Consider the following 57671-nt stretch of genomic DNA (forward strand, 5'->3'; position numbering starts at 1 on the left):
GAGCGATGACTTCGATGCCCTCAATCTAGATTCTCGTCGTATCATCCCACTTTCATCAGATAGCCCAGTCAGTCGTCAATAATCGAGTCAGTAACGCGAATAATTGATCGATTTATTGAGATCATATTGCCATCTGTAAATCTCAAGATTAGAATGCGAACCATTTTTATTACGATGTGGTTTAATTATGTCTTCTATCTTGGTTGTCGATGACGATGTACAACTGTGTGAATTACTCACCGAAGTCTTAATCGAAGAAGGTTATGACGTCAGCTCTGTTCATTGTGGTGAGAGCGCATTAGAGTTCATTCAATCTCATCCCGTTGATCTGGTTCTACTCGATGTCATGCTACCGAACCTGAACGGCCTGCAAGTGGCGCGAAGAATTTGCCAACGCTTTGCTACTCCGATTTTAATGTTAACCGCGCTGAACGATGAAGCGTCAATGCTCGATGGTTACCAAGCGGGAGCGGATCAATACATAGCAAAACCATTCAAAGTGCCTGAGCTACTCACTCGAATCAAAGTGATTTTGCGTCGAGTCGGTTTAGAGCGCCAGAGGCAGAGCCTGAGTTCAGTACCGACGAAAATTGCAGATCAACTCGCTCGTATTCCTTTAACAGGCACTGAATCAGAATTGTTGGATTACCTGATCAAAAACAGTGGGGTTATAGTTTCAAAAGCGGATCTACAGAAAAATGTATTGAAGAAAGAGTTGAGTCCGTTCGATCGAAATCTAGATATGCACATCAGCAATATTCGTCGCAAGATAGTTCAAGCGGGGTTATCGAAGCAACATATTAAAACCATCAGAGGAAGAGGTTATAGCTATTTAGAGGTGGCTAGCTAATGATGTTGAGTGAGATGGCATCAACAATTAAACCGTTTCGTTCGGGTTTAGCATTTAAATTATTTGGTTACTTAGCGGCAATACTGATATCGATCTTAGTGGTTCAAACGCTTGCAGAGAAAGCACTAGTGAAAGCATTGCTAAAAATTCCTGCAGAAGTAAAACGTGATATGCAGGATTTGGCCTATCAAGCGAACGTACTTATCAATGAAGGCGATATGGATGAGTTAGCGGATTGGGCGAATGCACAGCCCTATTATCTGTTCATTATTGATGACAATAAACGTCCGATTACCCATCGAAGTATGCACCCACACTTTGAATTCAAGCTTCGTTATTTGCGTACGATCGATGTTCAGTTGGACGATAGAGTCAACCGTCCATTGATTGGCCTACCGCTTGAAAATGGAAATACGTTGGTTATCCAGTTGCCTCATCAAGTTCATCCGGCCAACAATTTTGTCTACTATTTTACTTTAATCAAAGTAGTGATCGCTTTTGTGATTCTGACTTTGTTTACTGGCATTATGCTGCGCTTTCTTCAGCAGCCACTCGATAGGTTAAGAGAGGCGAGCCGTCGGTTATCCCAAGGTGACTTTTCCGTTAGTGTGGTTAATGAGCTGAACTCTAAAACCACAGAATTCCACGAGCTTGCCACTGATTTTGATCACATGACGCAGAAGATACACTCTTTAGCTGAAAAGCAGCGCAGACTCATTAGAGATGTGTCTCATGAACTTCGCACACCGTTGGCTAGGCAAAATTTAGCGTTACACTTGCTACGTAAGAAATCACAAGACAGCGAGCAGCATTTAATCACTCGCTTAGAGGCTGAAATTAACGAGATGGATGATCTGATAGGGGAGATCTTACAGTTCAGCCGCTTGGAGAATTCGCAATACGATGCGGAATGCCTACCCTTACAACTTGAAAGCTATTGTGAAATTCAAGCCAGTCAAAGCAAAATGGAGTTAATTGGGAATCAACAGATCCAGACTCACTTGAATAACCAAACACCAATGATCAACGCCGATGCCCGTCTGTTACTGCGAATATTAAAAAACTTGATTGGAAATGCGATTAAATATGCAGGGCAAGATGCGGTGATTCAAGTGTCGGTGAGTAATGGTTTTACTGCTGACAAAAGTAAGCTTCAAAATGGCATACAAAATTTTGTGGTTGTGACGGTTGAGGATGACGGTCCTGGCATTCCTAAGCATCAATTAAAGTCTATTTTTGATCCTTTCACTCGTCTTGAATCTGCGAGAGATAAGCAGTCAGGAGGTTATGGTTTAGGCTTAGCGATTGTGAAAGAGGCAATGAACTTAATGGACGGTAAGATCGTGGCAGAAAATAGTGAAATCACAGGTGGTTTAAAAATCAGTCTCTATTTTAAGTATTCTCATTAATATCTGTTTATGCTGCCTCAGCAATCCTTTACATAAATTTACAAACGCAAAGAATGTAAATTTAATGCAAATAATAATAATTATCACTTATATTCACCTCCGAAATCAAACAAGGACACCGGCAACGGTTGAAACAGAGCTCAAATAGAGGCTCACCTAAAATATTCGGAGTGTAGGATGACATTTTCAAAGAGCCATTTGGCATTAATAATCGGCGCGGTTCTCGCAGCACCAAGTGGTGTAGCAAGTACAGAAGTAACAAAGACAGACGTTGATGAAAAGCTAGTGGTTACAGGACACGATTACGGCTACAAAGCTGATACGAACTCTACTGCAATGCGCATGGAGATGACTCAGTTAGAAACGCCAGGACAAGTTAGTGTCATTGACGAACAAGTTATTGATGAACAACGCGCGAGTACGTTAGGTGAAGTCCTTAAAAATGATGCTTCAATTTCAGCGGGTTCAAAATCAACCAACCGCGAGCGTTTTAACTTACGTGGTTTCTCATTAGACAGTGGCGCAAGCTACTTGCGTGACGGTGTACAACACTGGTCTCACTATCGCCAGCCAGTTGAATTGCTTGAACGTGTAGAAGTATTAAAAGGCCCTGCAGGTCTACTGTATGGTGAATCGACTCCGGGTGGCTTAGTTAACATGATTGCTAAGAAACCAACGTATGAAACACAAGTGAATGTGAGCCAAGACATCGGTTCAGACAATTACACACGAACGGTTGCAGATGTAAGTGGTTCACTCAATGAAGATCAGACATTGCGTGCTCGTGTGATTGTATCTCAAGAAAACCAGGACTCATGGCGTACACGTTTTGACGGAACAGATGTTGAAACTGAGCGTTTCGTCGGTGGTCTATTTGTTGATTACGACATTAATGAAGATACGATGCTATCTGTTCATTACGATCGTACTCAAGAGCTTGGAGACTTAGACAATGGCTCAAAAATTGATACCACAACAGGTAAGGTGATTGACCCTTCAATCGTAAATGATCAACGTTTTGCTCGTACTGATAATGATGTTGCCAACTATGGTGCCGCCATTACAGCAAACTTGAATGATCAATGGTCAGTTAAGAGTGGAATCAGCCGTCAGTTTTATGAGCGCCAACGAACAGAATCGAACAACTCCGTCCGTGGTGCGGGCAATAATCAATTCGGTTACAAAGTATCAGATCGACATGATGAGTGGACATTCGATACCGCTTATGTTGATTTCACCGGTGATTTTGATGCACTAGGTGTGAATCACCGATTACTTGTGGGTGCAAACGGTCTTCACTACGATTACAAGCGTTTGTACGAAGCCGGGTATACCTGTGTTAACGGAACAGAAGCGGAAGCGATCAACGAGTGTGGCAATGGTTTCGATAAACCATCAGACATCAGCTACCGCAACGATACAACAGAATCGCACTCTCAAAGCAAACATTATGGTGTTTACGTTCAGGATCTAGTCAGCTTTAATGATCAATGGCAAGTTCTAGCGGGTGTCCGTTTTGCGCATGACAAAACAGAAAGCAGCAGCGGCAAAAAAGAGAGTTACAACAATGTTCTTCCAAAGCTTGGATTAATATACTCTCCAGCTGAAAATGGGTCTATCTACGCGGTTTACTCAGAAAGTTTTCAGCCTGTTGGTGAAATCACTAACCAAGATGATGTGAATTTTGGTGATAGCCAAGATGCTAAAAAAGGCACGCTTTACGAGGTAGGTTCAAAATGGGATCTGTTTGATGAACGCCTGTTTGTTTCTGGTGCGCTGTTCCAAATCACTCAATCGAACATGCAAGTGACGGAAGATTTTGATACCCCAGTCAATGGAAAAGACCAGATCACGACGCAAGTTGGTGAACAAGTGCATACTGGTGTTGAACTATCGGCAACAGGTTTCGTTATGGATTCATTGTCGGTAAGCGCATCAACGATGTTCTTAGATGCTGAATACAAAAATGATCCTGATTTGAATGGTAAGACGCCTGCTGATGTTCCTGAATTTACAGCAAGTATTTGGTCAACTTACGCGTTCAATAATGGCACAGACGTGAACTTAGGTGTTTACCACGTAGGTGAGCGCTACACGGAAAGCGCTAACACCTTTAAGAAAGATGCGTATACTCGTGTCGACATGGGGGTTTCACATACCGTTAAGTACGATGAAAATCTTGATTTCGTTGCTCGATTTAACGTTGAAAACCTATTTGATACCGACTACCTAGAAGGCGGTAGCACAAGTGGCGTCGTTGTCGGTGAAGGTCGCAACTACATGGCAACGCTACAAGTTAAATACTGATAATGGGGTTTAGCCATTTAGTACAGTAAAATACTAATTGAAGGGAAAGGTCATACTTTCCCTTTCTTAGGTTATAAATTTTGCAAGAGTTTACATCATCATGCAAAATGGATGGTATTGATAATGGGTATTGTTATCAATCGGTTTGAGCAGTACTCATTAGCCAATGAACATCGTTATAGATTAACGTCTGTTTGGTTCTCTTTTCACACAATTGACTACAACTATGAATCATTTTAAAACCAGTTTAATGCTTATCATCGCCACGATTGTTACCCCCGTACAAGCGAACAGTTTGGATACGGCGCGTTCTATTGAAAGTAAGACAAATGCCGCTTCTGCCATCAGCCAGAAAAAGATCGATCAAAGTGCTCAAATGACACTGAATTTAAAAGCTGAAATAGAACAACTTCAAGAAGAGGTTGATAACCTTGAGGTGTACCGAAACCATCTATCTGCCTTGGTCGATAACCAGAACCAAGAAGCGGACAGTTTAAATGTTCAAATTGAAGAGATTAAGCATACACGTCAGGGCGTGGTGCCATTGATGTATAAAATGATTGATGGTCTAGAACAGATCATTACAAACGATAGTCCGATTAAGCCGGAGTTATGCATAGAGCGGCTCACTAAGCTCAAAACCATGATGAGTAGAGCGAATGTGAGTGATGCTGAAAAATATCGTCGAATCTTAGAAGCCTACCAAATTGAAATGGACTACGGTACCAAATTAGGCAGCTACCAAGGGCAGATTATGCTCGCGTCTGAGGACGAGATTGATGCCGACATTCTCTATTTAGGTCGTGTTTCGCTGGTGGCCCGCAACCTTAAAGGCGATCAATTTTGGGCTTGGGATCAAACAGAAAAGCAGTGGCAACTTCTCGACACATCGGTTAATAGCGATTTAGACAAAGCGTATGATATCGCTTCAAAACAAGCGGCTCCAAGTCTGATTACGCTGCCAGTGTCTGTATCGAATGATCAACAGCTAAATTTGAATACCTCCTCTCGTTCGCAAGCTAATATGATAAAAAACCAAGCCAACATGATAAAAACCAATGTGACAGCAAGTAATTCGGAGATAAATTAAGATGATCAATGTATCTCTAACGTCAACATTTTCTAGCCTTCGAGTGCTAGGGCTATCACTGGCTCTTTTCTGTCACAACGCTATGGCTACGGATGATCTCGTTCACCAAGCTAAAATCGAAAATACCCAGCAAAAATCACATAACGTTCAACGTGAAAAAGGTTTCAAGCAGACTGAACAAACATTCCAACAACAGAAAAATGAGTTGTTGGCTAAACGTAAGCAACTCCAAGCTGAAACGGATAAATTATCAACCCAGTTTAGTGCGAATGAAAACCGATTGGCAAAATTGGAAGAAACATTACGTCTGGATGCAGGTAGCCTAGGTGAGCTGTTTGGTGTTGTCAGACAATCGGCAAAGGATTTAAAACGAGAGCTTGATTCGTCTATCACTCAAGCGGACGCAGCGAGATATTCGCAAACCGTTACCGATATTGTGGATGCTCAATCACTACCATCAATGACTCAATTGACTGGGCTGTGGTTAAGCATGGTTGAACAGATCCGTGCCAGTGGCGAACTTGGACAAACAAGCATTACCTATATTAATGGAGACGGGGAACGTTCAGAAGTCGCGGCAGCACGATTAGGTGTATTTGGCCTGATAGGCGAACAAGGTTACATGAATTGGAATGGCAAGCGTCAAACCGCCACTCACTACTTAAAACAGCCAGACAATGGACCGACACTTTCGACTGTTTCAACTCTTCGAAATGGTGGTATTCAACAGATCGTTGTTGATCCATCACGTGGCGTAATGCTCGAACAATTGGCGAATACTCCAAGCTTTAAAGACCGTATTCAAGCGGGTGGTGTGGTTGGCAAAATCATTTTAGGTCTACTTGGAGTCGGTTTGATTATCGCTCTGTATCGTGGTGTCGCATTACTCATCGCACAACAAAAAATTAAGCGACAACTGAAGAACCCAACACAAGCTGGAGATAACCCACTAGGTCGAATTCTAGCCGTATACGATGGTGAGCAAAATCGTAGTGTTGAAGCGCTAGAACTTAGATTGCTAGAAGCCGTTGTTGATGAGCAGCAAGGGTTAGAGAAGGGTTTATCAATGCTGAAACTATTGGCGGCTTTAGCACCAATGCTTGGTCTGCTAGGTACAGTAACAGGTATGATTGAGACGTTCCAAGTGATTACTCAGTTTGGTAATGGCGATCCAAAAGTGATGGCAGGTGGCATTTCAATGGCACTGATCACGACCGTACTTGGTCTGGTTGCTGCAATGCCACTGTTGCTTGCACATAACGTATTGAGCTCTCAGGCAGAGAACATACGCACTATTTTAGAGAAGCAAGGAATTGGCTTAGTGGCTGAACAAGCTGAAAAAACAAATCCTCAAGCTCCAATTGCTCACTCTGTTGGAAATGCAGCGTAATGAATGGCTTTGTAATTCCTGAGTTTATCCAGAACCTCGATTGGGTACTTGCTCTGTCTCATTTTATGGAACAGGGCGGGCAGATCCTATGGTGGTTAGCGGCAGTCGTCGGAATTTGTTGGTTACTAGTGATTGAGAGAGTGATTTACCTCGCGTTCTATTTCCCGAAGCAGCGAAAAGCACTTCAACGACAATGGTCGCAAAGGGACGATCATCACTCGTGGCATGCTCATGCAATACGAGATGGCTGGGTGTCTCAAGCGCATATCGCACTCAATCAGAATCTGAATATGATCAAACTCTTGGTGGCGATCTGCCCCATGCTTGGTTTGCTTGGAACTGTGACGGGTATGATTTCAGTATTTGATGTCATGGCGACTCAAGGCAGTAGTAACCCAAAATTGATGGCGTCAGGTATCTCACTCGCGACATTGCCGACAATGGCTGGAATGGTCGCTGCATTAGCGGGAATGTTTGTACATGTGCGTTTGGCAAAGGTCTGCAACTTGTCTGAATTGAAATTAGAAAAATCTTTAAGGAGTCAGAAATGAGGCTCGGTAGACGTCACGTAAAAAATGAAGAAGCACAAATCGATCTGACTTCTATGTTGGATATCGTCTTTATCATGCTGATCTTTTTTATTGTGACAAGCTCATTTGTTAGAGAGTCGGGGGTTGACGTTAATCGCCCACAAGCTTCAAACGTGACCAGTCAGAAAGAGGCCGGAATTTTTGTCGCCATCACCTCTGCGAACGATATTTATATTGATAAACGACTGGTGGACGCTGAACGAGTAGAAGCAACACTGGAACACTTATTATTAGAACAACCTGAAGCGTCGTTGGTGATCCAAGCGGATGAACATGCGTACAACGGCACGGTAGTCAAAGTGATGGATGCTGCAAAAGGTGCTGGCGTGAAGAGTATCGCGTTGGCGGCGGAGAAGCTCTAATGCTACGTTTACTCATGGCGTTGCCGTTTGCGGTAGCGATTTCGATTGGGCTATTCACCTTTATGGCTTGGATGGTAGACAGCGGTCACCAACGGACACCGGATCAAGCTGAAACGCTCAGTTTTAATATGTTGATGATCGAACAAGAAGAAGCGTTACAGCGTAGAAAGCGAAGTGTGCCAGAGCAGCCTAAAGCGCCAGAAATGCCGCCTAAATCAGCAATGAATCAGGCTAAAACAGAGGCCACCGTAAGTAATCCAAAGTTGTCACTGCCAGATTTAGGGCTTAACACTGTCGCCAATGGGTTAGCGATCAATATGCCCACATTTGGTGATTTTGGATCCAATCAAAAAGCGATGCCACTGTACCGAGTGGAGCCACGTTATCCAGCAAAAGCTAAAAAACGTAAGGTAGAAGGTTTTGTTGAGATGGAGTTTACTATCGACAAAACAGGCCGACCTACGGAGATAAAAATCACGAGTGCTAAACCTGCACGAATGTTTGATCGTTCGGCAAGGAGAGCGCTTAAGAAGTGGAAGTATCAACCTAAAATTGTTGATGGTCAGTCTGTTGAGCAGTTAGGTCAGACCGTTAGAATAGAATTTAAAATGGATAAATAATGAAACGAGTATTTAAGCTTTTTGTTACTGCATTTTGGGTTCAGTTTTTGGTTGTACCGATGGGGATTTCTGCGGAACTCAGTCAGTACACTGCAAATCGCGTACAGCGAGCGCATCAACTCCAGCAAGATGAAAAACTATCAGAAGCGATTGGTACTCTAAATGATTTAGAGATCAATCGAGATTACGATAAAGCGTTTGTAGCGCGGATGCTGGGAGTGTTCTATTGGCAAAATGAGCAAGCGGAACTGGCGATTGAACAGCTCACGTTCGCGGTAAACAGCCAGTTACTTGAAGACGCTCAAGCGTGGGTCACTAGGCGTATGCTTGCCGATATTTTATTGAGTCAACAGCACTTTGAGAAAGCAATTCCTCATTATTATGAATTATTGAAAACACGACCAGATGACAAAAAAGGAGCGGAGCTGTGGCTGCGTGTTGCACAGAGTTATTACCAGTTATCTCAATGGGAAAGGGTGTTGGTTTCGATTAGTAAGTTTGATCGCAGCAATCGAGTTAACGCCCATACAGGAGCTCTTTCAGACAACAAAGATACGAATTCAGACGCTACTGAACTGACGGATAAGTTTTCATCTCTATCGTTAAAGCTCGGAGCGCAGATGCAACTTAAGCGTTGGAAGGATGCGATTCCAACCTTAGAGCAACTCATCCATTTACAGCCTAATAAAGTGAACTGGTGGAGACAGCTTGTCGGGCTTCAACTTAAATTGAACAAAACGGACTCAGCGTTAGATTCGCTGGCGTTAGCTAAATTGCAAGGCGTTGCGTTGTCACAACAGGATCTAATTTTATTGTCTCAGCTCTATTCGAAAAGAGGCGTACCGGAGCGCGCTGCACAAATCTTGAGTGAACTGGCTGATGCAGAATCAGATGTCACATTGCTAAGTCAACAGGCCGCTTATTGGCAACAGGCAAAAGAGTGGCAACATGCGATTTCTACGTGGTCACTTGCAGCTAAGCTTGAGCCTAAATATCACTGGCAAGTTGCACAATTACTAGTGCAAGAGGGACACTATCAGCGAGCATTAACGGAGTTAGATAGAGTCACTGAAAAGGTACGAAAAGCCGATGTAGCGCTGGCGAAAGTGCGTGTTTATTACAAATTAAATAAGCTCGACAAAGCGTTAGCCAATGCAAAGAGAGCGGACAATATTCAACCTTCCAGTGAAGCAAAAAGTTGGATGAAATATCTGACTCAGTTGAGAGTGGTATCGGATTCAAAATCCTCCTAGTTTATTTCGTCCTGTCTAGCTTGGTTCTGTTTTCTTAGCTTTATTTGACGTCCAGATTTAAAGGAACTTGGGTACTAAATCCCAATCTCCATAGACCCTATAACAATCCCCATAGTCTCTGATTATGGGGATTTTTTATTTTGTCTTACTAGAGGCAATCTCATTAGGTAGGTCACACTAGTGTAAGTGAACGTAAATAATGTAAATTGAATGCCAATGAAAACCATTATCAATTACATTGCATCCCATCGTATTTATATCAGTTAACCATTCATGTTGTTAAAAAGAAAAGGCGTTCAAATCTGGGCTCGTCGATTACATATCTATATTTCAATGGCCTTATTGTTGATTGTGCTGTTTTTTTCAGTAACAGGAATCACGCTGAATCGACCAGAATGGTTTGAAAGTAATCAGCCAAATATCAAGCAGCAGACGGCGATAATTCCTAATGAAATACTTAAAAGCTCAAATGATGGTTATGAGCCAAATGAAGATGAGTTAATCGACTTTTTAACATCAAATTTGGGGTTACACGGTTCGCCATCAAACTTAGATGTGTTTACGAGTGTTGAAGCAGGGGAGCTAATCGAAGGAGAAGCGTCTCTCGATTTTAAAGGACCTGGGTACAACGCTAGCGTTTACATTGATCTGTTGACGGGTGAGGCGGAAATAGAGTCAACAAATTATGGCGTTGTCGCCCTGCTCAATGACCTACATAAAGGCCGTAATAGCGGAGAAGTTTGGAAGTGGTTTATCGACATTACTGCACTGCTGATGATCTTCTTTGTATTAACTGGGGTTTGTCTGCTGCTGCCAAAGAGGAAGACATTGAACACCTCACTTAAATGGACTGCATTTGGATCGATTATCACGTTAAGCATCTTCTATCTTGCCGTCCCTTAACTTGATTGCTGGTATCGCTACTCATTCATGTTTAAGCGTCACAGGTATGTTAGTAAAAATCATTAATCCAACGATTGAGAAACTCATGAAACATAACAGGCGAACACTCGCATGGACAAAACAAGTACTTGTTCTTGCGGCATTAATTTTACCCATATTTACTCATGCGGCATCAGGCGATAGAGCACCTACGCAACAGCTTAATGAGGGCGCAAAAGTGGATATCCGTTTACAAATTCCGACCATTAAGACCACGACATATGCTCGACCATACGTTGCAGTTTGGATTGAAAATGATCAAAGAAAATCAGTAAAAACGGTTCAACTTTGGGTCGGTAAAGACGAATGGCTGAAAGACTTACGCAGTTGGTGGAGAAAGGTAGGGCGTTACGATAAAGCACTTGTTGATGCAGTGACATCGGCCACTCGTCCTGCTGGTGATTATCGATTTGTATGGGACGGTACTAACGACGCCGGACAGAAGGTCGCGCAAGGTAATTACACCTTCCACATTGAAGTCGTGCGCGAGCATGGTGGGCGGAACTATCTACGTCAGAAATTAGAACTGGGAAATAGCGCGAATTCATACCAAATCAAGCCAACAGAAGAGACTGGGTTAATCGACATTCATTATCGGCCTCAGTAGGAACCAATAGCTAAGAACCTATAAATAAGAAGCCTGCAAATAAAAACAAAAACCGAAAGATATTAATTTAAATAAACCTCAATTTATGGATTTAATCAGAATGAAAACTACGAAACTGAAAGTTGCCCTACTTGCCAGTGTGATGGCGGTTGGTATGGCCGCCGCAACGACAGCTAACGCGCACCCACGTTGGGTTTTACCGTCACACTTTACCGTGTCAAAAGAGGGAGGCGACTGGCTAACGTTTGACGTGACCGCGTCTCATGGCACTTTTGTATTTGATAAACCAGCGGGCAGCGAGTCGGCACAAGTCATTATGCCAGATGGTAGAAAAGAGCGCCCTGACTTTGTCATTAGAGGAAAACGCCGTTCAATTTTCGATTTCTATTTTGAAGAGCAAGGCACGCATAAAGTTCAGATCAATAATACCCCGACTTATTACACTCAATACAAAGCTGGCCGTCGAGACACGGTTAAGTGGCTTAAAGCAAGCAAAGCAGAACGTGATCAATTGCTGCCAGAAAAAGCCCGTGATGTGAGTACGCAGCTTAGCTTTACTCGTGCAGAAAGTTACATCACCGTAGGAAAGCCAAGTTCTTCTGTATTTGAAATTGAAGGCAAGCTACTTGAGATGAAACCCATTACTCATCCCGCTGACATCGTGGCTGGTGAAGACGTTGAATTTCAATTTTTCTATAACGGTCAACCTCAAGCTGGCGTCGTCGCTGAGATCACTCGCGAAGGAACGCTTTACCGCAATCATCAGGAGCAGATTGACGTAACCAGTGATGAACAAGGGCGCATTACGTTCAACCCTAATATTGCAGGTCGATACGTAATGAAAGCGAATTACAAAGGTGAGTTGACCGATAATGTGATGGCTGAAAAAGCGAGTACCAATGTTCATTTAACCTTTGAAGCTCTATTGCCGTAAGTCTAACCCTCTCTATTTACAAATAAAGGATTAGTGGTCATGCATTAATCCTTGTTTAGTTCTCATCACCGAAAAGATCTTTATGAAAAAAAATTGCTCTCTGATTGGCGCGTTCATTGCGTTATGTTTCTCATCTTCTGCTTTTGCGCACTTTCCGTTAATGAGTTGCTGGTTAGAAGCAGATTACGTGCTTTGTGAAGCGGGCTATAGCGATGGAAGCAAGGCTGTAGATTATAACGTTGATATGTTCGACTACGACGATAATTTAATTGCTAAAGCGACCACCGATAAACGCTCAATTGCACAATTTAGTCACCCACAAACCGATTTCTACTTAGTGTTTGATTCGGGCCATGAAAACCCAGTAGAGGTTGATGTCGTTGAGATTTCACAAAAATGATAGTGCAAACCGTTAAATCGAATACTGGCAGCAGTGAAGGTCGTTGGGTTGGAGGCATCATTGCCGTCATTTTGCTTGTTGCAACGATCGCAATTCCATTTCATCAACAATCCAGTAAACAGCATGGCTTAGAGTCACATCAAATCTCGGTGAAGGACTTACATCAAGATGATCTTGCGATGATTGCTGAATTACGCCTTGCGTTTGAAGAGATCAAAGATTTACGGCTTGATGCCATAGAGATTAACCGCGAACAGCATCAAAGTAATCGCGAACTATCAAACGCCTCTAGCAGCAAAATGCTTGCATTTTCGCCATCGGTCAGAGAATTAGAAGAAAACTGGATTGCACCATTTGTGCACGATAAAAGCTGGGTAAGGAAAGGTGAACACCATTGGTCGAATCTAGGCAATGGATTCTATTTCGGGCGAAGAGTAGCAAGTGATGGCGCTGCCAATGTTGTTCTCAATACTCAACTTTCAAGCCCTGATATATGGTTAGCCAATGAAACATCTTTACTTGATGTTGATGGCTCGATCAGTTTACAAATTTTACGTGATAAACGCTGGAAACAAGTTGCGTTTATCGTATCCACAGAAACACATTAAGAGTGCTAATGATGAACCAATCACTTTACCGTCTCGTCCTGATATTGATAGCAGGGCTGTGTTCAGTCATTAATTCAAATGCTGCCACTGAAACTGATACACAAAATCTAGCTATATCTGAAAAACAAGCTATATCACAAAAACTAACCATCGGTATCACACTTCAGCCTTATTACAGCTATGTAAAAGCCGTTGTTGGTGACAGAGCAACGATTCTTCCTTTGGTTGATGCAGGGTTCAATCCACATAATTACTTGCCGCAACCTAATGACTTGCGCCGACTCGCGCAGATGGATGTCATTGTCATTAATGGTATCGGACATGATGATTTTGCTCTTAAAGTCATTGATGCTGCCAATCGAACCGATCTTGTGGTGTTGAAAGCAAACCAAGATGTTCCGCTACTGCCTGCGATGGGGCAATCTGTCGGCAAAGGTGCGGTGAACCCACATACTTTTGTAGGCCTGTCGACCACCATCCAGAAGGTGTACACCATCGCCAGCGAGCTATCGAAAATCGATCCTGAGAACGCAAGTTTCTATCGTAAAAATGCACGTAAATACGCAAAAATGTTCCGTTTAATGAAGCGCGAAGCAATGTTATCACTTGGAGAACTTGATACGGCTGGAATGAAAGTGGCCACAACACACAATGCATACGGCTATATCTTGCAGGAATTTGGTGTGGATGTTGAAGCAGTGATTGAGCCTGCTCACGGCGTAGAACCGAGTGCTAGCCAGCTACAAGATACAATTGAAAAGATCAAAGCATCTGATATTGATGTGCTTTTCTATGAATTGAATATGCCAAATCGTTTTGTCGATACCATTGAGCAGGCGACTGGGGTTCAACTCTATCGTTTTTCCCATATGACTCATGGGCCGTATGAAGACGATAAAGTCGAAGTCGAAATGAAAAAGAACTTACAAACATTAATCGAAGCGATGAAGTTTGCGGCTGCGAGAGAGAAATCATGATGCAGGATCGTAATGCTAAACATCACCCATCTCAAGGGCCAAAGATTCAACTCAAACAGGTGGGGTTGAGCTATGACGATAATGTGATCTTAGATCAGATTAATGTGTCATTTGATGCCGGAAAATGTCATGTAATCATGGGCCCGAATGGCGGAGGTAAGACATCTCTATTACGTTCGATTTTGGGTTTTACGCCTTTTAAAGGGCACATTGATATCCAGTGGCCAGAGAGAGTAGGCAAGATAGGATACGTGCCTCAAAAAGCGATGTTTGAATCAAGTCTGCCATTAACGGTGATGGATTTCATTTTGCTCAATCAAACTCGTTCACCACTGTTTTGGAAGCGTAACCGAAAACATACCGAACATGCACTAGAACAGTTAGATCGCGTTGGTATGGCGGGTCGAGCAGATCGCCGAATGGGCCAGCTTTCCGGTGGAGAACAGCAGCGCGTTTTGTTCGCCCAAGCGTTGCTCGATGATCCGCAATTATTAGTTTTAGATGAACCAACCACAGGAATGGACGATCAGGGGGTTCGCTACCTAGAGTCTTTGATTCATGAATACGTGGCGGATGGGAAAACCGTGCTAGCTGTACACCATGATGTCTCAGCAGTAAGGCGTTTAGAAGCACAAGTTCATGTGGTGAATCGATACTTGGTCGATAGCGGAAGTTATCAAGAGGTACTGCAACCTGAAAAGATTGAGCGATTGTTTAATCATTACAGCGCCCCTCAAATAGCAATACCTTCAGATGATTCAAAAACGACAAACCAAAATGAGGTGGCGTAATGGAGTGGTTACGACAACTTGCACAAATGGCTGTTGAAAATGGTTGGCTCAGTAACAGTTTTTCGTATGCATTCATGGTTAATGCAGTGGTTGCCGCATTCTTGTTAGGGCCTTTATTAGGTGGTTTGGGCACGCTGGTCATTGCTAAGCGCTTAGCCTTTTTCTCTGAGGCGGTAGGCCATGCGGCTTTAACCGGTATTGCGCTCGGAGTATTGCTTGGAGAGCCCGCAGAAAATCCCATTATAGGTCTGTTTAGTTTCTGTATGATTTTTGCCTTGTTACTTCACTTTGTCCGTAATCGTACAAACGTGCCATATGACACATTAGTCGGCGTCTTTCTTGCCTTGGCTCTGGCTGTGGGGGCGGCTCTATTAATGTATGTCGCAAGGAAGATTAATATACATATGTTAGAGAACGTGCTGTTTGGCTCGATTCTAACCGTGACGGATCAAGACATTATTGTCCTTGCGATTTGCTGCTTGGTTATCACTCTACTGCTCATCCCAACGTTTAATCGTATCTTGCTGACCTGTATCAGCCCTGATATTGCAAGAGTGCGAGGTTATAACACAAATTTTTATGACTACTTGTTCGTGATAATGATTACGCTGGTGACGATCGCATCAGTAAAAATTGTTGGGGCGGTATTAGTCGGGGCTTTGCTGCTCATTCCAGGCGCAACGGCTCGTTTACTCACAAAAAGAATGGGAAGCTTTGTTCTATTGTCCGGTGGTTTAGCAACAATCGCTTGCGTTGTCGGTACTGTATTACCAATGGAACTTGAATTGCCAGTCCCTTCTGGTGCATCGATTATTATCGTCTCGGCAAGCTTCTTTTTAAGTGCAACTATTTATCGAATAGCGAAAAAGGCGTAATGATGAAACGTAAAATGATGGGGGCTCTCACCACGAGCTTGGCTTTGATGAGTGCTTTATTAAGTCCAAACCTCCTTGCTGCCGATATACTCACAGCAACTCCAGTTACTTATATGCTTGCAACAGAGTTAACTAAAGATACCAGCATTACCACCACATACTTGCCACCTAAGCGCTATGGGATAGAGAGGCTACCCAATTGGTTCGCTGGGAAAGGGCAGGATCAAGTACTACAGCAAGCGAAATCCGCAAATGTCGCCATCACTCTTAGTGCGATTTGGCCACAAGAACCGCTGTTTAAATTGGCTCGCCAAGGGAACATCCGTCTCGTTGAAATCGATGCATCGCAAGCCATTTCTCCAAGGTCTCAAGGCGTAGCCGTATTAACCTTGCCCGATGGGAATGTATCTAAATATTCGTGGTTAAACCCAACAAATTTAAATCGAATGTCCGCAATCGTAAGTGATGACCTCAAACGATTATGGCCAGAAAAAGCGAAACAAATAGAGAAGAATCATCAACAATTTATGTTATCGGTGAGGCATCTTATTAATACCCAACAAAAGACATTAATTGATTCGGAGATCGATTCAGTTCTTTTACTTTCATCGTCACTCGAAGATTTTGCTTCAGGTAATCAACTGTTTGTCGTCGATCGTTTAACGAAAGCCGAGTTGGAATGGACCAAAGCTGAGGAGCAAATAATAGAGCGCAGCATCAAAGAGGATCCGAACTTATGGGTATTAACCTCTTCCAAACCATCAAAAAAACTGCGGAAGTTGGTTCCAGATAACCGTATTTTGCAGATTGATACTGTTGATCGTTGGGGGCGTGCCGGAATTAGCGTCGAAAATCCATTGGGTCGATGGATGATACCAACCACAGATTAATAACAGGCACTTCATTGTTTGTGAGTGTGTCATTATGGTTGTCTAACGTCTAAATAAACGTGAGGTGGCTCTTTTTCAAAGTATTGACTGAATATTTATGAGAGTTAAATCACATTTGATATTGCTCTAACACGATGATTTGAATGATAAATGGTCAAGTTGGCGATGATTTCAGCAAACAATCAAAAACTGTGAATTTATGCTTGCACGGATAGGGAACAGTCGCTATTATCTATCTCGTTCCCAAGGGAAAGCCCGCTTAGCTCAGTTGGTTAGAGTACTTGCATGACATGCAAGGTGTCACTGGTTCGAGTCCAGTAGCGGGCACCAAATTCAACGAAATAGCCCACCTAGTGTGGGCTTTTTTGTGCCTGTAATTTCTTGTTTTATTAGATGCTTAGCTAACTGTTGTGGTTTGCTTTACGGATCAATTTAGTCTCAAACATTGTTTATTTCCAATCAGCTGGTCGAAATTGCGCGATACTCATCACAATTACTAATGCTTTTCTAATACTTAATCGTCATATGCAACCAACCGATATATTATCAAGTCTAATTGATATATGGGTTGGTTTATGTCGATAAATACTTCTTTTTACAACAAAAACGCTGTTCAGCTAGCCACCAAATATGACTCTTTAGCATTTGAAAATGTTCACGGTTCGTGGTCTATGTATTGGCCTTGTAGAGATGCAAAGGTTCTTGATATCGGTGCAGGCTCAGGGCGTGATGCTAGATGGTTTGCAAAGCAAGGTTGCTCGGTTATAGCCGTTGAACCAGCAAGTGAATTTCGTCAATTAGGAACCTCAAACTCCTCCTCTCAAATTCAGTGGTTAGATGATTCATTACCTGCTTTAGCCAACACAAGAAACGTATGTCAGCAATATAATTTGATTTTGGTTTCAGCAGTATGGATGCACTTAAATTCAATGGAACGTGAAGAGTCGCTTGTCGTACTGTCTGAACTTCTTTCTGATAATGGAAAACTGATTATCACATTGCGCCATGGTGGTTTTGATGATGGACGTAATGCTTACAACGTTTCTGTCGAACAGCTAGAGAAATTAAGTATAGTTTCAAGACTGGCTGTATGTCATGTAGCTAAAGGCGCAGATTCTTTGAATAGAACGAAAGTTTCTTGGCAAACCGTGGTGTTAGAACACGCAAGCGCTAATAATGATAAGGGCAGTTGATGGCATTAGAATACTATTTAGAGCGCTTTCAAAACCTGAAAATGAACAGTGCTGGCGGCAAAAAAAGTCCTCATAAAGTGTGTATGCTGCTTGCTGTTATGGACTTGATTCAAGCAGGGCACATAACAACCAACAAGATCTGTTTGAATCAAATTCTTAAAGATCAGTTCACTCATCATTTTGATAATCTAGCCCAGAGTAAAGATAAAAACACACCCGAAAATCCTTTCTTTCATTTAAGAAGTGAAGGCTTTTGGTATCTTTCTTACCATGACGGTTACGATCAAGCCTCAACCAGTCGCTATTCAGCAAAAGCAGTCTCTTATGCGTATATTGACGATGAACTGTTTAGCTATATGAAAAGTTATATTGTTTCTAATGAGCTAAAAGAGGGACTTGTCTCGAATCTATCGGATTTAGCGACGCTATATCATCAGTGGTTGATTGATATTGGAAAGTCTGAAAAAACAGCGAGTAATTATCTTGGAGCGATAAGAGGTTCGATATCTAATTGGTTGATGGAGGAGGGTGAATTAGAAGTGCCACTCACTGATGTCAATTCATATCGTAAATTTGTCAGTTATGAAGAGAAGGCAAGAAAACTGGAACAGTTTCAAATTCGTGATTCTAGAGGGAAGGGGATGTATAGCGCCGCTTTATCCCACTATCACAAGTTTTTAGCTGATTTATCCCAAGTTGACGTTAATGCAGATATCAAGCAGGTTATGACTGATAAGACTCTGTCTGAAACCGAAAAGACCATCTTGGTTAATACAAGGGTCGGGCAAGGACATTTCAGATCCAAACTGATTCAAATGTGGGGTGGTTGTGCCGTTACAGGCTATCGTAATACTCAGTTGTTATTGGCATCACACATTAAACCTTGGCGAGACTCTAACAACGAGGAACGCTTAGACAGGTTCAACGGTTTATTGCTTCTAGCCAACCTAGATAAAGCCTTTGATCTTGGTTTCATCTCCTTTGATGATCACGGAAAGGTTCTCATCTCAAGCTACTTGGAATCACCAGATGTGATTGGTTTAAAAGAGGATATGTCGTTCAATATCATGCCAGATCACAAGCCATACCTTAGATATCATCGAGGGGAGCTATTTAAAGGGCTTTAATTAGGAAGGTCGTTTGAAGATATTTATTGATTTGGAAATTACCCCTTCTTTAGCATCAGCAGTGCCAAGCAATTAGCCATTTGACGCTTTCCTCCGTAGTATATATTTTGCTCGATTTCTGAAATATTCGTGATTTATAACCCATTCCATTTGATCTGGATATGCAACAAGCTGTACTGATGCGTGGTTAAATAGTAAGTTGACGATAAATATAAGAATTAATAATTCAAAGGATGTTTAATGGCTAAGTTTCTAAATACCAGTGCAACAAATTATTATCTCGAAGAACTTATTAAAAACGCTTCTGAAAGACTTATTTTGATTAGCCCTTTTTTAAAGCTAAATGATCGGATCAAAGAATTACTTGAAGACAAAGATCGTATGAAGATTGATATCAGAATCGTTTACGGTAAGAGTGAGTTACAACCAGAAGAAATTAACTGGCTTAAAGAGTTGTCCTTTGTGCGTACCAGTTTTTGTAAAAATTTACATGCCAAATGTTATATCAATGAAGAGTCTTGTATCATTACGAGTTTGAACCTTTATGAATTCAGCCAAGTGAATAATAATGAAATGGGCATATTTGTTGATCGTACAGAAGATGCAGAAATCTATCGAGATACTTATGATGAAGCTCAGAGAATTATTCGTATTAGTGATGAAGTTCGTATTTCACTCGAAAAAATTGAGGCCAATCACTCCCAAGATAATACTCAAGAGCAGCAAGAGGCTGTTGCGAAAATTACAACTTCGAAATTAGCGGTTAAGCTAAAACTCAAAACAAACGAGTTTTTAGATAGATGTACGTCAGCGGGATATCTCACGTGTACCGATGGAAAGCACAGCTTAACGGAGCAAGGAAAATCTATAGGTGGGGAGCTCAAATATAGCAAACGTTTTGGCTCTTACTTCATCTGGCCAGAGGATTTAAAACTCAGCTAAGAAGATTAAGTGGCTCGGGCATCCTGGTGATCATTTACAATAGGCGCGTTATAGCAATATATACCTATGTTGAGTGCCTACTTGTATTGTCTTTTTTGATTCGAGGGAAATTCTCAATGCATTGCGTCATGATATTCAATACTTTGTGCTGACTGGCACATAAATCTCGGTCATTAACCTCTATAATTGTGAATAATTAATCAGAAGAGGGAATGCCGATGCTCAATGAAAATCATGCCTTTATTTTAGATTTTCCAGATCTTAAATTAGACATTGTTCAGCTCAATCATGATGACCCTACATTTAAAGCCGACCTACAAAAATACCACCTGTTAGACTACAACATCCGTGAACTTGAAGTTTCCGGTAGCCCAATTGATGACGAAAATATGCATACACTTAAGCTTCAGAGAATGGAGTTGAAAGATTTACTGTATCAGCAACTAACAAAACATCATCAAGAGGCAAAGCAAGAGTAACATCGTTTCTGGTTAACTCGATATCAATGAGTTTTAAGCCTTTTTAAAGATATTCGATAGCTTTTGTAGTCACTAATGCCCAGTAGTCATTTACTGGGCATTAATCGTTAATGCTAAGATAAATTTTGCCAATATCTCAACCCTTCCAGAACGCCTTGAGCATGAGTTGCTTGGCTTGTGTATACATTTTCCCTACTGCTAAGGTGAGCCACTTCTTGGTAGTGGTTAGCGACTAAAATAGCATTAATGCCGTCAATTGTGAGCATAGACGTATCATTGGCGGAGTCACCTGCAACACACACTTCTTCAGGCGTTAAGTTGTTCTTTTCTAAAAGGTAATGAATGGCTGCGGCTTTTGTAATACCTTTTGGTGTAATATCCAGAAACCACCCATGAGAGTAGGTAAGACTAACGTGAATGGCGTTGTCTCTTAATGCGCTCTCAAGTTCAGCGAATTGATGCTCGTTAATCGTCCCTTCTATGGTGATTTTGTAGGGACTTTGATGTTGCTCACTGCATTGACCTAAAAAATCGAAGTTTTGAATGACGGCTTCAACTTTTGGCTTGTTCCATGTTGATTGGAGCTTATTCTGCCAGGCTAAATCGACATCAAAATTGTGATGAATTTGAGTCCCGATATCACTGATGATGCAATAGGGAGGGAGGTAGTTATCACCGGCGAGCCCCTCTTTTATAGAAGGTAATGTTCTACCTGTGGCGATGACAAAATGCAGATCAGGCTGCTCGCTTAAGTAATTGGAAAGCTGAGTCACACCCATTGATGATCCTCCGTCAAGAGTCCCATCAAAATCACATATCAACATCTTAATCATCGGCTGAATACCACTCTAGAAAACCATAGAAGCGAAAAATCGCACTGTAATTATCTAGATTGGATCAACTCAGTTTTAGACACAAGCACTTGTGCTGTGAATTACTTCATAATATGACGCAACCTATCTAAATAGCATAAACCGTTGGAAAATCGAGAGTAGGATGCGATTGAACAAATGTCTGGTGACCATAAACGTGTTCAATCATGTCGGGTGTGATTGCCTCCCAAGGTGTTCCATCGGCCTGAAGCTTGCCATTTTTTAACACCACGACTCGATCTGAATATTGCGCTGCTAGATTTAAGTCATGCATCACTATGATGACCGCAGCCCCCTCATTTGCTAACTGGCGTGCTAAGCGAAGGGTATTATGTTGGTGGGCAAGATCCAATGCAGAGGTCGGTTCATCAAGCATGATGATCTTACGTGAACTTTGGCTGACTTGCGTTAGCACTCTCGCAAGATGAACTCGCTGTTTTTCACCACCAGAAAGCGAAGGGTAGAGCCTCTGCGCCAAATGACCAATGCCCGTTTTTTCCATCATGTTTGAAGTTATGGCTTGCAGTTCTTTGTTCGGCAACTCTAAGGGTAAGCCACCAAGTTCGACAACTTCCTGCGCATTAAAAGCGAAAGATAAAGTGCTATGTTGCGGAAGGACACCTAACTGCTTTGCAAGATTTTGGCTATTCCAGCGCTGTTTATGCTGATCAAAATAGTGAATATTGCTATTACTTTCGATCTCGCCACACAGAATTTTTAAGAGTGTGCTTTTTCCTGCACCATTGGGTCCAAGTAAGGTCGTTACTTGCCCACATTGAAGTTCAATATCGACATTATCCAAAATCAATTGGTTGTTTATTTGATAGGAAATATTAGAGGCGGAAATCGCGGTTGAATGGGAGTTCATTAAATTTTTCCCCTTTGCGTGAACAGTAAATACAAAAAGAAAGGGGCACCGATGATGGCGGTAACAATCCCTACTGGAAGCTCTGCCGGGCTGACCGCAACTCTTGCAAACATGTCAGCACCAGTCAGTAATAACCCACCGAGTAAGGCCGATAATGGAAGTAAAGTTTTATGGTTTGGACCAGCAAGCATTCGGCCAAGGTGGGGGATAATGAGTCCGATAAATCCGATCATTCCAGATAAACTGACAGTGATCCCAACGCCAACAGCGCTCAGTACGATCATCCGCTTTTTAAGTGACTGAACATTAACACCCAGGTGCTTGGCTTCCGCTTCTCCCAGAAGAAGAGCATTGAGGCCAGATGCATTTCTGATGAATATCGTTAGCAATATCAGAAGGCCAACAGAGGCGAAGATTAAATCAGTCCATTTTGCACCGGCAAGCGATCCCATTGACCACAAAGAGAGGTCGCGCAGCATTTGATCGTCGGCGATAAAGTTTAAATAACCGATACCTGCACCAGAAAGTGCACTGATAGCCACGCCAGCCAATAGCATTACGGTTATCGATGTTCCGAACTTACTGGTACCTAGACGATAGACTATCAATGTCGTTATTGCGCCACCAAGAAAAGCAAAGACTGGCACGGCTGCAAAATCCATCAGCATTGGATATTCTTGAGCTACGGATGAAAACAGCACGATCGCAAGTGCCGCCCCTAATGCCGCCCCGGCAGAAACGCCAATAATTCCCGGCTCAGCAAGTGGGTTACGAAATAACCCCTGCATGACAACCCCTGATATCGCTAATATTGCTCCGACCAACATGCACAGCAAGGTTCTTGGCAAACGAACTTGGTGAATGATGAGATCAACATGGGCAGGAGTGCCCGATAGCCATGGGTTAAGGCTACTGAAGCTATCGAACAATGTAATTGCCATTGGGCCCGTTGCGATAGAACTTAAAGCAATGAACAGAAGCAGAGCCCCGTTTATCCACAACAGTTTTGAATATGAGATGTACTTTAACAACATAGTGATGGCTTATTGATATAGAAGGGTGTTTAGACGTTCTGCTTCGTCGAGAGTTGCAAGACCTAAGCCGCCGACCAAAGCTGAACCTTTAATTCCGATGACTTGTTTGTATTGACCTGCTGGAGTCGATGATAAGGTTGGAATTGACTTGATAATATTGTCGATACCTTCAAGCTTTTTGATGCTGCGATTACTCACTAAAATTACATCTGGTTGCATTAAGAGCATGGCTTCCATTGAAACAGGTTTGAACGATGAGATTGAATCGCTTGCTGGGTTTATGCCGCCAGCTAAGCGTATAAGCTCATCCATGGTGGTTTCTTTGCCAGCAACATAAGGCGCTCTGCCTTCATGAAGTAATAAATAAATAACTTTTTTCTGTTTGCTATCCTGTGGAATATTGCTATTTAGCTTCGCTACTTTTTGATTAACCGTTGCTTTGATGCTGGCGGCTTTTTGGGTCTGGTTGGTTATTTTTGCAATCTCATCAATGCGATCTAATAAGCCTTGAATGGTAGGCTTGGTGTTCACCACATTGACATTGATGGATGACTGCGCCAATAAATCGAGTGTCGATTGAGGCCCCATTTCATCCGAGCCAATAATGCGCGTCGGCTTTAATGCTAAAAGTCCTTCTGGAGACAGCTGTCGATGATAGCCAATTTTCGGCATGTTTTCGGTTTGAGGCATTTTACTTGTGACATCCACGGCAACCAGCGACTCTTGAGCGTCTAGGGCAAAAATCAGTTCAGTTACAGCGCTGCCTGCACTAATAATTCGCTCCTTCGCAAATGCGGCTGAGGGCGCAGATATGAATGTGAGAGCCAATACTAAAGAGGCAAGGTTACGGGATGTTTTGAGGTTGTTGAGCATTCTATTTTTCGTCCATTAAAATTTGGGTCGCTTTAATATTATTGTCTTGTAAGAAAGCGAGTAATTTAACCATATGCTGAATTTCAGCGGCTTTGTCTGATGCGATGACGACTTGAAACTTCGGCTTGGTTTTCACTTGTTCAAGCAGTTCCGAAGTGAAGCTTTGCCATGTCAGAAAGGATTTGCCATTCAACCCCCAGTAGGGAGCTTCTTGTAATATGTTGATGGTGATGGACTGACTATCAACCTCAGAAACTGACTCGGTATCTGCCGACGGTAGGCTAACTTCCAGAGATTGAAGTTTGACTGTCGCGGTTAGAAGTAGAAAAACCATTACAATGAATATGATGTCTAAAAGGGGCGTTAAATCGGGCTGCTGTGATTCTGACGCTTCGATGTGAGGACGCTTAATCATGTACTCGCCCTCGAGGGAACTGTCAGGTTGGTTTCATTGGTTAATGGAGTCACGAACACGCCATCAATCCACAAGTTGGTATAATTGAGCGAGTGTTCTAACCGCGCTAAGATTCGATCGGCCCACAGTCCCAATAATTGGGCGCTAGAAATAGCGGGTAACGCGATGATCAGACCAATCGCGGTAGTTCGCATGGCAAGTCCTAATCCGTCAGCGAGAATATTTGGTGTGATAGAGCCTGTGGTTGCGGCAACACTTTTGAACATATCAATGAGGCCAAGAACGGTACCTAAAAGGCCGAATAGTGGGCTGATCATGCCAATTAACCCAAGGATCTTCAGCCCAGAACGTAACTTATAACGTTTCTCTTGCAGCCATAAGCCAGCCACATCTTCACGTAGAGCCTTGTTGATATGGCGGTGCGATAAAAGCATCGCGTTTCCCTTTGCAGATAAAGCACGACGTTTTTTAAGTGAATCAACCAGTGAGTCAATGCCTGATCCATTCGTGGGATCGAGTTGAGATAATGATTTACGGATGGAATTGTGTGAGCTGCCTGAATAAATCAACAACTGAATCGTACGCTCAAGTAAGAGTGCGAGGGTGATGACTGAACAGCACAATAGAGGCAAGGCGACAATGCCGAGCTGCGAATACAAATGTGAAAAGTTGAACATGTTGTTTCCAATACTACTTATTTAAAGAAAATCGAACAGGGATCTGCACTCTGTGTGCAATAGCTTGTCCATCAATAACTTGGGGAGAAAATTGCCAGCCACGGATCGCCTTAAGTGCAGCTTCATCTAGAATTGGGGTCCCTGAAGAGGTCACCAACTGTTGTTTGACCTGTTTTCCGTGCTCGTTAAGCCAAATCTCATATAAAGCCGTTCCTTGAATCCCTTTACGCTGTGCAATACGAGGGTAACGAGGTGCTTTTGGTCGCTTTAGAAAGCTAGGTTTGGTGATTAGCTGCGGCTTTTCTGTTGCGCCAGATTTAGAGGCGACTGGTTTTGCTTCAGCTTGCGGTTCAGTGACTTTTTTCTCAGTCTTGACTGTTTTTGGGTTTGGTTCTGCAGTCTGTTTTTTTGAAACTACCTTCTCAGTTTTAACGACCTTCTGTTCAACGACAGGCTTTTTTGTCGTGGTCTTTTTTGGTGGTAGAGGTTTCTTAGTCTTAACAGATTTGCTTTGATTCAGTTTAGGTTTAGTTGCTTCCGTTTTCACCGATTCAGCTTTAACTGTTTCAGGTGTCTTGGATTGTGGGCTCGGAGTAGATGCAGGGGCGACAGGTCTACTTGGAGATACGAACTTGATATTAACTTGCGAAGACTGGCTTCCAACAGGCATGGCAAAAGCTTGTTTCTCTGGAGTAGCCCAAATCACAGCGGTATGAATGACAAGTGATATGCTTGCGGCTGTAAGATAACGAAAGTTAAGCACGAAGAGCTCCGTTTAAAATAAATCAATGCTATTGGGATTATTATAAACAGAATAAGAATGAGATCAATTATCAATTGCATTATCATTAAAAAATAATTTATGATAACGACAATGACGAAGCTCTTAGCAGTAAAGAGCGAGACAATTAGATAGAACCTCATGAACAAACAAATAGATTTAAGCCAATTACCTACGAGTATATTAGGAAAAAGTACGCCTGAACCACTGCTTTTTTCCTTTGATCGAAAATCCTCAGCGCATGCAGGTAGTGGTGCTATCCCCATTAAACCAAATGAGTTTAAACCACGATTTTCAAGCGCATTATCTGAAACGGTAAACATCAGTAAAAATCGATGTTTATATGTCCATATTCCATTTTGTCGTGTGCGTTGCACATATTGCAATTTTTTCCAACATGCCTCGAGCAAGCAACTGGTTGAAGATTACTTTGAAGCGCTAATGATTGAGCTTGAATGGAAAGCAAAACAACCTTGGACTCAAGCGGCGCCATTTCATGCTGTATACATTGGTGGTGGTACGCCTACGGACTTAACTGCGACTCAAATTGAAATACTAGGGAAGAGGATTCAACAGCTTTTCCCTTTAACAACGGATTGCGAAATGACATTAGAAGGGCGAATTAACCGCTTCGACGATGAAATGTTCGATAAATCTCTTGAAGGAGGCTTCAATCGTTTCTCATTTGGTGTGCAGAGTTTTAATACCAAAGTAAGGCGAGCAGCCAAGCGACTGGATGATAAAGAGTACGTATTAGATAGAATTAAAGAATTGAGCCACTCAGATCAAGCGCCAATTGTGGTTGATTTGCTCTATGGGCTACCTTTCCAAACCAATGAAATATGGCAACAAGATTTAGAGGATTTTCTTGAAACCGGGGCTCACGGGGTCGATCTCTATCAGTTAATCGAGATGGGCGGCACGCCGATGAAAGGGTTGATTGAAAAAGGAAAACTTCCGGAACCTGCATCAACAGAAGAGAAAGCTTACATGTATAAATATGGTGTTGATTTTATGAATGAACATCATCTAAATCGCTTGAGCGTGAATCACTGGGCTCGAGATAACAGAGAGCGCAGCATTTACAACAGTTTAGCCAAAACAACAGCAGAAGTATTGCCTGTCGGGTGTGGTGCCGGTGGCAATGTTGGCGGTGTTGGAATAATGCAACACAGAACACTCGATGGCTATATTGACTCGATCAAAGCGGGAGAGATGCCAATCGCAATGATGACTCAATCAGCAGCTTCATCTGATCTCTATTCTATGATCAAAGCTGGATTTGACCGTGGTGTGCTGTCTAGGCGATTACTGCTTCAACATGCACCACAAGACCTGTTCAGTTACCTCATGCCACTTTTTTTACACTGGCAGAAAAATGGTTTGGTGAAAGTCAGTAACGATTATTTAAGCTTGACCTTAGCCGGTGAGTTTTGGGCAGTAACGCTGGCGCAAGGCGTTATTTCAGCATTAGCGAACGTCAATGTTCGTGCCGCATAAATTGATTTAAGAGTATAAACCGTGAATAAAGACGTACTAGAGTTATTGAAGCAAGAACCTTCTTTGCTACCAAGTGATATTGCAAAGCAGTTAGATATTTCAGAAGCCGAAGTTGTTAAGTCATTGCCTGAAGAGATGGTGACAATGATTGAAGGTGGCGAGGCACAAAACATTTTGGAAGGTTTAGTAGGTTTTGGCGATGTTACGACGATCATTCACTCCTTCGGCTCAATTTTTGAAGTAAAAGCACCGTTTCCAAAAGGAAAAGTGGCACACGGCTACTACAATTTGATGGGTAGAAATGGGGAGCTTCACGGCCATTTAAAGTTGGATTTAGTGTCAGGTATCGCTCTAGTCAGTAAGCCGTTTAGAGGAACTGAGAGCCATTATTTTGGTTTCTTTAATGAGGGTGGAGATTCGATATTTAAAATTTATCTAGGTCGCGATAAAAAACGTCAACTTCTTCCAGAACAGGTCAGCGCATTTACATTACTTAAACAAAAATACAAATAATAAAAAGTCAGCTTAAAGGAAATAGAATGAACTCAGCAGTTAAACAAGAACGTCTACAAAATCGTCTTGAACCCGAAATTCAGGAGTTCAGAGATTCACGTAAGACGTTACAACTCGCAACGGTTGATTGCGAAAATAAGCCCAATGTAAGTTATGCGCCGTTTGTACTATTGGATGATGGTTACTATATTTTGATATCGGAAGTGGCAAGGCACGCGAGAAATTTACAACAAAACCCAGATGTATCCCTGATGCTTGTTGAAGATGAAGAATCATCTAAGCAACTGTTTGCGAGAAAAAGATTAACCTTTGATGCAACGGCAATTTTGATTTCTCGTGACGAAGAGAAATGGCAGGAAGCGGTGATAAAGATGAAAGCGCGCTTTGGCGATATTATTGACGGTTTAAGCTCTCTAGAGGATTTCAAAATGTTCCGCTTGAAACCTATTCAAGGCTTGTTTGTTAAAGGTTTTGGCCAAGCATTTCAAGTTAGTGGTGATGATTTAGTTGATTTTGTGCATTTAGAGCAAGGGCATAAAAAGCATAAAGCTTAACAAATTAAACAATAGCAATATAAAAATAAACCCAGGGTAAAACCTGGGTTTATTTTATTTGGTGTAGAGTAAACTGGTTACAGATATATAAAAGTGAAAACTCGTATATATAGTAATCTTATCGTTTTACAATCGTATCGTTGAACGCAATAGTAGAATTGTTTAACCCAATATAGATACAAAAATGGCGACCTAAAAAGGTCGCCATTTAGCAGTTAGACAATAATCTTTACGTTAGATTAGAATTTGTAATCAAGTTCTATACCCCAGTTTCGACCAGCTTGAGCTTTGCGATCTAGGCCATTATCATCTGCTTCAGCACCGATCATATCGTTATATAACCAATACTGTTTATCGAAAGCGTTAAATAAACCACCACGAACGGTTAGGTCATTCATTGGGCGGTAATATGCTGTTAAGTCCACAAGAGTATAACCTGCAACATTAATATTTTCGTAGCCGCTATTTGCCCACTTGTCTTTGCTTGCAACCATGTTGATATTTAGCAAGGTACCAAACGTATGGTTTTCAGAGTCATAACCCAATCCAAGGTTCGATGTTAATGGGGCAACACTATCGATTGAGTCACCTGATTCTTTGTCTCGTCCTTCTGCATATGCAATGCTAAGTTTTGAGTAGGTTCCTTTTGGAGCATCAAAAGCTTCGTCTAATAAAAAAGTAGAGCTAAGTTCAACACCGTAAATTTCTACTGACCCGATATTCTCTTTTGTGTAATGCTCTTTACCATCGTTCGGACCACCAACTACTTTGCCAAGATACTTTTGGTTGATAAAGTCTGAGTAATCATTGTAGAACGCCATTAACTCTATTTGAGCGGCAGTTGATTGTGCTCGGATACCTGCTTCATAAGAGATGCTGCTTTCTGCTTTAAGATCTGGGTTAGCATCGATAACGGCACCGCTATCATAGAAATAGTACATATCTTGCAGCGTTGGAGCTTTAAACCCTTGGCTTATTTGAGCTAATGCACTGAAATTATTATTGAAATGGTAAACTGATCCTAATTTTGCTGTGAATGCATCGTTTTTACTGTCTGGGTACTCAGTGCTAAAGCCATCATTCGTTTTAGGCTCAGCCTTAAATGAGTCATATCGAATCCCTGCTGTTAATACCAGTTGTTCGTTTAACAAAAACGCTTGGTCTTGTAGGAATATTCCGTATTGAGTCATCGTTGCATCGGGCATATCGGTATGACCTGGAGCGACAGTTCCTAAATCATATTTGTAGTCGGTATTTTCCGTTGAGAATTTATTTTCTTTATAGCTAATGCCGTAGGTTAATTGATGGAAACTGTCACCAACATCGGCCAATTTATCAAATTGTGCATCAAATTGAATTGAATCATCACTGGCAATACGTTCACGCATACGACGGCCTGATGTATAAGGTGAGCTACCGTAAGAGGTGTCGTAATTTTCAGATAAGGACTCGGTTTGCTGAACATTCAGTTTCGATTCAATGGTATCAAAATATGAATTATTCGCAGTCCACTTATGTTGAACACCCACTCTGAGTCTTGTGGTTGTATCTTTATTGTAATTATCTTTATAGCTAAAACCAGGCATGATGGTATAGCCTTCATATGACAATTCATCTTCATCATATTGCGAAGTGTAATACTCAACGATCGCACCAATTCGATGTGATTCATTTAGATTGTAAAATGCTTTCGCTAATAAATTACCCACTTCAGCATCGGCAGGGTTTGATGCACCGCGAGTAGGGCCGTCGATGTCGGCACCATTACTGTGAGTTTCACTCTCATTGCCCGTTTTATATGTGAGCATGATCAGTGTTTCTAAATCGGCTTCACGCATCGCCCAAGTACCAGTGGTTTTAGAACTGGAATCGATACTGTTGTAGCTAGTCTTCGCTTCAAACGCATTCTCGTCGCTGTCGGTTCTTAAGATGTCGTCAGGGTTTTTCGTCTGCATCAATACCGTACCACCTAACGCATCTGAACCGTAAAGAGTTGAGGATGGACCTTTATTCACCTCAATCACTTTCAAAGTATCGATCTCGATACTGCTAGGGTATTTACGCTGCTCGTTAGCGCCTGGGTTATAGGGAGTAGGCTGCTGAACACCATCAACCAACACTTTGATTCGGCTATCGCTCATTCCTCGAATAGTAAAACCAGATAGCCCAAATCGACCACCACCGTTCGCGGTCACGCCTGGAGTGTACTTTAATGCATCCTGAATGCTGTTCGACATGGTATTGTCAATATCATTACTGGATACAGTCGAAATTGAACTGGAGACATCTTTTAGATTTTGTTCAGTTCTCGTCGCTGAAACAACAACCTCATCAAACATTGTGGCTTGGGAGTTTGATGTATCTTGAGCGTAAATACTGGGTGATACAGCCGCAAAAATAGAAGCGGCTAAAAGGGTTTTCTTGGCAGACATATGTTTTCCTTTATCGTGTCTTTTTTCATCCAACAAGATGATACATAATGCGAATGATAATTGCTATCATTGTTATTTATAATAATTGTAAAGATTGTGATAATTGAATTGATCCCTGAATATTTGCTGCATCACAATTAATAACGCTGTGCATCCAGTGGCATTTGGTGGGGTTGTTTTCTGCGATTAGGGTACTAGCAGTGAGTATTACGTACTGCCATTTATAAATTAGCTTCGAATTTTATGATTTGAGTCAAAGATGCGTTTAGTTCTATTGTCTGCTTTTGATACAAAGTAGTTTCGAATTGTTTTTTCTGTAAAATTATGGGCCTTAGCGTTTCAGTGTATTTCTCTGTAAAATTTAGAATGAATGTCATATTCATATTTTGAGTAATTTAACTATTGCTAATGTAAGAGCTGTGAAACTCATAAGCTTAGTTTGATTATCTACATCCATTTGGTTGTATGTGGTCATATTTAGAATCAGTGCAATTAGTTGCTCAAGGTATAGGATTTATAGTTGTGAATGCGATTAGAGAAATGAATCAGACTACTTGTTATAAACAGATAATCTCAAACTCTCGTTTATCTGAAGTATTGAGGTATGATAGTGAACTCTTTTTTTCTATATTACACAACAGTTCTAATGCTATTTTAATAACCAATAATCAAGTCGAAATTGTTTATGTAAATAAGCAATTTGAAACCATAAGCGGTTATAAACTGTGTGAAATAATTGGGAAAAATCCACGTTTTTTGAAATCAAAATTTACCCCCGAAGAGACTCATTACAGCCTCAAAAAAGCATTAGTTGATCGACAGGTATGGGAAGGTGAGTTCATTAATATTCACAAGAGTGGCACTGAATATTTTGAACATGCGGTAATTAGTCCTATTAAAAGTACTGATCAACATCTATTGGGATTTTTTGCAGAAAAAAGAGACATCACTGAATTAAAATCGGAACAGGCACGAAGCCATAAAATAGGGTATCTAGATTCATTAACACACTTATCAAACCGTCGATATTTTATTAAGGCAGTCGAGCGATTGTTTACGATCCCAAAAGAAGATAGGCCTGATTTTTCGATACTGTTTATTGATCTCAATCGTTTTAAAGAAATAAATGATGGCTATGGGCATGAAGTTGGTGATCAAATATTAATTGAAGCGGCTAAACGATTTAATCAACAATGTAATTTGAACGATATCTTAGCCAGAGTGGGTGGCGATGAGTTTGTCTGCCTTCATATTCATACAGATTCATTTAGTGCAAAAACATTGGCTCGACACTTAACTGCTTCACTTGTACCTGATTTTAAAGTGGCAGGTAGCGAATTAAATATTAGCGCCAGTATTGGTTTTTCATCTTGGCCTAATGATGGTAATTCGATGAAAGAACTGCTCATCGCCGCTGACTTTGCTATGTATGAGTCAAAGAATTCTAATAGAAATATTTTTCAATTTAATCAGAAGCTCAAGAACAAATTAGAGCGTGAATATTTATTAGCGAAGAAGATAACTAAAGCAGATTTCTTTCTTGTTTATCAACCGAAAGTTAACTTAAAAACAATGCAAGTAGCGGGTGCTGAGGCTTTGCTTCGTTGGGATGATCCTGACTTAGGCACAATTTCACCTTATGAGTTTATTCCCATTGCTGAAAGTCGAGGAATGATTCGGAAAATAGGTTTTTGGGTGCTAAGGGAAACATGCACTCAATTAAATCGTTGGAAAAATGAAGGTTTTGATTTTCCTGGGCGTGTTTCGATTAATTTATCTATACATCAAGTTGAGCATGAAGAGTGCTACCAAGATATTATGGATATCATAAATGAAACGAACGCGCCTATCAGGAAAATAGAGTTTGAGGTGACAGAGTCTGCAATGATGCAGCACCCAGACAAAGTAAAAAAGGTGATAAATAAGCTGAGCCACGAAGGTTTTAAGTTCTCTATCGACGACTTTGGTACAGGCTTCTCATCTTTATCCTATTTAACCACTTTAGATGCTCATATTCTTAAGATAGATAAGTCATTCATTGATGGGATGAACCAAAATAGAAATAGCAGGACTGTCGTAAAGTCTATCATTAACCTTTCTCATAGCCTGGATATTAAAGTCTTGGCAGAGGGGGTGGAATCAAGAGATCAATTGAAAACTTTATTACTACTTGGATGTGACATGATACAAGGGTATTACTTTTCTCAACCAGTATTGCCTGTGCAGCTACAGCAAGTCGTATCTTCGATTAATCACCAAATACCTGATTAATAGCTAGGGAATTCGATAACCTTCGACAGATGTAATAACGTGTCGTTAACCTCTGACCTAAATTCGCAATTAGATCGATGACTGTAACGGTTTTGGTACTTGCTGACCGCTTGAACTCATATATGATGGAGATAACAAGAGTTTACCTGTAGCGACACGGAAACGGTATTTATAAGCGATGAGCAATGAACAAAACAGAGTAAGAAAAGCGACGCGGGTTGAAAGTGTCATGAACTCCGCCATGTGGCACTTGGCTCAAAGAGATATGACTGAGAGTGAGCTGTTAGCAAAATTACGAGTTAAGACAGACAACCAAGCTTGGATTGATGAGACTTTAGAAAAACTTCGTGGGTTCGGTTATTTAAAATCTGATAATGATTTTGCTATTCAGTTTATTGAACGCTCATTCTTCAGCGAATATGGATCTGGCTACATTACAGAGAAGCTGAAGAAAAAGGGCATTAAGAGTGATGTCATTTCTGAAGCAATAGAAAGAGTCAAAGAAGATAAACAGATAGACGAACAAGACATTGTGACAGAGCGAATCAATAACTATTACTCTGAATTCAATATGAGTAGAGAAAAGCTAACAGCGACGCTCCAAAAAAGAGGTTTTAGTTACGCGCAAGTAAAAGAGGCCATCGCTCAACATCCTCAATCTTCACAGCTGCAATCAAATTTAGAAATCAAGGCAGCCAAAGTTGATCTAGAAAAAGAAGTGCTGAAATACGTTCGCAAAGGCAAGGGATTGACGGTCATCCGCCAAGAACTGCGTCAGAGAAAGATTGATATTACTGATCTCGATGCGCTGATTGAAAAATTGGTCTCAACTGAAGAGGTGGATTTTTTCTCATCATGCCTAGAGCAGTTAGAAAAGAAAAACTACGATGTGGCTAACCATAAAGAACGAAGCAAGGCCTATGCGATGTTGACCCGTAAAGGTTTTTCATCTGAAGAAATTAACTATGCATTGAGTGAAATAGGCCAATAATACTCGTGCTTAAGTTTAAATGTTTGGAAATCCGAGCTTCTAGTATTAAAGCATTATGAACCTAAGCATTATGTATCTATGCTTTACGTATCTAAGCGTTATGTACCTAAGCAAGAATGCCAATGAAAGATTTGCGGTTAGTTTTTTGGGACTAGCCGCAGCCGTATGGTTATATGTACTAACGATAAATCTAAATGATATAACGTAAACCAATAGTAAACGCAATATCGGTACTGTTATCCATATTACGTGCGTTTTCGCTCATAGAAAAATCCAATGCGACCCTCTCCAAACTATAACGATACCCCAAAACTACTTCATTTGAAGGCTCTGAAAAGTCATCGTTGCTTTCAGCCCAACCACTATAGTTGTGTGATTCAATGATGACGCTATGCTTATTATTGAACGCGTAGTTGTAACCCACAGCCCACATTCCAGCTTGCTTAGTTAGTAGTTCATTCGGTATGTCTGATGAACTTCGATTAACCACGCCAAGCATAGAGTGGAAAGTATGTTTTTCATTTCTGAAGCTGTAGTTGATCTGAACACCTTGCTCAAAGCTGTCACGCTTGAACGGCCCTGAGTTCACAAAGTTATAGTAGATGGAGAACCCAGCGGATAGAGAGTGATTTGTATCAGAGTAGAAACGGTACTCATTATACGACGTTAATGCATTAGTTAGGGTTTCCCCTTCAAAATCATTGATTTCAATTCCTAACTCAGGAATTGAGATATGAAATTGATCTTGAGGAACTTCATCTCGTCCATTCTGACCAATTCCAAAGAAATCGTGGAAGTTGTGAGTTAATTCATCCAAACCATTATCACGCGCAACAATCCTTTTAAACCCAACCTCTGATTTCCAGCGGCTATTCACTTGCCAAAGAATGGCAATATCTGCTTGGTTTTGATAGAAATCTAGAAAATAGTCACTAGTCTCTGCCCAAACGCTAGCTTGATTGTATGATGATTTTACTTCAAATGAACCGGGAGCGAGAGCATTGGAATCACGAAGTTGCAGAGACAATACATTTGAGTGTATTGGCGATTGTGCATACGAGTATATTGGTTGGCTCGCGAATGTATGAGAACAGTAAATAATTGGTAGAATGAATAGTAACTGACGGTTTTTCATTGGCTTATGAATGAGTAAATAATAACCATATTATGGGCTAAAAATAGACAATAATACACTGTTTTTTATTTTGTAACGGATTAGGCTTACAACAAAAAAAACCTACCGATGAACAGTAGGCTTTAACTGTGTTTTTATACAGTATGTCGGGATTATTGTGTTTTAATCCAATTCTCGATGCTGGTTTCAACGACTTCCATCGGTTGATCACCATATTTCAACAGTTGATCATGGAAAGCGGCCCAATCAAAGTTGTCACCAAGTTCCGTCTGAGCTTTTTCAAGCAAACTTTTTATGACTAAGTAGCCTGATTTGTAAGATACCGCCTGTCCTACGTATGCCGCATAACGGTAAGTTTCAGACTCAATATCGCCAACACCCAGTGCAGAGTTTGCACTCATGTATGTACGAGCTTGTTCAATACTCCAACCTTTAGCGTGGATACCGGTATCTACCGCAAGGCGCATGTTACGTAATTGCGCTTCATTCAAGCTACCAAAGTACTGTAGGGCGTTACACTCTTCAACATCGTTGTAAATACCGCCTTGGAAGGTCGTGTAATCAAGGCCGGTTTTACACATACCTGTGGCATCAACAAACGTTGGTTTACCATCAGCATTAAGCGTCCCGTAAATTTTCATTTCCAACCCTAGCCATTCAGTGTAAAGCGCCCAACCTTCAGCGTAAGCGGTGTACCATACGCCTTTAATGTAATCAGGTTTATCTGCTGGTGGATACTCAATTGAGTAAGCATTTTGAAAGTGGTGTCCAGGTGCTGCTTCATGAAGAAGTAGAGTAGAAACATTCCACTTTTGTAAGCTGTAGTTTGGGTTGGTATTCAAGTTAAATTCATTGTTACCATAAGATGCCACACCAGCATAAGCTTCTCGTGAAGCAGGAGTAGGGACTACGGTATAATCCGCTTGAATTGGTTTGAAATATCCAGCGACAACATCATTGGCATCAGTTTTGAAAATGTTGTAGTCAGTTAATGCGGCTTCACATGCACTTTTATCTGATGCTGTTGCACATAACGTCGCGTATTCAGTGCCTGTGATTGTGCGACCATCGCGGCCGTAGAAGAACTGTTCACTGTTTAAATAATCAAAGAACTCGCTTAGATTAATATTTCCGCTACCGTCATCAATAACAAACTCACGGCTAACGACACTGGTTCCATTGTGCCAATTTGCAGTAATTTTTGCTCCGCGTTTACTAACAATAAGTGCTGCAACTCTTTCCATCTCAGCTTTTGCATCGGCAACGAGTTCTTCACCAAGCTGGCTTAGTTCCATTGCGGGTTTGCCAGTCGTACTGTTTCTATCTAATTGCCATTGATACCAAGCTTGGCCATTTGGAAGATCCCCCCAACCAATGTTCGTATCTGATATGTCACCAACAGGGCCACGAGCCGCAGTATAATAATCGCCTTCAAGGAAGGAAATTAATGTGCCTAATGCCGCAATTGAGTCGTCGACCGCTTTTTCATATTCAGGCGTGAAGTCGCTACCAGATAATGTTTTTAAGTCATTAAGCCCGACTTTAAGTAATGCGTAGTTATCTTTCGCTACCGTCTCTTTTGTGGCATCAACGAGACGAGTGATAAGCACTTTTGGCAATTGCGCACTATCAATAATACCTAAGGAATAGAGAGCCTTCAGGTTGTTAACCCAAGAGGTGTATTCTCGAATAACTTGAATTTGATCGCGGTATGCTTCAAGATTTTTTTGTTTGTCGCCTGCATATTCAGCATTCCACTCGATGTAATTATAGAAATGAGTAATAGGGACGGAAAAATTACCGAAGCGGGTATTCGCAAGGGATGCGCCGCGTAAAGAGATATTACGATCGAACAAGAAGGTGTCGTAATAAATCTTATCTTCATCCGACAAGGCGTCTCGATCGACCATCTCTAGTTTATCAAGATAGAGTAGGTCAACTGATTGCCGAGATGCAGCCATTTGATCCGTAACTTGACCGAAATTAGTACTATCTAGAGTCTTCATTGCACTTTTGTAATCCGTGAAGACTTCGCGCATTTGTACTGCAGAATCCTGTGTTGGTTGCTCGATGATTGTCGTGTCATCATTACAGCCAGCTAATGCGGTAACAGCCATCACTGCAAGAGCAATAGGGCGAAGATGTAACTTACCGTTTTTCATGCTTATTCCCTCATTGAATGAATTGCAATCATCCTAATGCTGAATAACACAATTAAAAATGCACCACCTTTATAAATGCGAACGTGTGCATATGGCGATTTGTGAAATAATATCCCAAAAAAGTTAAGGACTTTTGTTCTGGTGTTGCATTAATAAAGCAATGTAAGCAACTGCTTAATAAAAAATAACACAAATATATAACTAATTACCCATCAAAAACTGGTTAATTATTTTAGCGTCGATCTTGTCGTAATTGAGCCGACGATCACAAAATATGTTCAAAAAACAAACAATGAAGTTGTCGTTGAAAGGTAATTTAGGCGTGTCTTACTTTACAGATACGTCGCTATTTTATGAATGCTAGATGTTAACGATGCCTAATTAAGTAAAAACTCCTTACGACTTTCTACCCATTGTGGGTATTGAACCATTATTTTTGTGTATAACTGACTTTGATAATGATTGGTCAACCAGCGCTGAATATTGAGATAACCAGCCTCTACGAACCATTTACGGTCGACCCGTGAAAACTGGCTAATAAACGGAAATAATGCGTAATCCGCTAAGCAAGAAGCCTCCCCACATAAGAATTGATGACTTGAAAGACGTTGCTCTAACTTATCAATAAAGGTTAGGCAGGGTTGTCGATACTGTGCTTGATTAGAATCGTGGTAGCGGACTGACGCGCGGTACTGTTCTAGTTGTGTAATAAATATGCTGTCGTTATAGATCACAAGCTCCATCATCTCTTCACTCTGATCTTGAGACGGATATAAAGATTGAGACAAAGATTTTTGGAGGCAAGCTTCAGGAGCCTGTGTTGCTTCTCGTCGTGGGCGTCTTAGTAAGTTCATTGGGTCATTATTGGTCAATGCCCAGATCATAATATCCAAGCTTTGGTCAACGATATCACCGTTATTCAGGACTAAAACTGGCACCGTGCCTTTAGGTGAAGCCTTTAGAAGCTCTGCTGGCTTATTTCTAGTGACAATGTCACGAATCAACACAGACTGCTCTGCAAGCAGAAGACCCATTCTTGCTCGCATGGCATAAGGGCAGCGTCGTAGTGAGTACAAAATAGGTAATGGCACGGAAACTCTTAGGTTGAAATTGATTGTATAACTATATTTTATCGGTTGAGGTTCTGATGTAAATCAATAAAAGTCTTATTCGTGGTAATAAATAAGTGATACAGGTAGAATGCTGGCTCAAAAAAATATTACAAAATTACAAAGTGAGCAGCTTCAAAATGAGTAGGAAAATTGAGTTATTAGCACCGGGTGGTGATGTTGAAGCCATTAAAGCAGCGATTGTGGCAGGTGCCAATGCGATTTACTGTGGTTTGGATACCTTTAATGCACGTAATAGAGCCTCCAATCTTTCATTTGATGACTTGAATGGTGTCGTTCGACTTGCCCATCAATATGGATGTGAAGTGTTTCTGACATTAAATGTGGTATTGCTTGAGCATGAAATAAAGAGCATTACCAAGTTACTTAATCAGCTAGTGAACACTAAGATTGATGGGATTATTGTCCAAGATCTGGGGCTATTTAATCTGGTTAAGAAGTATTTCCCAACCCTTGCTATTCACGCTTCTACTCAATTAACCACCCACAATGAAGGGCAAATTAAGTTCCTTTCAAAAATTGGCGCAACGCGAGCTAATTTATCCAGAGAGTTGAATCTCAAAGAGATAAAGATGCTGACCGCTGTTGCACACGATCATGACGTATTAACAGAAGTTTTTGTTCATGGTGCACTGTGTATTGCATTCTCAGGACAGTGTTACTCAAGCTCGGTGAGTGTTGGTAATTCAGGTAACCGAGGCCGGTGTAGCCAAGCTTGTCGTGATGAATATGAAGTCACCGCTGCTGGTAATAAGTACCCCCTAAACCTCAAAGACAACTCGGCTTACTATGATCTGCCTGAGTTAGTCGATGCAGGTGTTGATTCTCTTAAAGTAGAAGGGCGCATTAAAGGGGCTCATTATGTTTATACCGTCGTCGATACGTGGAGAAAACAGATTGATAGCTTTATTGAGAGTGGCGATCTGATCGAAGATGATTCGAACTTGCACAAAGTGTTCAACCGTAATTTCACGAACTCATTTTTGAAAGGCAACTTGACCAAAGATATGTTTATCGATAATCCGCGTGATAACAGCGTGAATTATGCTATCGAGAAAAATAACGCGATATCGGTTGTTCAGATACAAGACGTGAAAGATGAATTATACACAGGAAAGAATGCGCTTGGGGCTGAGTTAGAAGAGAAGATCAAGTTTCTAGATATTGATAAAACATCATTGTCACTCTCATTTAGCGCTAAGCAAGGTGAGCCGTTAACACTCTCTATGACATTACAAAGAGGGGACGATCTACAGACGTTAGTTGTTGAGTCAACATCATGCCTCGCGAAAGCAGATGAGAAGCCAATCACCCAAGCTTTATTAGAAAGTCGTTTTAATGGTTTCAATAATGCAAATTACATTTTGAAAGGGTTCGATTTTTCTCAATTTGAAAATGGTTTGAGTATCCCATTTAAAGAGATTTCGTTATTAAAAGATGAAGCAGCGTCTGCACTGAATGGTGGCGTTAAGCTCATTAAGCATGTTGAGGTGCCGAAGCTAGTTAAACATCAGAAGGTAAACAAGAAACCAACCCTTTCTATGTTGATCAGTGATGTGAGCGATTTGCACCTGAGTGACGTTACCGACGCTGATATCTACTTTAAATTGCCTGAAAGCTTCAAACGTAATTGCACTAAGTACATTGATATTCTATCTGAGCATCCACGTTTGATCCCTTGGTTTCCTGCTGTACTGATCGGAAAGGACTATGACGAAGCGATTAAGGTACTGGAACAGGTGAAGCCAGCGCGTATTGTGACTAATAATACGGGTATCGCATACAAAGCCTACGAAATGGGTATAGAGTGGGTGGCTGGCCCATTTATGAATACCACAAACTCTTATGCTCTACTTGAATTAAAAGAAGAGTTGAATTGTGCTGGTGCATTTATTTCAAATGAAATCAACCGTGGTCAGATCCGTAATATTACTCGTCCAGAAAACTTCAAAATGTTCTACAGCATTTATCACCCCATTCTAATGATGACCAGCCGTCAGTGCTTTTTCCAACGTACGGTCGGTTGTAATAAGCCGAGTATAGAAGCGGGTTGCATGCTCAAATGTGAAAAAGCGACCACGATTACGAATGTTAAAGGTGTCTCATTTGCTGTTGATAAACAGAAGGGAGGATATCCTAGCATCTATAACCATGAGCAATTTTTGAACTATGATGCGGTAAGTGATTTTTCAGAGCTGTTTGATGAGTTCTTTATTGACCTTACTAATATTGGATCTGGCTCAAAAGAGATGCACGACAAAGCGGAATTGGTCAAACTTTTTGAAGCTTTACTTAATGGCGAACAAGGCTCTCAGGAACAGTTAGACGCTTTAGTCACGATCTCGACTAAAGCGCAGTATGTTCAAGGCCTGTAAATGTAAGTTGTAGAGTGAATTTGTCTCATCCACGGCTAAGTTGCTCAGTTACTTAGTTACTTAGTTACTTAGTTGCGGATGAGATGGGATGGTTTGTTATACGGTAAGTATCAATTCAATGTAAACTTAAAGTCAAATCTTGGACTAATGCATGCATTATTGTGTTGCATATAAGCAGTCTGTGTGATTTGTACGCTACATTGTTTTGATCTTGCTTTTGTTTTGTTTATTTTGTGTTAATTGAGTTGTGATTTATAGTGACTCAAGTCACATTGACTGTGGTGAAGAAAAATTTTGTTTCTATCTTAGTAAATCCTCCTGCTAATCTCCGACACGCTTTGTAATGTTGTCAAAGTGGAATTTTAAGGAGTGTTCATGAAGAATACTAAGAAACCAATGTCTCTAACTGGCCGCGTAATTGTCGGTATGATTGCAGGCATTTTGACTGGGTTCGCGATTCGAGCTCTGTTTGCTGAAAACGGATTTGTCGACGCTTATATTGTTAATGGCCTATTCGAGGTCGGCGGAAAAATATTTATTGCTAGCTTGAAAATGCTAGTAGTGCCGCTTGTTTTTGTCTCCCTAGTATGTGGTACAAGCTCTCTTAAAGATGTCACGACCTTAGGTCGCCTTGGTGGTAAGACATTAGCTTTCTATATTACGACCACTGCTGTTGCGATTACACTGGCTCTAACAATGGGTTACGTGTTTCAACCGGGCGCAGGTGCTGACTTAACGGCTGCAACTACATTCCAATCAGCTGAAGCCCCAACGTTGGGTCAAGTGATTATAGGTATGTTCCCAACTAACCCTATCAATGCGATGGCAGAAGGTAAAACGCTTCAAGTGATCGTGTTTGCGGTTCTGTTTGGTATCGCTATGAGTGCTGCGGGTAAACCTGGTGAGCGTATGGCGGCTGTGTTTAGTGATCTAAATGAAGTGATCATGAAACTTGTGGCGTTGCTGATGAATATCGCCCCTTACGGTGTATTCTTCCTAATGGCAAAATTGTTTACCGGATTAGGTTTAAGTGCAATTGTTAACCTTGCAGAGTACTTCCTAGTATTGGCAGGAACATTAATATTGCATGGTCTAGTGACCTATAGTGTGATGTTAAAATCATTCACAGGCCTCAGCCCAATAACCTTCTTACGTAAGATGGAAGATGCAGTGATGTTTGCTTTTTCAACAGCCTCATCCAATGCAACGATTCCTGTTACGATGGAAACGGTTAAGAACCGCTTAGGTGTTGATAACAAAATTGCTTCGTTTACCGTACCACTAGGTGCAACCATCAACATGGATGGTACTGCTATTATGCAGGGTGTGGCGACGGCATTTATCGCACAAGCATTCAATATTGATCTTACAATGGGTGACTACCTAACGGTTATCTTTACCGCTACGATTGCATCAGTAGGTACTGCAGGCGTTCCAGGTGTAGGTCTTATCATGCTAGCAATGGTATTAAACCAAGTTGGTTTACCGCTAGAAGGTATTGCTCTTATTATGGGTGTTGACCGTCTACTTGATATGATTCGTACAGCAGTCAATATCACAGGTGATAGTGCGGTAAGTTGTATCGTAGCAAAATCTGAAGGTGCATTAGATCTAGAACGCTTCAATAATCCAGAAGCGGGTGCCAAAGAAGAAGAAGTGCATCTGTCTCGTGCTTAATTGTGAATAACGATTAATCGTATAAGACAAAGAATAAGAAAAAGCCAGTGAGGATCAATCTTGCTGGCTTTTTCTGTTTTTGTACTTCGTTTTTATGAGAGCAACATGCTTACTTGTCAAAGCGACTAGGAAAGTCACTAAAGATAGCATCGACATTCTCTAGGAGAGGGAATGACTCCGGTGTATTAACCGTAAAACACCAGACTTGATAACCATTGTCTTGAAGCTCTTTAATATGAGATTCTGCTAACCAGAAATAGTTAAGGTTACAGCTAAAAGCATTGATTTCAGACAGTAACAAACGCACGCTATCGTTCAACCTTTCACTGATAACGGCTAATCGATAAGCCCCGCAATGCTGGTGCAGCTCACGCATGACATCGTGGCTAAAGCTCGATAACAATAATTTGTTCTTGGGTATAGGCGACTGCTCAAGTTGTTTTTTTAATTGCTTAACAACGGCTTGAGAGTCATGTTGGTCAACTTTGACTTCTAGGTTTAATCCCAAATTATGTTGTTCGGCGATGTGCAATAAATAATCTAATGTCAGAATGAGCTCACCAGAGAATTGGGTATCAAACCACGAACCAAAATCCAGTGCTTTCAAGTCGGCTAGGGTGTAAGAATCGACACGGCCTTTACCATTACTGCATCGGTCAATCGTGTGATCGTGACAGATCACTAGCTCACCATCTTTTGTCGGCTGAACATCAACTTCGATCCAGTCCAAACCTAACGCTATAGCTTGCTGTATGCTTGCCATCGTATTCTCTGGATGAGTTCCTGCCACTCCTCGGTGGCCAACAATCAGTGGCGTCATTTTTTATCCTTAAAGTGAGGCGATCAATTCAACGTCGTTAAATTGGCACAATTGTTCAATGTTGTCAGTAGTTTGATCGATAAATAGTCGCTTAATTTCACGTAGTGTACCACTGACAACCTGTTTATAGCGCTTACATTCTGGCGGTGCGGCTACATTCTTGATGCACGGTTACATAGCAATGTTGTGGGTGCAATTGAAGTATTCGGCAAACTTCGGCTTGGCTCTATACGTTTTCCCGTGGAAGAAAAGATATGCAAATTAGCCATGCTGACATGGATTGATAAAGGGTGATTAGTATCTAGATCCATTTCAGGTGTTACAGCAATAAAAGGGTGCTCATTGATCTTGCCGTGAACGAGCTGATTTGGGCCTAGAGGCTCGACAACGTGTATATAGGTACTAAGCGTGAGTGAGCGGTTTTCTAGTGTATTTACGTTTGGACTTGTTATCGATATCGTTGGAGTAATGGGTGAGATCTCAGCGTGTTCTGGCCTTATTCCAACCACAATATCTTGCTGTTCAAGATAAGAGTATTCACTGAGATAAATCTGCTGTTTCCCCATTTCTAAATAACCATTGTCTATTGTCGCGGGAATGAAGTTCATGGCGGGGCTGCCAATAAAGCTCGCAACGAACTGACTTGCAGGTTGGTGGTACACTTCTTTTGGAGTGCCTACTTGCTCTATCTTACCCTGATTTAACACCACAATTCGATCGGCTAGCGTCATTGCTTCTACTTGATCATGGGTTACATAGACACTGGTTACCGCGAGTTCACGTTGCAATTTTTTGATCTCCAAACGCATGTGTGCTCTTAGGGCCGCATCTAAGTTGGAGAGAGGTTCATCAAATAGAAACAGCTGTGGGTCACGAACAATCGCACGCCCCATTGCAACTCGTTGTCGTTGACCACCTGAAAGTTTCGATGGTTTCCTATCTAGATATTCTTCGATTTTAAGTGTGGTGGATACTTTGCTAATTTTTTCGGCAATAGATTGTCTATCAACACCGCGATTCTTTAAACCATAGGCAAGATTATCGTAAACACTCATGTGCGGATACAGTGCGTAGTTTTGGAAAACCATCGCGATATCTCGTAAGGCTGGTTTAATGTTGTCGACACGGCGACCACCCAGATGAATTTCACCGGATGTTATCGATTCTAAACCGGCAATCGATCGTAAAATTGACGATTTTCCGCAACCTGAAGGTCCGACAAGCACCAGAAATTCACCGTCTTTAATTTCTAAACTGACGCCTTTCACTGCTTGGTGTCCATTCTCATAGGTTTTAACAAGCTGTTTGATGTTCAACATGATGCTTTCCTTGGGCTGTGAATCGAAATTAACGGTATTGATGGATTGAATGTGATCCGTTTTAGAGTGAGAACCATCACTATCTGCATGCTGTTTTGAGTAAAGTTGCGTAATTTATTTTTCACTTTCGACTAATCCTTTAACAAACCATCGTTGAAATATCACGACCACCAATACAGGAGGAAGCATTGCGAGAATGACCATGGCAAAGGCATAGTCGTAACGAGGTGAGTTGGTTTCGTTAATATTATTTAAGATCTGCTTAATGCCCATCACAATCGTGTTGTAGCCTTCATCTGTCGTCATCATGATTGGCCATAAATATTGATTCCAACCGACAACAAACATAATGATAAAAATGGCCGCTATCATTGTTTTAGAAAGCGGAAGCAATATGTCAAACAAGAAGCGAATAGGGCCTGCATTATCAAGTTGAGCGGCTTCTAACAATTCGTCTGGAATCGTTTTGAAAAACTGACGAAAGAAAAATGTGGCGGTTGCAGATGCGATGAGTGGAAGAATCAAACCGGTATAGCTATTTAACATCCCTAAGCCAGAAACGACTTCATAAGAGGGAATAATTCGGACTTCTAATGGAAGAAGAAGCGTAACAAAGATAAGCCAAAACCAGGCGGTGGCGTAGGGCAGGCGAAAATAGATTAATGCATAGGCCGCCATCATTGAGATGATGATTTTTCCAATGGCAAACCCAAGTCCCATGACCATTGAGTTTATGATCATAGATTTGGCAGTGACATCCCCACCGAAGCCGAGACTCTTATTCCAAGCCTCGCTGTAAATATCAAGAAAGTGATCGCCGGGCAACCACTGAAGCCCTTCGCTAACAATTGTATTTAGGCTGTGCGTCGAGCTTGCAAAAATCAGCCAAATTGGAATCAGCATGAATAAAGCTCCTGCGATCAAAATAAGGTGATCGGAGAATCGATTGCTTTTCATAGTTCTAGACCTTAATAGAGCGTTATAAGCGGTTTATGTATTGTGTTTACAAATAGCGTTAGTCATTAATAGTGAACACGCTTTTCGACGAATCTAAATTGAATAAATGTCAGTGTTAACACCAACAAAAGTAGCACTACGGATTGAGCGGAACTGCCTCCGAGATCGGCCCCAACAAACCCGTCGCGATAGACTTTGTAAACCAGCGAGGTGGTTGTTCCTCCCGGTCCTCCTGATGTCATTGTGTCGATCACGCCAAAGGTCTCAAAAAATGAATACGTCAAATTGATCACCAGCAAGAAAAAACCAGTTGGGGCCAGTAAGGGGAAGGTAATGGTCCAAAATCGCTTGGTATCGCTGACACAGTCGAGCATTGACGCCTCTTTAACGGCATAAGAAATAGATTGTAAACCCGCGAGGAAGTAGATGAAATTGACTGAAATTTGCTTCCAGACTGAGACTAAAATCAGAGCGAAAGTGGCGTCAATGGGATCCGTTTGTAAGTTAAACTCCCACCCCAACAGTGCGAATGCATCGGTTAATACACCAATATGAGGGTTAAAGAGAAAGCCTCCGATGATTCCGGCAATAGCAGGTGCGACGGCGTATACCCAAGTTAGGGTTAGTTTGTACGGCCCTTGTCCGTGAATGACGTTGTCTGCCTTTACGGCAAGTAATAACGCAAGAGCCAAAGAGAGAAAAGAGACAATAACGGCGAATAAAAGCGTAAAACCAATCGATTTCAGATACTCGCTGGATTCGAAAAGCATTTGGTAGTTTTCAATTCCAACAAACGTGGATGACATTCCCCATGGGTCTTCAAGCATAAATGAGAGGTAAACAGCTTGAGCGGCGGGGTAAAGAAAGAAAACGGCAATGATCACAATCTGCGGTGCTAAAAAGAGATACGGCAATGGTGAATGAAAGAATTGCTGACGATGTTCCACAATATTTCCTATTTACTATATTTAGGAATAACGCCTCTTTGTCACTTTCTGCGTTTCTATTTGAGAGTGACAAAAGGCGATAGGGCAACACAAATGTGTTGATGGTGATTTTGCTAACGGTCTTTGATAACCGCGTTAATAATCATTGTCTGTTTCGATTATCAACGCCTAACTCATCAATGAATTATTTGATGGTTCGAGCAAAGCGTTTGAGAAGTTGTGCACTTTCGACTTCTACTTTGTTTAAGCTGTTCTCTACAGAAGAACGTTCAGCAAAAATATTATCAAATTCGCGGTGCATGACTTCTCGGATTTGAGGATAGAAGCCGAGTCGGTAACCATTTGTCCATTCACCCGCACCAAGACTAAGTTGTTTGACACCCACTTCTGCATCCGGTTGTTCGGTGTAGTAACCTGATCGCTTGGTGAGCTCATAAGCGGCGTTGGTCACCGGTACGTATCCGGTTGTTTTATGCCAATACATTTGAGTTTCAGGCTTGGTTAAATAGTCAAAGAAAGCTGCCACACCTTGCTCTTCCGCTTTTGGTTTTCCATCAAGAGCAAACAGGGCTGCACCACCAATGAACGTTAGGCCTGCATCTGGATTTATTGATTTCCAGTAAGGCAGGTACGTAGTGCCTAGCTCAAATTTCACTCGATTGCGTAGCCCGCCAAAAGAACCCGATGAGCCCATCCACATCGCGACTTCTTGTCGTTCAAATGGGGTTTGGTTAGCATCCCAATCACTGCCGTAGTATTTGTAGTAACCCTTATCAGCCCACTCTTTCATTTTGGAAAAATGCATAACCATGTCTTTGCTATTGAACATCAATGAAGAAGAGAGGTTATCGTAGCCATTATTCTCGTTCGCGAGAGGTAGGTTATGGCGTGACTTAAAATTCTCAAACATTATCCATGGGGTATGTGATTGCGAAAAAGTCACATAACCTTTTGTTTTTAACTTCGCTGCCAGCACTTCTAATTGTTCATAGGTTGCTGGGGCTTTAGCGCCCACTTTTGCAAGGATATCTTTGTTGTAGTAAAGAACAGGCGTTGAGCTGTTAAAAGGCATGCCTACCATTTTTCCTTTGCTGTCAGCATAGAAATTACGTACACCTGCCAAATAGTTCTTTGAATTGAATTCATAGCCCGATTCCACCAAAATATCTTGTACTGGTTTTGCTACGCCAGGCACGTTCATAATTGTTGCTGCTCCAGCATCAAACACTTGTAGGATGTTAGGTGCTTGGTTTGCTCGAAATGCGGCGATACCAGCGGTTAAAGTCTCAGTGTAAGAGCCTTTATAGACGGGTACGATTTTGTAATCGTGCTGAGAAGCATTGAAATCTGTCGCGATCTTGTTAACGGTTTCCCCTAATTGACCGCCCATAGCGTGCCACCAAGTTACTTCTGTTACCGACGGATCTGTTGCTGCGAAACTTGTACCTGAAATGGTTGCTGTAAGCAGACCCGATAACCATAGCTTGTTCATCATAGTTTCCTTATTAATGATGGTTGGTTTCGAACGAGACTTTAGACGTTTCGTTTGACGCTATACTGGTTCGAGCTTGTGACAATCTTGTTACTAAAAAATGTCAGGGAGATGAAGTATTTATGGAGGTTGTTGTTTTTAAGAGAGCTATTTACGCCGATTAAGCCCGTTGTATATTGGATCAATGGTGCTATGCTAAATGATTAATGAGGTTGTCTGACCAGTCGTCGAGCAAGGAAGATTCGTGAAATTACATTCAATCCAAGGTTATATACAAAAGATCTATCTTATTGAATATGAAAATAAATTGATGCTTCTTGATGGGGCGAGTCGTGCTGATGTATCAACCATTAGGGCATATATTGAAGAAACATTGCAGCGATCGTTCAATGACTTAACCATTGTTGTGGTGACGCACATGCATCCTGATCATGCTGGCGCAGCGCATCAACTTAGGCGATTAACGGGTTGTAAAATCGTTTCCGCCAACAAGAAAACGGATTGGTACTCTGGGACAGATGGATGGCTAATGCATCTTACCGATCTTGCATTGGCTTGGTGGATGGCCAATCGCATGGGTATCCCGAAAAGAAACTTGTGGTATTCACGGAAATTAAAACCGGATTATAAACTTAATGATGGTGATTTAATTCCGGGTTTTGAGGATTGGCAAGTCTTGGAGACTCCGGGGCATACAGACAGAGATTTGTCGGTGTATTGCGCCAGTGAGAGTATTCTTTATGTGGCTGATTTAATGGTTGAAGTCAAAAAGCAGCTTATCGCGCCATTTCCTATTTTCCATCCCAATAAATATCGAGATTCACTGCATCGTGTATACCACCTTAATGTAAAAACGCTTTTACTTGCTCACGGTGGTAAGTCAGAGCTTAATCAGCAGCGCTTTGAGCATTTGGTTACCACGGCACCAACGCGACCGATTACACACTGGCGTGTAACAAAAATCAAAATACGGGCGCTATTACGTAGTGTGATAAAAAGATAGCCTCTACAAAGTAAAGGCTATCGTGTATTGCTCGTGCGAGTTCTGCTTAAGGTATTTCTATTTATCGTCCTCGACCATCAACCATCACCATAATGGTTCGAGTTAATATGCTCATATCGGTCGAGAACCAACTGGATAAGCTCGATAGAGATAGGGCATAACTATGGTCAAACCCCACCTTACGACGTACATCATCTAAGCAAGTGTCGTAGCCTTGGTTTACTTGCGCTAGTCCCGTAATTCCAGGCAACACACCGTAAGTGCGGTCAGCAAAATAAGGGATCGCAGTTTCAAGCTTTTGGTAGAAGGTAGGACGCTCTGGACGAGGGCCAATTAATGACATGTCACCGCTGAGAACATTGAAAAGCTGCGGAATTTCATCAAGTCGAGTTTTACGTAAAAATCGACCTACAGGGGTAATTCGGGGATCATTTTCCGTCGCCCAAACCGCGCCAGAACGAGATTCAGCATCTTGGTACATGGTGCGGAATTTAATGATGTCAAACAGTGCCATTTGTTCAGGTGTTGATTTTCCCACTCGCATTTGACGATAAAATACCGGCCCAGGTGAGGTGAGCACAATCATCAGAGCAATGATCGGGAATAATGGCATAAATAAAATGAGCCCGATGAACGCGCCAATGCAATCGAAGACACGTTTTGCAGTAGATATAGTATTGCGATTAGTCGTATTCATAATATGTCCTTAATGATTAACACGATTCCAACGGCCATTTTCAAAGCCTAATAAATAACGTAATCCACCAACTAAATTGGCGTAGTGGCCAGTAAGTAAATAAGTGATCAGCTTGAATATTTTTTTGGTGAACACTTGTGGGAAAATAAAACCAATTAAGCCCACAGAATAGACAGTGACTTGCACGGCGACTATGGCCATAAATAAAGAGTGGTCGGCGAGTGTGATTGAAGAAATTAAACAAGCAAGCATTAGATATGGAGTGACTAAACGTAAGCCTTTTCCTGAAAAGAAGGCAAACGCAACCCCTCTAAACCGCGGGTTAAATAGGCTGATTAAACGAATAGCTTGTTGCATGTTGCCCGCAGAAATTCGTAATCGACGTTTGAAATCTGCATTTTGGCTGGTTGCTTCCATCTCAATAGCTACAATTCTTGGCTCATAATCTGCTATGTATCCTTTTTTAACGATCTCCATTGGTAGAACGAAGTCATCATTGATGGTATTGCTTGGTAATGCTTCGAAAAGATGTGTTCGGAACAGATAGCAGGCTCCGTGTGCACCTAGTGTAGAACCTAAAGAAGCTTCGTTTAACTTCACCTGATTTTGATAGTTCCAGTAACTTTGTTCTCCCTCATCGGCGGCGCACATTATTTGGTAGGTGGCGTTAACCACCCCAATATTTGCAACGCTAAAGTGTGAATCAGCAATAAGTAGAGCATCAATAGATATAAGCGCTGAAACATCGCTCAAAGCCGTAATATCAGAATCAATAGATAACATTTCATGATTGATAACGGCCACTTTGCCACGATTAACCGTATGTACATGCACTTCAAAGTAAGTGTCTGAGCAGATCGCTTCTTGTATCGTTAACTGTGCAATTTCGGCGGTATTATCGGTACATCCGTCGCATGCGATGATGACTTTTAGGCGATCTCTGGGGTAATCGAGTGACGCTAAGTTACGAATTTTTTCTGCAATCCATTGCTGCTCATTAAACGCAGGAACAAGAATCGTTATGGTTGAACGAGTACGATCGAGTTTGCCGTTTCGGTATCCACGTACTTTTCCGGTAACTTGCTTAATTGGGTGATTCGCGGAATACCATTTCAGAAGCATGGGATAGCCAACATGATGATAGACAATCAACGCACCACTAAATAGAAATACAGAAATTAATAGAATATCGGTCATGCTGTTACTCCTAATTCTTCATAAGCTTTTACCATATGTCTCACGTCATTATTTTCGAGAACAAAAGTTCTTGGGAAGGAGACTTCAGAGTTGAATTCAACGCCAATAACATCGTTATTAACTTCAGAAATAGCACGAAGTAATACATGCGCCAAACTAGGAATGTCATTTGCTTTTGAAAGGTAGCCAGACTCATGGCAAAGCGTTTCACTGGCGGAACCAACATCCGTAACGACAGTGGGAATATTGCATGCTTGAGCTTCGAGAGGAGAGAGAGGAAACCCTTCATAGCGCGACGGTAAACAGAATAGATCCAGCGACTGGTAGAATTGAGGCATATCTTCAACTAAACCAAGGAAGATGACTCGTTGTTCGACACCTAATTGACGAGCCAGTTTGATTAGTTCCTTTTTTTGGCTTCCATCACCCGCAATAGCAAGTGAGACATGCTTAGGTAAAAATGTCAGAGCCTTGATGATAAGGTCGTGACCTTTAACCGTTTCAAGCCTGCCCGCACACCCGATCACTGTGACATCAAATGGAAGAGATAAGGCTTTGCGTGCGTTTAGTTTCGAAGCAGGACGGAATTTTTGGCAGTCGATGCCATTTTTGATCGTGACGGTTTTGTCGTAATTAAAGTGCATTTTCAGTTGCTGGTTTACTCGAACCGCGTCCGCCACCAAGGTTGGTTTAGCGGCAACTAAAGCCATTTTTTGTAAGGCGACATGTTTTTTACTGTTGAGGTGCCACACGTCATGTTCGGTGTGAATACGCGTTGGCACATTTGAAAGACGAGCTGAAATACTGGCATACAGAAGTGGACCGATATGGTGAGTATGTACTACATCAGGGCGTATGCTTTTGAAAATCTTAATAAGCGTACGCATGGTCTTGAGTTGAACTCCTGGTGCTTTATCTAGAAACACAAGCTGTTTAGAAAATTGGGTGAGTTTTGGCCATAGGGCTAACGATTCATCTTTGGTACCTTCCAAGCTGATGATTAATACTTGGTCATTTGGGTTAGCAAAACGAAGAAGATCTAACGTTAACGTCTCCAATCCTCCTGGAGCGAGCCGTTGTACGACATGGATTACTTTTTTGCCAAGTGGCTTGTTTATCTTTCTATCCATAATGCTCACCTTATTTTGTTCTCAGTCCCTGACGCAAATACGCTGATGGTTTTTGCTTCGTATCTAATAGATTGCATTTAGTGTGCCAATGTTTTAATGGTTAAATATCATGGTCTTATTGTGTTTATGGTCGCTTTGTATGTTTCGTTTTTAATTTGAGAATCGAAATGAATCAGATAAGAGGAAGAGTTGTCGAATTGCAAAATGATGAGTTGAAAAGCTCACGGGGTAGAGCAATGACAGTGAGTTTAAGTTAAATCTTTACGAGGAAAGCAGAATGAACACATTCAGCCAACTCATTTTATTGAAACAAGTTGGCTGTAAAGTTTGGCTGTAAAAAGTGGAAAGCATTTAAGCGTGTGGAATGGTCGTGATAACAGGCACTCCTAGGATTTGTTCAACCTCATCACGACGGCGAACTCGCGTATCAAACACTTCAAGTAACGTTGCTAGACCTATCCCCAATGCAATACCTGCAATTAAACCTGCAACGATGAAAATGATACTCGGCATATTGGATGGCAGACTTGGAGCATAAGGAAGGTCAATAATTTTTACTCGTTTACTGTGTTCAAACGCCCCTAGAGAACCCGTTAATTGTGCCATCTCATAACGTTCGACCAACTCTTCATATAGCTGTCTTTTTACTTGAACATCGCGCTGTAATCGATAGAGTTCTTTTGCATTGCTACCAAAATTATTCGCCTTTTGTTCCAGTTCAAATATCATTTTACGCAGACTTTTTGTCTCTTCACTCAGTGATTCAAATTTGCTACGAACAGACTGTAAGCTGTGTAGTTGGGTGACTAACAGCGGTTGATTGTCTGAAGAACTCGATAGCGTATTACTGCTTGCAATATCCCATAATTGGTCAGAATTGAGTTTAGGTTGGGATTTGCCGAGCAGGGCAGTTCTCTCAAGCTCTAAACGGTTGAGTTCTCTCTGTTTGGCTTGCACTGCGCTATGGTTATCTGTGTATTTGGCACTAAGAAGAGTCAGATCACTTCGAATTTCTATAATTTGCTCTTCAAGCTTACCAACAACTGGATTGGTCTGAGACAACTGTTGATCAATGCTACCTAAGCTCTTTTTAACACCTGAAAGTTCGGCTTCTTTCTCTGCTAAAGACTGCTTCAATGTTGCTAATCGATTTAAGCTTTGTCCCTGCATTTCAGGGCTTACAGATGAATTGATATTTTTAAAATCAGCCAATTTTTGTTCTGACTGGTCAAGCTCGTCATATCGTTTGTTAATGTGAATAGTAAGAAAATCGCTGGAATCTTTTATAGACGAGCGTTCAGGTGCAAGCAATTGCTCTATGAAGTGACCACTGATGGATTCGAGCATTTCTTTCATCCCTTCAGGGTTACTTGCGGTTAAATGAATTTTGAGGAAATCCTTACCAAGTTGAGAGATATTGAGGCGGCTTGATAGCTTAGAGATCACTTGTTCTTTTTCACTACCACTCATTTGATCGTTTATCAGGCCTTGCTCAAGTGCAACGGACATTAATACGTGACGGCTTTTTAGTAAGGTTCTCAACGCATTGATTCTGTCTTTCAGCATGGTTGATACGGCCAAATCCTCCAGGAAAGGGTTCATTTTCGCCGTCTCTTGGATAAGCATACTGGTATGAGCTTGATAAACGCGAGGGGTCATTTTACTGATTGCCAACCCCATTAAAGGAAGGATAATAATTGGAAGTAAAATGATATAGCGTCTATGCCAAGCCGAACTTAACAACACAAGTAAACGTATTTTAAGATTAATCATAATAACTCCAACATCCAGCTAACAAACTGACTCCGGTTGTCCCAACTCTCTTCACTGACAATATCGGTTCTAAGCTTTGGCTCATGTCGTGCGACTTCTAAAGCCCGGATCATCTCATCGCTTGTCGAAATGGGATGCAAGTAATGTCGGTAGGGGTGCATTGCAGGAAAATCGGTTGTGATGATGGGTGTTCCAGTCGCCAGATATTCCATCAGTTTCAATGGGCTACATGCCTGAATCTGTTTGTTTGATTTGAATGGAAGTAGGCTCACATCCCAATGTTGAGAATAGCGAGGAAGCTCTGCGTGGGGCTTTGCTCCAAGATAGTGAACATTGGCGAGTGATGGTAATAACAGCGTCTCCAATTCGTTGGGGCCGATAAAAACAAAGTCCCAATCTGGCAAAGCCGTGGCGACGTTCGTTATCAAATCATAATCTAACCATTCCGATAAGCTGCCATAAAAGCCTGCAATTGGTCGATGCGAACTAGGTAAATCATCTGCTCTTACCGTCGGGGTAGAAAAGAGTTCAACATCAACACCATGAGGTAGTAATTGAGTTTTACATTTTGGGAATTTGTCACGAATTGCGTCACTCGCAGCAAAAATCAAATTGGCTTTTTGAGACATTTTTTGCTCATGAGTGTTGACTGTTTTATGATCAACACCGGCAAGTGAGGAGAAGTCATCACCACAATAATACACCACCGCGTATTCACCCAAATGCCCACAAATATCAGCAGCGGTTGGAAGCGACGACCAAAGAATAGGCTGATTTAGATTGAGTTTTTCAATTATCGGAAGTAACTGTTTGAGTATTAAATTTTTTGCCATTTTCCGAACAAAGTTAGATTGAGGCGCAGGAATCGTTTTTAAGTTAACGATGGTGATATTTGGATGCACGATGGCATCGGACATGCCCTGTGTATCTCCCTTGCTTTTTCCCATCAACTTATTGGCTGCTCGTGAAATATCTTTACGATTGAGCTTGGGTTGACGCAAACCGATAGAGTTTACCCAAACGATTTTGCGGTTTTGAGCTAAACGCTTAATTAAGTGTTGTGTGCTCGAAGGCAAGCCACCAAAATCTTCACCGAATACTATGAGATCATGCATAACGTTCTCCTTCTGTTTGATGGGTTTGGCTATCGGGGATCGAGCGAATCACTTTCGCGGGGTTACCTGCTGCAATGACAAAGGGTGGGAGATCTTTGGTGACGACGCTACCAGTGGCAACCACCGTACCTTGACCAATCGTTACGTTACTCATTACGGTCACATTACTCCCGAGCCAAACGTCCTTCTCTAAAATGATGTTTCCCACTTGTGTTTCATCATCAGCTTCACCTTTCGCCCGGCGAACAGGATCGAGAGGATGCCCAGAGTAGCCACAGAGAAATACACCACCTGCCAGTCTTACGTTATCCCCTAATACGACCTGCTGACCGACAGCAATGGTCGTTTGCCAACCAATACCAATATTGTGTCCAAGTGTGAGGGTAGGTGATTGAGAAGAGGATCGTCCGCTGAATGTCGTTTGACCTGATATTCGGCAGTCGCTCCCAATATTGATTGTGAGTGGGCCCGAAATGTAGGGAATGCCACCATATAGGTAGAGGCGTTTTCCGTAACGTGAAAGTCTTCCTTTAAAAGCTGGAGTGTGAAAAAGGATTCTGAGAATTTCGTTAATGCTATTTCGTGCAAACGTATAAACACCATAAAAGATCTTGTTCATGATGTGTGGCGTTGGTAATTCAGCCATTCGAGCTTGTTTCAAAAAGAGAAACAAATTGCGAAATTTAGGATTTGGATGATCTTTAAGCCAACTTTTGAATTCATTTGTTTTGGTTGCCAACATAAGCTTGTCTCTTTTTGTTTATCTATATGTTGGTTATTACACAGATTGTGCCAATTAATTTAGTCAATAAATTCAATTGGATAGTAATGAAGATATTTAGGTGGCGGTATTATTCTCATTTTGACAGGCATTTTGAGTGAGGTGAGATACCGCAATAGTCAGCGCAGCAAGAATATAAATGGGCCAAGTGAAGCCTTGAGTAAGGAAAGTTGCAGAGACAATGGTTCCGATCAGTCCGGCATATACTGAATTTGCCATCGCAATTAAATAACAGTTATGAGTTTTTGGTTTTATGGCTATCTGCTTAAGCGTTTTTCGCGCAGTGAGAATCAAAGAGGTGATAAATCCGATAAACACGACTAAACCAAGCATCCCCGTTTCAGCCAATACACCAAACCAAGTGCTGTGTACTGCGTGATTTAATCCATCCCAATGTGGACTATAAAAGAAATAATTAGAGTAAAAATTGTTCAAGCCGACGCCAGTAAATGGATTGTCGAGTGACATTTTGAACGCCGCTTCCCATGCATACAGTCTTCCCATTGCAGATGCGTCAATTCCTGCTTCTGCTGCACCTCCAGATGCTCTATCAGATATCCCTGCGACGCTGTATAGAACCAATGCCGCGATGGCTCCAATACTGAATAACGCAACTTTTGAACGTATCAGCTTTATAGCAAAAATACCGAATACCGCTAATGAACCAAGCAGTCCTCCACGGCTTTGTGTCGCGATGACAGCCATCATTAAAATAACAATCGTGACAATGCTGCATAAGCGAATTAGCCAATGGACTCTGGGTGTTGTCGCTAACCCTGCCGCAAAGGCGAGTGGGAACATAAGTACTAGCGCTAAATCGTTAGGATCGCCAAGAACAGAACCGATATCGCGGCCAATAGTGACTCGTGAACCTTCAACCAAACCAATGCCATTGACTGAATTAGACAGCGCGACCGTTCCCACCAATAATCCTGCCATCACGATTAATACCGATACCCGAGCGAGATTGTCGATATTGTTCATCAACCAAATTATGGCTAATGTCATGACAATAATTTTCCAATAGGTATTCTTAAATGTGGTGATGGCAATGCCACGATTGGAAGCGAACGCAATACCCACGATAACAAGCCCCCAAAAAATCGCTAACCAAGTGAGTGATGGATGCCAATACACTTTAAGTTCTCGGCTGATTAAGGTATGCCAAATAAGAGCCGATAACGCTCCTAAAGAGAGCAATAAGGGGATTTTCAAAGAATACAGAGCAGGGATCACTTCGTGAATACGAAAGAATGAAAACACAACAAATAGAGTGACGAGCCAGAAGGTCTGGCTAATCACAAACAGAGCACCAAGCGGAAGCAGAGCCAGAACTAGAGCAACCGCAGGGTTAGGAACAAGCATCCACACCAAACCAATCAAGGCGCAGATTAGGCTGACAAGAATGAATGAGCTAAGTCGTGATGGGTATGATGTCATTATGCTTTCCTTAGCGAATGCAATTTTGAAAACAATTCAGACATAAAAGCAGAGTTAACCACTCGACTCGGCAGGGTAACAAGTTTGAGTTTAAGTGCACAAAA

General features: G+C 41.6%; 56 protein-coding genes and 1 tRNA gene (2 of these 57 cut by a window edge). 32 read left to right on the plus strand and 25 right to left on the minus strand.

The annotated features are described in order from the left end of the window. The 24 genes from FCV43_RS07170 to FCV43_RS07285 all read left to right on the plus strand — a co-directional run. Positions 1–82, plus strand: partial view of a hypothetical protein gene (locus tag FCV43_RS07170; protein ID WP_136994556.1) — the final stretch only. The gene continues 725 nt to the left of window position 1, outside the view; 82 of the gene's 807 nt are visible here — the last part of the coding sequence; its start codon lies off the left edge, out of view; it ends in the stop codon at positions 80–82. A gap of 105 nt (positions 83–187) precedes the next feature. Then, complete coding sequence (locus FCV43_RS07175; RefSeq protein WP_136994558.1) at positions 188–850, plus strand: response regulator transcription factor; 663 nt, start codon at positions 188–190, stop codon at positions 848–850. Then, complete coding sequence (locus tag FCV43_RS07180; RefSeq protein WP_136994560.1) at positions 850–2259, plus strand: sensor histidine kinase; 1410 nt, start codon at positions 850–852, stop codon at positions 2257–2259. Before FCV43_RS07175 ends, FCV43_RS07180 begins: the two co-directional genes overlap by 1 nt. 177 nt (positions 2260–2436) lie before the next feature. Further along, positions 2437–4566: a TonB-dependent siderophore receptor gene (locus tag FCV43_RS07185; RefSeq protein ID WP_136994562.1), complete on the plus strand. Its 2130-nt coding sequence runs from the start codon at positions 2437–2439 to the stop codon at positions 4564–4566. Positions 4567–4792: 226 nt separating this feature from the next. Then, complete coding sequence (locus tag FCV43_RS07190; RefSeq protein WP_136994564.1) at positions 4793–5656, plus strand: DUF3450 domain-containing protein; 864 nt, start codon at positions 4793–4795, stop codon at positions 5654–5656. A gap of 1 nt (position 5657) precedes the next feature. After that, positions 5658–7046, plus strand: a complete 1389-nt coding sequence (locus tag FCV43_RS07195) for a MotA/TolQ/ExbB proton channel family protein (RefSeq protein ID WP_136994565.1) — start codon at positions 5658–5660, stop codon at positions 7044–7046. Then, entirely contained in the window at positions 7046–7597 is a 552-nt protein-coding gene (locus FCV43_RS07200; RefSeq protein ID WP_136994567.1) for a MotA/TolQ/ExbB proton channel family protein, read from the plus strand. Before FCV43_RS07195 ends, FCV43_RS07200 begins: the two co-directional genes overlap by 1 nt. Beyond that, positions 7594–7998, plus strand: a complete 405-nt coding sequence (locus FCV43_RS07205) for an ExbD/TolR family protein (protein ID WP_017052261.1) — start codon at positions 7594–7596, stop codon at positions 7996–7998. The genes FCV43_RS07200 and FCV43_RS07205 overlap by 4 nt, the downstream gene beginning before the upstream one ends. Then, complete coding sequence (locus tag FCV43_RS07210; protein ID WP_136994569.1) at positions 7998–8618, plus strand: energy transducer TonB; 621 nt, start codon at positions 7998–8000, stop codon at positions 8616–8618. The genes FCV43_RS07205 and FCV43_RS07210 overlap by 1 nt, the downstream gene beginning before the upstream one ends. Then, on the plus strand, positions 8618–9871 hold the full coding sequence (locus tag FCV43_RS07215; RefSeq protein WP_136994570.1) for a tetratricopeptide repeat protein: 1254 nt from the start codon (positions 8618–8620) through the stop codon (positions 9869–9871). The genes FCV43_RS07210 and FCV43_RS07215 overlap by 1 nt, the downstream gene beginning before the upstream one ends. 273 nt (positions 9872–10144) lie before the next feature. Continuing rightward, complete coding sequence (locus FCV43_RS07220; protein ID WP_136994572.1) at positions 10145–10774, plus strand: PepSY-associated TM helix domain-containing protein; 630 nt, start codon at positions 10145–10147, stop codon at positions 10772–10774. A gap of 85 nt (positions 10775–10859) precedes the next feature. Then, positions 10860–11420, plus strand: coding sequence for a DUF2271 domain-containing protein (locus FCV43_RS07225; protein ID WP_170961616.1), 561 nt, complete (start codon positions 10860–10862; stop codon positions 11418–11420). Positions 11421–11520: 100 nt separating this feature from the next. Beyond that, complete coding sequence (locus FCV43_RS07230) at positions 11521–12354, plus strand: DUF4198 domain-containing protein (protein ID WP_136994576.1); 834 nt, start codon at positions 11521–11523, stop codon at positions 12352–12354. Positions 12355–12436: 82 nt separating this feature from the next. Next, positions 12437–12754, plus strand: a complete 318-nt coding sequence (locus tag FCV43_RS07235) for a hypothetical protein (protein WP_136994578.1) — start codon at positions 12437–12439, stop codon at positions 12752–12754. Beyond that, complete coding sequence (locus FCV43_RS07240; RefSeq protein WP_136994580.1) at positions 12751–13362, plus strand: DUF6162 family protein; 612 nt, start codon at positions 12751–12753, stop codon at positions 13360–13362. Before FCV43_RS07235 ends, FCV43_RS07240 begins: the two co-directional genes overlap by 4 nt. An 8-nt stretch (positions 13363–13370) precedes the next feature. Then, on the plus strand, positions 13371–14339 hold the full coding sequence (locus tag FCV43_RS07245; RefSeq protein WP_136994582.1) for a metal ABC transporter solute-binding protein, Zn/Mn family: 969 nt from the start codon (positions 13371–13373) through the stop codon (positions 14337–14339). Continuing rightward, positions 14336–15130 (plus strand): metal ABC transporter ATP-binding protein, encoded by a 795-nt coding sequence (locus tag FCV43_RS07250; RefSeq protein WP_136994583.1) that lies wholly within the window; start codon positions 14336–14338, stop codon positions 15128–15130. The genes FCV43_RS07245 and FCV43_RS07250 overlap by 4 nt, the downstream gene beginning before the upstream one ends. Further along, positions 15130–16005, plus strand: coding sequence for a metal ABC transporter permease (locus tag FCV43_RS07255; protein WP_017051636.1), 876 nt, complete (start codon positions 15130–15132; stop codon positions 16003–16005). The genes FCV43_RS07250 and FCV43_RS07255 overlap by 1 nt, the downstream gene beginning before the upstream one ends. 2 nt (positions 16006–16007) lie before the next feature. Further along, positions 16008–16895, plus strand: a complete 888-nt coding sequence (locus FCV43_RS07260) for an ABC transporter substrate-binding protein (protein WP_136994585.1) — start codon at positions 16008–16010, stop codon at positions 16893–16895. Positions 16896–17148: 253 nt separating this feature from the next. After that, positions 17149–17225 (plus strand) — tRNA-Val (locus FCV43_RS07265). Between the two features lie 245 nt (positions 17226–17470). Further along, positions 17471–18088: a class I SAM-dependent methyltransferase gene (locus FCV43_RS07270; RefSeq protein ID WP_017051634.1), complete on the plus strand. Its 618-nt coding sequence runs from the start codon at positions 17471–17473 to the stop codon at positions 18086–18088. Next, complete coding sequence (locus FCV43_RS07275; protein WP_136994587.1) at positions 18088–19215, plus strand: HNH endonuclease; 1128 nt, start codon at positions 18088–18090, stop codon at positions 19213–19215. The genes FCV43_RS07270 and FCV43_RS07275 overlap by 1 nt, the downstream gene beginning before the upstream one ends. A gap of 240 nt (positions 19216–19455) precedes the next feature. Continuing rightward, the gene (locus tag FCV43_RS07280; RefSeq protein WP_136994589.1) at positions 19456–20157 is read left to right on the plus strand and encodes a phospholipase D family protein; all 702 of its coding nucleotides are present in this window, start codon (positions 19456–19458) and stop codon (positions 20155–20157) included. A 218-nt stretch (positions 20158–20375) separates the two neighbouring features. Then, positions 20376–20636 carry a YdcH family protein gene (locus FCV43_RS07285; protein WP_017051631.1) on the plus strand — a complete coding sequence of 87 codons (261 nt, stop codon included), beginning with the start codon at positions 20376–20378 and terminating at the stop codon, positions 20634–20636. Between the two features lie 113 nt (positions 20637–20749). Here FCV43_RS07285 and FCV43_RS07290 read toward each other — a convergent pair whose 3' ends face one another. The 7 genes from FCV43_RS07290 to FCV43_RS07320 all read right to left on the minus strand — a co-directional run bounded on the left by FCV43_RS07290 (position 20750) and on the right by FCV43_RS07320 (position 26138). Further along, complete coding sequence (locus FCV43_RS07290; RefSeq protein ID WP_136994591.1) at positions 20750–21469, minus strand: HAD-IIB family hydrolase; 720 nt, start codon at positions 21467–21469, stop codon at positions 20750–20752. A 127-nt stretch (positions 21470–21596) separates the two neighbouring features. Continuing rightward, positions 21597–22376 (minus strand): heme ABC transporter ATP-binding protein, encoded by a 780-nt coding sequence (locus FCV43_RS07295; protein ID WP_136994593.1) that lies wholly within the window; start codon positions 22374–22376, stop codon positions 21597–21599. Further along, positions 22376–23410, minus strand: a complete 1035-nt coding sequence (locus FCV43_RS07300) for a FecCD family ABC transporter permease (RefSeq protein ID WP_136994595.1) — start codon at positions 23408–23410, stop codon at positions 22376–22378. Before FCV43_RS07300 ends, FCV43_RS07295 begins: the two co-directional genes overlap by 1 nt. A 9-nt stretch (positions 23411–23419) precedes the next feature. After that, positions 23420–24283 (minus strand): heme/hemin ABC transporter substrate-binding protein, encoded by an 864-nt coding sequence (locus FCV43_RS07305; protein ID WP_136994597.1) that lies wholly within the window; start codon positions 24281–24283, stop codon positions 23420–23422. Position 24284: 1 nt separating this feature from the next. After that, positions 24285–24698 carry an ExbD/TolR family protein gene (locus FCV43_RS07310; protein WP_136994599.1) on the minus strand — a complete coding sequence of 138 codons (414 nt, stop codon included), beginning with the start codon at positions 24696–24698 and terminating at the stop codon, positions 24285–24287. Next, positions 24695–25375, minus strand: coding sequence for a MotA/TolQ/ExbB proton channel family protein (locus FCV43_RS07315; RefSeq protein WP_136994601.1), 681 nt, complete (start codon positions 25373–25375; stop codon positions 24695–24697). Before FCV43_RS07315 ends, FCV43_RS07310 begins: the two co-directional genes overlap by 4 nt. 13 nt (positions 25376–25388) lie before the next feature. Continuing rightward, positions 25389–26138 (minus strand): energy transducer TonB, encoded by a 750-nt coding sequence (locus FCV43_RS07320; protein WP_136994603.1) that lies wholly within the window; start codon positions 26136–26138, stop codon positions 25389–25391. 159 nt (positions 26139–26297) lie between these two features. Between FCV43_RS07320 and hutW the strand changes: the two genes are divergently transcribed. From hutW to hutZ, 3 genes are read left to right on the plus strand one after another with little or no spacing between them, the layout of a single operon-like run. Next, entirely contained in the window at positions 26298–27656 is a 1359-nt protein-coding gene (hutW, locus tag FCV43_RS07325; RefSeq protein WP_136994605.1) for a heme anaerobic degradation radical SAM methyltransferase ChuW/HutW, read from the plus strand. Between the two features lie 21 nt (positions 27657–27677). Next, complete coding sequence (gene hutX, locus FCV43_RS07330) at positions 27678–28169, plus strand: heme utilization cystosolic carrier protein HutX (protein ID WP_136994607.1); 492 nt, start codon at positions 27678–27680, stop codon at positions 28167–28169. Positions 28170–28195: 26 nt separating this feature from the next. Further along, positions 28196–28723 (plus strand): heme utilization protein HutZ, encoded by a 528-nt coding sequence (gene hutZ / locus FCV43_RS07335; RefSeq protein ID WP_017051621.1) that lies wholly within the window; start codon positions 28196–28198, stop codon positions 28721–28723. A gap of 239 nt (positions 28724–28962) precedes the next feature. Here the strand turns inward: hutZ and FCV43_RS07340 are convergent, their stop codons facing one another. Next, the gene (locus FCV43_RS07340) at positions 28963–31155 is read right to left on the minus strand and encodes a TonB-dependent hemoglobin/transferrin/lactoferrin family receptor (protein WP_136994609.1); all 2193 of its coding nucleotides are present in this window, start codon (positions 31153–31155) and stop codon (positions 28963–28965) included. Between the two features lie 522 nt (positions 31156–31677). On the opposite strand from FCV43_RS07340, the gene FCV43_RS07345 reads away from it, so the two are divergent. Next, a complete protein-coding gene (locus FCV43_RS07345) occupies positions 31678–33426 on the plus strand; it encodes a sensor domain-containing protein (RefSeq protein ID WP_206380322.1) in 1749 nt (582 codons plus the stop codon). Between the two features lie 69 nt (positions 33427–33495). Here the strand turns inward: FCV43_RS07345 and FCV43_RS20345 are convergent, their stop codons facing one another. Beyond that, a complete protein-coding gene (locus tag FCV43_RS20345) occupies positions 33496–33657 on the minus strand; it encodes a hypothetical protein (RefSeq protein ID WP_170961618.1) in 162 nt (53 codons plus the stop codon). Between FCV43_RS20345 and FCV43_RS07350 the strand changes: the two genes are divergently transcribed. Beyond that, a complete protein-coding gene (locus tag FCV43_RS07350) occupies positions 33656–34417 on the plus strand; it encodes a RecX family transcriptional regulator (protein ID WP_136994613.1) in 762 nt (253 codons plus the stop codon). The genes FCV43_RS20345 and FCV43_RS07350 overlap by 2 nt on opposite strands. Before the next feature lie 190 nt (positions 34418–34607). Here FCV43_RS07350 and FCV43_RS07355 read toward each other — a convergent pair whose 3' ends face one another. From FCV43_RS07355 to FCV43_RS07365, 3 genes are all read right to left on the minus strand, one after another. Then, positions 34608–35552 carry a DUF3187 family protein gene (locus FCV43_RS07355; RefSeq protein ID WP_136994615.1) on the minus strand — a complete coding sequence of 315 codons (945 nt, stop codon included), beginning with the start codon at positions 35550–35552 and terminating at the stop codon, positions 34608–34610. A 152-nt stretch (positions 35553–35704) separates the two neighbouring features. Further along, positions 35705–37714: a DUF885 domain-containing protein gene (locus tag FCV43_RS07360; RefSeq protein WP_113795609.1), complete on the minus strand. Its 2010-nt coding sequence runs from the start codon at positions 37712–37714 to the stop codon at positions 35705–35707. 377 nt (positions 37715–38091) lie between these two features. Further along, positions 38092–38748 carry a glutathione S-transferase gene (locus tag FCV43_RS07365; protein WP_240697138.1) on the minus strand — a complete coding sequence of 219 codons (657 nt, stop codon included), beginning with the start codon at positions 38746–38748 and terminating at the stop codon, positions 38092–38094. 215 nt (positions 38749–38963) lie between these two features. Here FCV43_RS07365 and FCV43_RS07370 point away from each other — a divergent pair, with 215 nt between their 5' ends. Then, positions 38964–41219, plus strand: coding sequence for a peptidase U32 family protein (locus FCV43_RS07370; protein WP_136994618.1), 2256 nt, complete (start codon positions 38964–38966; stop codon positions 41217–41219). 375 nt (positions 41220–41594) lie between these two features. Beyond that, positions 41595–42896 (plus strand): dicarboxylate/amino acid:cation symporter, encoded by a 1302-nt coding sequence (locus FCV43_RS07375; protein ID WP_113795603.1) that lies wholly within the window; start codon positions 41595–41597, stop codon positions 42894–42896. 109 nt (positions 42897–43005) lie between these two features. Here the strand turns inward: FCV43_RS07375 and FCV43_RS07380 are convergent, their stop codons facing one another. The 5 genes from FCV43_RS07380 to FCV43_RS07400 form a co-directional block, all read right to left on the minus strand. Continuing rightward, positions 43006–43716 (minus strand): glycerophosphoryl diester phosphodiesterase, encoded by a 711-nt coding sequence (locus FCV43_RS07380; RefSeq protein WP_136994620.1) that lies wholly within the window; start codon positions 43714–43716, stop codon positions 43006–43008. Positions 43717–43868: 152 nt separating this feature from the next. Beyond that, on the minus strand, positions 43869–45035 hold the full coding sequence (ugpC, locus tag FCV43_RS07385) for a sn-glycerol-3-phosphate ABC transporter ATP-binding protein UgpC (protein WP_136994621.1): 1167 nt from the start codon (positions 45033–45035) through the stop codon (positions 43869–43871). A gap of 114 nt (positions 45036–45149) precedes the next feature. Continuing rightward, complete coding sequence (gene ugpE, locus FCV43_RS07390; protein WP_136994623.1) at positions 45150–45992, minus strand: sn-glycerol-3-phosphate ABC transporter permease UgpE; 843 nt, start codon at positions 45990–45992, stop codon at positions 45150–45152. Between the two features lie 65 nt (positions 45993–46057). Then, entirely contained in the window at positions 46058–46939 is an 882-nt protein-coding gene (locus FCV43_RS07395; RefSeq protein WP_136994625.1) for an ABC transporter permease subunit, read from the minus strand. 184 nt (positions 46940–47123) lie between these two features. Further along, entirely contained in the window at positions 47124–48431 is a 1308-nt protein-coding gene (locus tag FCV43_RS07400) for an extracellular solute-binding protein (RefSeq protein ID WP_136994627.1), read from the minus strand. Positions 48432–48675: 244 nt separating this feature from the next. Here FCV43_RS07400 and FCV43_RS07405 point away from each other — a divergent pair, with 244 nt between their 5' ends. After that, positions 48676–49434, plus strand: a complete 759-nt coding sequence (locus FCV43_RS07405) for an MBL fold metallo-hydrolase (protein ID WP_136994629.1) — start codon at positions 48676–48678, stop codon at positions 49432–49434. A gap of 61 nt (positions 49435–49495) precedes the next feature. Here FCV43_RS07405 and FCV43_RS07410 read toward each other — a convergent pair whose 3' ends face one another. The 8 genes from FCV43_RS07410 to FCV43_RS07445 form a co-directional block, all read right to left on the minus strand. Beyond that, a complete protein-coding gene (locus FCV43_RS07410; RefSeq protein WP_017051604.1) occupies positions 49496–50131 on the minus strand; it encodes a sugar transferase in 636 nt (211 codons plus the stop codon). A gap of 9 nt (positions 50132–50140) precedes the next feature. Further along, positions 50141–51328 carry a glycosyltransferase family 2 protein gene (locus FCV43_RS07415; RefSeq protein WP_136994631.1) on the minus strand — a complete coding sequence of 396 codons (1188 nt, stop codon included), beginning with the start codon at positions 51326–51328 and terminating at the stop codon, positions 50141–50143. Then, positions 51325–52458 (minus strand): glycosyltransferase, encoded by a 1134-nt coding sequence (locus FCV43_RS07420; protein ID WP_136994633.1) that lies wholly within the window; start codon positions 52456–52458, stop codon positions 51325–51327. The genes FCV43_RS07415 and FCV43_RS07420 overlap by 4 nt, the downstream gene beginning before the upstream one ends. Positions 52459–52809: 351 nt before the next feature. Beyond that, the gene (locus FCV43_RS07425; RefSeq protein WP_136994635.1) at positions 52810–54231 is read right to left on the minus strand and encodes a GumC family protein; all 1422 of its coding nucleotides are present in this window, start codon (positions 54229–54231) and stop codon (positions 52810–52812) included. Further along, positions 54228–55346 carry a glycosyltransferase gene (locus FCV43_RS07430; RefSeq protein WP_136994637.1) on the minus strand — a complete coding sequence of 373 codons (1119 nt, stop codon included), beginning with the start codon at positions 55344–55346 and terminating at the stop codon, positions 54228–54230. The genes FCV43_RS07425 and FCV43_RS07430 overlap by 4 nt, the downstream gene beginning before the upstream one ends. Then, complete coding sequence (locus tag FCV43_RS07435; RefSeq protein ID WP_017051599.1) at positions 55339–56088, minus strand: acyltransferase; 750 nt, start codon at positions 56086–56088, stop codon at positions 55339–55341. The genes FCV43_RS07430 and FCV43_RS07435 overlap by 8 nt, the downstream gene beginning before the upstream one ends. Before the next feature lie 96 nt (positions 56089–56184). Further along, complete coding sequence (locus FCV43_RS07440; RefSeq protein WP_136994639.1) at positions 56185–57567, minus strand: O-antigen ligase family protein; 1383 nt, start codon at positions 57565–57567, stop codon at positions 56185–56187. Then, positions 57567–57671, minus strand: partial view of a lipopolysaccharide biosynthesis protein gene (locus FCV43_RS07445; protein ID WP_136994641.1) — the 3' portion only. Its footprint extends 1350 nt past the window's final position; 105 of the gene's 1455 nt are visible here — the last part of the coding sequence; its start codon lies off the right edge, out of view; the stop codon is at positions 57567–57569. Before FCV43_RS07445 ends, FCV43_RS07440 begins: the two co-directional genes overlap by 1 nt.

The sequence above is a fragment of the Vibrio genomosp. F6 genome (assembly GCF_005146325.1).
Taxonomy (GTDB): Bacteria; Pseudomonadota; Gammaproteobacteria; order Enterobacterales; family Vibrionaceae; genus Vibrio; species Vibrio cortegadensis.

Coding starts and splice junctions, on each gene's coding strand:
- FCV43_RS07175 (WP_136994558.1), top strand. CDS start 188: ATGTCTTCTATCTTGGTTGTCGATGACGATGTACAACTGTGTGAATTA.
- FCV43_RS07180 (WP_136994560.1), top strand. CDS start 850: ATGATGTTGAGTGAGATGGCATCAACAATTAAACCGTTTCGTTCGGGT.
- FCV43_RS07185 (WP_136994562.1), top strand. CDS start 2,437: ATGACATTTTCAAAGAGCCATTTGGCATTAATAATCGGCGCGGTTCTC.
- FCV43_RS07190 (WP_136994564.1), top strand. CDS start 4,793: ATGAATCATTTTAAAACCAGTTTAATGCTTATCATCGCCACGATTGTT.
- FCV43_RS07195 (WP_136994565.1), top strand. CDS start 5,658: ATGATCAATGTATCTCTAACGTCAACATTTTCTAGCCTTCGAGTGCTA.
- FCV43_RS07200 (WP_136994567.1), top strand. CDS start 7,046: ATGAATGGCTTTGTAATTCCTGAGTTTATCCAGAACCTCGATTGGGTA.
- FCV43_RS07205 (WP_017052261.1), top strand. CDS start 7,594: ATGAGGCTCGGTAGACGTCACGTAAAAAATGAAGAAGCACAAATCGAT.
- FCV43_RS07210 (WP_136994569.1), top strand. CDS start 7,998: ATGCTACGTTTACTCATGGCGTTGCCGTTTGCGGTAGCGATTTCGATT.
- FCV43_RS07215 (WP_136994570.1), top strand. CDS start 8,618: ATGAAACGAGTATTTAAGCTTTTTGTTACTGCATTTTGGGTTCAGTTT.
- FCV43_RS07220 (WP_136994572.1), top strand. CDS start 10,145: ATGTTGTTAAAAAGAAAAGGCGTTCAAATCTGGGCTCGTCGATTACAT.
- FCV43_RS07225 (WP_170961616.1), top strand. CDS start 10,860: ATGAAACATAACAGGCGAACACTCGCATGGACAAAACAAGTACTTGTT.
- FCV43_RS07230 (WP_136994576.1), top strand. CDS start 11,521: ATGAAAACTACGAAACTGAAAGTTGCCCTACTTGCCAGTGTGATGGCG.
- FCV43_RS07235 (WP_136994578.1), top strand. CDS start 12,437: ATGAAAAAAAATTGCTCTCTGATTGGCGCGTTCATTGCGTTATGTTTC.
- FCV43_RS07240 (WP_136994580.1), top strand. CDS start 12,751: ATGATAGTGCAAACCGTTAAATCGAATACTGGCAGCAGTGAAGGTCGT.
- FCV43_RS07245 (WP_136994582.1), top strand. CDS start 13,371: ATGATGAACCAATCACTTTACCGTCTCGTCCTGATATTGATAGCAGGG.
- FCV43_RS07250 (WP_136994583.1), top strand. CDS start 14,336: ATGATGCAGGATCGTAATGCTAAACATCACCCATCTCAAGGGCCAAAG.
- FCV43_RS07255 (WP_017051636.1), top strand. CDS start 15,130: ATGGAGTGGTTACGACAACTTGCACAAATGGCTGTTGAAAATGGTTGG.
- FCV43_RS07260 (WP_136994585.1), top strand. CDS start 16,008: ATGAAACGTAAAATGATGGGGGCTCTCACCACGAGCTTGGCTTTGATG.
- FCV43_RS07270 (WP_017051634.1), top strand. CDS start 17,471: ATGTCGATAAATACTTCTTTTTACAACAAAAACGCTGTTCAGCTAGCC.
- FCV43_RS07275 (WP_136994587.1), top strand. CDS start 18,088: ATGGCATTAGAATACTATTTAGAGCGCTTTCAAAACCTGAAAATGAAC.
- FCV43_RS07280 (WP_136994589.1), top strand. CDS start 19,456: ATGGCTAAGTTTCTAAATACCAGTGCAACAAATTATTATCTCGAAGAA.
- FCV43_RS07285 (WP_017051631.1), top strand. CDS start 20,376: ATGCTCAATGAAAATCATGCCTTTATTTTAGATTTTCCAGATCTTAAA.
- FCV43_RS07290 (WP_136994591.1), bottom strand. CDS start 21,469: ATGATTAAGATGTTGATATGTGATTTTGATGGGACTCTTGACGGAGGA.
- FCV43_RS07295 (WP_136994593.1), bottom strand. CDS start 22,376: ATGAACTCCCATTCAACCGCGATTTCCGCCTCTAATATTTCCTATCAA.
- FCV43_RS07300 (WP_136994595.1), bottom strand. CDS start 23,410: ATGTTGTTAAAGTACATCTCATATTCAAAACTGTTGTGGATAAACGGG.
- FCV43_RS07305 (WP_136994597.1), bottom strand. CDS start 24,283: ATGCTCAACAACCTCAAAACATCCCGTAACCTTGCCTCTTTAGTATTG.
- FCV43_RS07310 (WP_136994599.1), bottom strand. CDS start 24,698: ATGATTAAGCGTCCTCACATCGAAGCGTCAGAATCACAGCAGCCCGAT.
- FCV43_RS07315 (WP_136994601.1), bottom strand. CDS start 25,375: ATGTTCAACTTTTCACATTTGTATTCGCAGCTCGGCATTGTCGCCTTG.
- hutW (WP_136994605.1), top strand. CDS start 26,298: ATGAACAAACAAATAGATTTAAGCCAATTACCTACGAGTATATTAGGA.
- hutZ (WP_017051621.1), top strand. CDS start 28,196: ATGAACTCAGCAGTTAAACAAGAACGTCTACAAAATCGTCTTGAACCC.
- FCV43_RS07340 (WP_136994609.1), bottom strand. CDS start 31,155: ATGTCTGCCAAGAAAACCCTTTTAGCCGCTTCTATTTTTGCGGCTGTA.
- FCV43_RS07350 (WP_136994613.1), top strand. CDS start 33,656: ATGAACTCCGCCATGTGGCACTTGGCTCAAAGAGATATGACTGAGAGT.
- FCV43_RS20345 (WP_170961618.1), bottom strand. CDS start 33,657: ATGACACTTTCAACCCGCGTCGCTTTTCTTACTCTGTTTTGTTCATTG.
- FCV43_RS07355 (WP_136994615.1), bottom strand. CDS start 35,552: ATGAAAAACCGTCAGTTACTATTCATTCTACCAATTATTTACTGTTCT.
- FCV43_RS07360 (WP_113795609.1), bottom strand. CDS start 37,714: ATGAAAAACGGTAAGTTACATCTTCGCCCTATTGCTCTTGCAGTGATG.
- FCV43_RS07365 (WP_240697138.1), bottom strand. CDS start 38,748: ATGGGTCTTCTGCTTGCAGAGCAGTCTGTGTTGATTCGTGACATTGTC.
- FCV43_RS07370 (WP_136994618.1), top strand. CDS start 38,964: ATGAGTAGGAAAATTGAGTTATTAGCACCGGGTGGTGATGTTGAAGCC.
- FCV43_RS07375 (WP_113795603.1), top strand. CDS start 41,595: ATGAAGAATACTAAGAAACCAATGTCTCTAACTGGCCGCGTAATTGTC.
- FCV43_RS07380 (WP_136994620.1), bottom strand. CDS start 43,716: ATGACGCCACTGATTGTTGGCCACCGAGGAGTGGCAGGAACTCATCCA.
- ugpC (WP_136994621.1), bottom strand. CDS start 45,035: ATGTTGAACATCAAACAGCTTGTTAAAACCTATGAGAATGGACACCAA.
- ugpE (WP_136994623.1), bottom strand. CDS start 45,992: ATGAAAAGCAATCGATTCTCCGATCACCTTATTTTGATCGCAGGAGCT.
- FCV43_RS07400 (WP_136994627.1), bottom strand. CDS start 48,431: ATGAACAAGCTATGGTTATCGGGTCTGCTTACAGCAACCATTTCAGGT.
- FCV43_RS07410 (WP_017051604.1), bottom strand. CDS start 50,131: ATGAATACGACTAATCGCAATACTATATCTACTGCAAAACGTGTCTTC.
- FCV43_RS07415 (WP_136994631.1), bottom strand. CDS start 51,328: ATGACCGATATTCTATTAATTTCTGTATTTCTATTTAGTGGTGCGTTG.
- FCV43_RS07420 (WP_136994633.1), bottom strand. CDS start 52,458: ATGGATAGAAAGATAAACAAGCCACTTGGCAAAAAAGTAATCCATGTC.
- FCV43_RS07425 (WP_136994635.1), bottom strand. CDS start 54,231: ATGATTAATCTTAAAATACGTTTACTTGTGTTGTTAAGTTCGGCTTGG.
- FCV43_RS07430 (WP_136994637.1), bottom strand. CDS start 55,346: ATGCATGATCTCATAGTATTCGGTGAAGATTTTGGTGGCTTGCCTTCG.
- FCV43_RS07435 (WP_017051599.1), bottom strand. CDS start 56,088: ATGTTGGCAACCAAAACAAATGAATTCAAAAGTTGGCTTAAAGATCAT.
- FCV43_RS07440 (WP_136994639.1), bottom strand. CDS start 57,567: ATGACATCATACCCATCACGACTTAGCTCATTCATTCTTGTCAGCCTA.